At 63.6% G+C, this 57,671-nt stretch carries 51 protein-coding genes and 1 tRNA gene (1 of these 52 running past the window's edge); 17 read left to right on the plus strand and 35 right to left on the minus strand.

Features of this window, described 5'->3' with window-relative positions; all coding sequences use genetic code 11:
* Positions 1-216: 216 nt before the first annotated feature.
* The gene (locus J2W40_RS05845) at positions 217-1,032 is read right to left on the minus strand and encodes an ATP-binding protein (protein ID WP_310222621.1); all 816 of its coding nucleotides are present in this window, start codon (positions 1,030-1,032) and stop codon (positions 217-219) included.
* A gap of 112 nt (positions 1,033-1,144) precedes the next feature.
* On the opposite strand from J2W40_RS05845, the gene J2W40_RS05850 reads away from it, so the two are divergent.
* A complete protein-coding gene (locus J2W40_RS05850) occupies positions 1,145-2,101 on the plus strand; it encodes an L-threonylcarbamoyladenylate synthase (protein ID WP_310222623.1) in 957 nt (318 codons plus the stop codon).
* Between the two features lie 142 nt (positions 2,102-2,243).
* Here the strand turns inward: J2W40_RS05850 and J2W40_RS05855 are convergent, their stop codons facing one another.
* The 7 genes from J2W40_RS05855 to J2W40_RS05885 form a co-directional block, all read right to left on the minus strand.
* On the minus strand, positions 2,244-2,510 hold the full coding sequence (locus J2W40_RS05855) for a hypothetical protein (protein ID WP_310222626.1): 267 nt from the start codon (positions 2,508-2,510) through the stop codon (positions 2,244-2,246).
* Positions 2,511-2,608: 98 nt separating this feature from the next.
* Complete coding sequence (gene msrA / locus J2W40_RS05860) at positions 2,609-3,142, minus strand: peptide-methionine (S)-S-oxide reductase MsrA (RefSeq protein WP_310222628.1); 534 nt, start codon at positions 3,140-3,142, stop codon at positions 2,609-2,611.
* Positions 3,143-3,184: 42 nt separating this feature from the next.
* On the minus strand, positions 3,185-4,885 hold the full coding sequence (locus J2W40_RS05865) for a long-chain-fatty-acid--CoA ligase (protein WP_310222630.1): 1,701 nt from the start codon (positions 4,883-4,885) through the stop codon (positions 3,185-3,187).
* 138 nt (positions 4,886-5,023) lie between these two features.
* Positions 5,024-5,707 (minus strand): DUF1013 domain-containing protein, encoded by a 684-nt coding sequence (locus J2W40_RS05870; RefSeq protein WP_037476890.1) that lies wholly within the window; start codon positions 5,705-5,707, stop codon positions 5,024-5,026.
* A gap of 115 nt (positions 5,708-5,822) precedes the next feature.
* On the minus strand, positions 5,823-6,851 hold the full coding sequence (locus tag J2W40_RS05875; RefSeq protein ID WP_310222632.1) for a glycosyltransferase family 4 protein: 1,029 nt from the start codon (positions 6,849-6,851) through the stop codon (positions 5,823-5,825).
* A 13-nt stretch (positions 6,852-6,864) separates the two neighbouring features.
* Positions 6,865-7,740, minus strand: coding sequence for a UDP-2,3-diacylglucosamine diphosphatase (locus J2W40_RS05880; protein ID WP_310222634.1), 876 nt, complete (start codon positions 7,738-7,740; stop codon positions 6,865-6,867).
* A 285-nt stretch (positions 7,741-8,025) separates the two neighbouring features.
* Positions 8,026-9,030, minus strand: a complete 1,005-nt coding sequence (locus tag J2W40_RS05885) for an NAD(P)H-quinone oxidoreductase (protein ID WP_310222636.1) — start codon at positions 9,028-9,030, stop codon at positions 8,026-8,028.
* 101 nt (positions 9,031-9,131) lie between these two features.
* On the opposite strand from J2W40_RS05885, the gene J2W40_RS05890 reads away from it, so the two are divergent.
* Positions 9,132-9,329 carry a DUF1192 domain-containing protein gene (locus J2W40_RS05890; protein ID WP_310222638.1) on the plus strand — a complete coding sequence of 66 codons (198 nt, stop codon included), beginning with the start codon at positions 9,132-9,134 and terminating at the stop codon, positions 9,327-9,329.
* A 156-nt stretch (positions 9,330-9,485) separates the two neighbouring features.
* Positions 9,486-11,804, plus strand: coding sequence for an ATP-dependent Clp protease ATP-binding subunit ClpA (gene clpA, locus J2W40_RS05895; protein ID WP_310222640.1), 2,319 nt, complete (start codon positions 9,486-9,488; stop codon positions 11,802-11,804).
* A 97-nt stretch (positions 11,805-11,901) separates the two neighbouring features.
* On the opposite strand, the gene recN is transcribed toward clpA, so the two are convergent.
* The 14 genes from recN to rimP form a co-directional block, all read right to left on the minus strand.
* Positions 11,902-13,566 carry a DNA repair protein RecN gene (gene recN / locus J2W40_RS05900; protein WP_310223034.1) on the minus strand — a complete coding sequence of 555 codons (1,665 nt, stop codon included), beginning with the start codon at positions 13,564-13,566 and terminating at the stop codon, positions 11,902-11,904.
* 144 nt (positions 13,567-13,710) lie between these two features.
* Positions 13,711-14,499 carry an outer membrane protein assembly factor BamD gene (locus J2W40_RS05905; protein WP_310222642.1) on the minus strand — a complete coding sequence of 263 codons (789 nt, stop codon included), beginning with the start codon at positions 14,497-14,499 and terminating at the stop codon, positions 13,711-13,713.
* A 56-nt stretch (positions 14,500-14,555) separates the two neighbouring features.
* Positions 14,556-15,575 carry a sensor histidine kinase gene (locus J2W40_RS05910; RefSeq protein ID WP_310222644.1) on the minus strand — a complete coding sequence of 340 codons (1,020 nt, stop codon included), beginning with the start codon at positions 15,573-15,575 and terminating at the stop codon, positions 14,556-14,558.
* A 146-nt stretch (positions 15,576-15,721) separates the two neighbouring features.
* Positions 15,722-18,076, minus strand: coding sequence for a polyribonucleotide nucleotidyltransferase (gene pnp, locus J2W40_RS05915; RefSeq protein ID WP_310222645.1), 2,355 nt, complete (start codon positions 18,074-18,076; stop codon positions 15,722-15,724).
* A 251-nt stretch (positions 18,077-18,327) separates the two neighbouring features.
* On the minus strand, positions 18,328-18,597 hold the full coding sequence (rpsO, locus tag J2W40_RS05920) for a 30S ribosomal protein S15 (RefSeq protein ID WP_037473756.1): 270 nt from the start codon (positions 18,595-18,597) through the stop codon (positions 18,328-18,330).
* A complete protein-coding gene (gene truB / locus J2W40_RS05925; RefSeq protein ID WP_310222648.1) occupies positions 18,598-19,635 on the minus strand; it encodes a tRNA pseudouridine(55) synthase TruB in 1,038 nt (345 codons plus the stop codon). It abuts the gene before it with no gap.
* 31 nt (positions 19,636-19,666) lie between these two features.
* Complete coding sequence (locus tag J2W40_RS05930; protein ID WP_069064854.1) at positions 19,667-20,245, minus strand: thymidine kinase; 579 nt, start codon at positions 20,243-20,245, stop codon at positions 19,667-19,669.
* Positions 20,246-20,251: 6 nt separating this feature from the next.
* Positions 20,252-21,148, minus strand: a complete 897-nt coding sequence (locus J2W40_RS05935; protein WP_409050346.1) for an alpha/beta hydrolase family protein — start codon at positions 21,146-21,148, stop codon at positions 20,252-20,254.
* 82 nt (positions 21,149-21,230) lie between these two features.
* Positions 21,231-21,632 carry a 30S ribosome-binding factor RbfA gene (gene rbfA, locus J2W40_RS05940; protein ID WP_310222650.1) on the minus strand — a complete coding sequence of 134 codons (402 nt, stop codon included), beginning with the start codon at positions 21,630-21,632 and terminating at the stop codon, positions 21,231-21,233.
* 47 nt (positions 21,633-21,679) lie between these two features.
* Positions 21,680-24,283, minus strand: a complete 2,604-nt coding sequence (gene infB, locus J2W40_RS05945; protein ID WP_310222652.1) for a translation initiation factor IF-2 — start codon at positions 24,281-24,283, stop codon at positions 21,680-21,682.
* A gap of 58 nt (positions 24,284-24,341) precedes the next feature.
* Entirely contained in the window at positions 24,342-25,010 is a 669-nt protein-coding gene (locus J2W40_RS05950) for a DUF448 domain-containing protein (protein WP_037473768.1), read from the minus strand.
* Positions 25,011-25,073: 63 nt separating this feature from the next.
* Positions 25,074-25,313 (minus strand): tautomerase family protein, encoded by a 240-nt coding sequence (locus J2W40_RS05955; RefSeq protein WP_037473771.1) that lies wholly within the window; start codon positions 25,311-25,313, stop codon positions 25,074-25,076.
* A 6-nt stretch (positions 25,314-25,319) separates the two neighbouring features.
* Entirely contained in the window at positions 25,320-26,891 is a 1,572-nt protein-coding gene (gene nusA / locus J2W40_RS05960) for a transcription termination factor NusA (protein ID WP_310222655.1), read from the minus strand.
* Positions 26,892-26,904: 13 nt separating this feature from the next.
* A complete protein-coding gene (gene rimP / locus J2W40_RS05965; RefSeq protein WP_310222657.1) occupies positions 26,905-27,429 on the minus strand; it encodes a ribosome maturation protein RimP in 525 nt (174 codons plus the stop codon).
* Positions 27,430-27,618: 189 nt separating this feature from the next.
* On the opposite strand from rimP, the gene J2W40_RS05970 reads away from it, so the two are divergent.
* Together J2W40_RS05970 and J2W40_RS05975 are read left to right on the plus strand one after the other, a co-directional pair.
* The gene (locus J2W40_RS05970; RefSeq protein WP_310222659.1) at positions 27,619-28,755 is read left to right on the plus strand and encodes a PQQ-dependent sugar dehydrogenase; all 1,137 of its coding nucleotides are present in this window, start codon (positions 27,619-27,621) and stop codon (positions 28,753-28,755) included.
* 82 nt (positions 28,756-28,837) lie between these two features.
* Positions 28,838-29,950 carry an NADH:flavin oxidoreductase/NADH oxidase gene (locus J2W40_RS05975; RefSeq protein ID WP_310222660.1) on the plus strand — a complete coding sequence of 371 codons (1,113 nt, stop codon included), beginning with the start codon at positions 28,838-28,840 and terminating at the stop codon, positions 29,948-29,950.
* 43 nt (positions 29,951-29,993) lie between these two features.
* Here J2W40_RS05975 and J2W40_RS05980 read toward each other — a convergent pair whose 3' ends face one another.
* The 3 genes from J2W40_RS05980 to tpiA form a co-directional block, all read right to left on the minus strand.
* Positions 29,994-31,628 carry a CTP synthase gene (locus tag J2W40_RS05980; RefSeq protein ID WP_310222662.1) on the minus strand — a complete coding sequence of 545 codons (1,635 nt, stop codon included), beginning with the start codon at positions 31,626-31,628 and terminating at the stop codon, positions 29,994-29,996.
* A gap of 90 nt (positions 31,629-31,718) precedes the next feature.
* Positions 31,719-32,093, minus strand: a complete 375-nt coding sequence (gene secG / locus J2W40_RS05985) for a preprotein translocase subunit SecG (RefSeq protein WP_310222664.1) — start codon at positions 32,091-32,093, stop codon at positions 31,719-31,721.
* Between the two features lie 344 nt (positions 32,094-32,437).
* Positions 32,438-33,190, minus strand: coding sequence for a triose-phosphate isomerase (gene tpiA, locus J2W40_RS05990; protein ID WP_310222666.1), 753 nt, complete (start codon positions 33,188-33,190; stop codon positions 32,438-32,440).
* A gap of 209 nt (positions 33,191-33,399) precedes the next feature.
* Here tpiA and J2W40_RS05995 point away from each other — a divergent pair, with 209 nt between their 5' ends.
* Positions 33,400-35,349, plus strand: coding sequence for a SurA N-terminal domain-containing protein (locus J2W40_RS05995; RefSeq protein WP_310222668.1), 1,950 nt, complete (start codon positions 33,400-33,402; stop codon positions 35,347-35,349).
* Between the two features lies 1 nt (position 35,350).
* On the plus strand, positions 35,351-36,862 hold the full coding sequence (gene trpE / locus J2W40_RS06000; RefSeq protein WP_310222670.1) for an anthranilate synthase component I: 1,512 nt from the start codon (positions 35,351-35,353) through the stop codon (positions 36,860-36,862).
* A gap of 13 nt (positions 36,863-36,875) precedes the next feature.
* On the opposite strand, the gene J2W40_RS06005 is transcribed toward trpE, so the two are convergent.
* The 3 genes from J2W40_RS06005 to J2W40_RS06015 form a co-directional block, all read right to left on the minus strand.
* A complete protein-coding gene (locus tag J2W40_RS06005) occupies positions 36,876-37,601 on the minus strand; it encodes an extensin-like domain-containing protein (RefSeq protein ID WP_310222672.1) in 726 nt (241 codons plus the stop codon).
* Between the two features lie 3 nt (positions 37,602-37,604).
* A complete protein-coding gene (locus J2W40_RS06010) occupies positions 37,605-38,375 on the minus strand; it encodes an NUDIX hydrolase (protein WP_310222674.1) in 771 nt (256 codons plus the stop codon).
* Between the two features lie 65 nt (positions 38,376-38,440).
* A tRNA-Ala gene (locus tag J2W40_RS06015) sits at positions 38,441-38,516 on the minus strand.
* 117 nt (positions 38,517-38,633) lie between these two features.
* On the opposite strand from J2W40_RS06015, the gene J2W40_RS06020 reads away from it, so the two are divergent.
* Positions 38,634-38,969 carry a DMT family protein gene (locus J2W40_RS06020; RefSeq protein WP_310222676.1) on the plus strand — a complete coding sequence of 112 codons (336 nt, stop codon included), beginning with the start codon at positions 38,634-38,636 and terminating at the stop codon, positions 38,967-38,969.
* A gap of 32 nt (positions 38,970-39,001) precedes the next feature.
* Here the strand turns inward: J2W40_RS06020 and J2W40_RS06025 are convergent, their stop codons facing one another.
* The 7 genes from J2W40_RS06025 to J2W40_RS06055 all read right to left on the minus strand — a co-directional run bounded on the left by J2W40_RS06025 (position 39,002) and on the right by J2W40_RS06055 (position 44,801).
* Positions 39,002-40,057 (minus strand): GSCFA domain-containing protein, encoded by a 1,056-nt coding sequence (locus J2W40_RS06025; RefSeq protein ID WP_310222678.1) that lies wholly within the window; start codon positions 40,055-40,057, stop codon positions 39,002-39,004.
* An 11-nt stretch (positions 40,058-40,068) separates the two neighbouring features.
* Positions 40,069-40,836: a hypothetical protein gene (locus tag J2W40_RS06030; protein ID WP_310222680.1), complete on the minus strand. Its 768-nt coding sequence runs from the start codon at positions 40,834-40,836 to the stop codon at positions 40,069-40,071.
* A 151-nt stretch (positions 40,837-40,987) separates the two neighbouring features.
* Positions 40,988-42,022, minus strand: a complete 1,035-nt coding sequence (gene queA / locus J2W40_RS06035; protein ID WP_310222682.1) for a tRNA preQ1(34) S-adenosylmethionine ribosyltransferase-isomerase QueA — start codon at positions 42,020-42,022, stop codon at positions 40,988-40,990.
* 119 nt (positions 42,023-42,141) lie between these two features.
* On the minus strand, positions 42,142-42,885 hold the full coding sequence (locus J2W40_RS06040; protein WP_310222684.1) for a peptidylprolyl isomerase: 744 nt from the start codon (positions 42,883-42,885) through the stop codon (positions 42,142-42,144).
* A gap of 223 nt (positions 42,886-43,108) precedes the next feature.
* Complete coding sequence (gene coaD / locus J2W40_RS06045) at positions 43,109-43,621, minus strand: pantetheine-phosphate adenylyltransferase (RefSeq protein ID WP_310222686.1); 513 nt, start codon at positions 43,619-43,621, stop codon at positions 43,109-43,111.
* Between the two features lie 5 nt (positions 43,622-43,626).
* Positions 43,627-44,535, minus strand: a complete 909-nt coding sequence (locus tag J2W40_RS06050; RefSeq protein WP_310222688.1) for a polyprenyl synthetase family protein — start codon at positions 44,533-44,535, stop codon at positions 43,627-43,629.
* 5 nt (positions 44,536-44,540) lie between these two features.
* Positions 44,541-44,801: an exodeoxyribonuclease VII small subunit gene (locus J2W40_RS06055; protein WP_037476479.1), complete on the minus strand. Its 261-nt coding sequence runs from the start codon at positions 44,799-44,801 to the stop codon at positions 44,541-44,543.
* Between the two features lie 181 nt (positions 44,802-44,982).
* On the opposite strand from J2W40_RS06055, the gene J2W40_RS06060 reads away from it, so the two are divergent.
* The 9 genes from J2W40_RS06060 to J2W40_RS06100 all read left to right on the plus strand — a co-directional run.
* Positions 44,983-45,366 (plus strand): hypothetical protein, encoded by a 384-nt coding sequence (locus J2W40_RS06060; RefSeq protein WP_310222690.1) that lies wholly within the window; start codon positions 44,983-44,985, stop codon positions 45,364-45,366.
* Between the two features lie 884 nt (positions 45,367-46,250).
* Positions 46,251-48,428 carry a phosphoribosylformylglycinamidine synthase subunit PurL gene (purL, locus tag J2W40_RS06065; protein WP_310222692.1) on the plus strand — a complete coding sequence of 726 codons (2,178 nt, stop codon included), beginning with the start codon at positions 46,251-46,253 and terminating at the stop codon, positions 48,426-48,428.
* Between the two features lie 115 nt (positions 48,429-48,543).
* On the plus strand, positions 48,544-49,152 hold the full coding sequence (locus tag J2W40_RS06070; RefSeq protein WP_409050347.1) for a TetR/AcrR family transcriptional regulator: 609 nt from the start codon (positions 48,544-48,546) through the stop codon (positions 49,150-49,152).
* Between the two features lie 364 nt (positions 49,153-49,516).
* Positions 49,517-49,912: a hypothetical protein gene (locus J2W40_RS06075; RefSeq protein ID WP_310222696.1), complete on the plus strand. Its 396-nt coding sequence runs from the start codon at positions 49,517-49,519 to the stop codon at positions 49,910-49,912.
* Positions 49,909-51,180 carry an efflux RND transporter periplasmic adaptor subunit gene (locus J2W40_RS06080; protein ID WP_310222698.1) on the plus strand — a complete coding sequence of 424 codons (1,272 nt, stop codon included), beginning with the start codon at positions 49,909-49,911 and terminating at the stop codon, positions 51,178-51,180. The genes J2W40_RS06075 and J2W40_RS06080 overlap by 4 nt, the downstream gene beginning before the upstream one ends.
* A 24-nt stretch (positions 51,181-51,204) precedes the next feature.
* Positions 51,205-54,393 (plus strand): efflux RND transporter permease subunit, encoded by a 3,189-nt coding sequence (locus J2W40_RS06085; RefSeq protein ID WP_310222699.1) that lies wholly within the window; start codon positions 51,205-51,207, stop codon positions 54,391-54,393.
* Positions 54,394-54,404: 11 nt separating this feature from the next.
* On the plus strand, positions 54,405-55,820 hold the full coding sequence (locus tag J2W40_RS06090; protein WP_310222702.1) for an efflux transporter outer membrane subunit: 1,416 nt from the start codon (positions 54,405-54,407) through the stop codon (positions 55,818-55,820).
* Positions 55,821-55,966: 146 nt separating this feature from the next.
* Entirely contained in the window at positions 55,967-56,842 is an 876-nt protein-coding gene (locus J2W40_RS06095) for a hydrogen peroxide-inducible genes activator (protein ID WP_310222704.1), read from the plus strand.
* A gap of 285 nt (positions 56,843-57,127) precedes the next feature.
* Positions 57,128-57,671: the beginning of an ABC transporter transmembrane domain-containing protein gene (locus J2W40_RS06100; protein WP_310222706.1), read on the plus strand. It continues 1,178 nt past the right edge of the window; the window shows 544 of its 1,722 coding nt (coding positions 1-544); the start codon lies at positions 57,128-57,130; its stop codon lies beyond the right edge, outside the window.

The raw sequence follows: 57,671 nt of genomic DNA on the forward strand, positions 1-57,671 counted from the left end.
TGCCGAAAACTCATCCATCGGGCGCCTCCAACCATGGAGACTGCCCAAGAATCCCATTCGATCAATCGTTCAAGCCCATATGCGATTCCCCTGCCTTAAAGGGGAGGTGTCAGCGCGTAGCGATGACGGAGGGGTATCATGCTATCGTGAGGGCGACACCCCTCCGTCTGGCCTGCGGCCAGCCACCTCCCCCGCAAGGGGAGGATGGTTTCGCCGTTAGACGGTCAGTCCGTGCCGTCCCGCCAGTTCGACCACATATTGCCAGGCGACGCGGCCTGACCGGCTGCCGCGCTGGGTCGACCATTGGATTGCTTCCAGCGGATCGAACGCAACGCCCAGCTTGGCCGCATAGCCGCGCACGATCGCCACATAGGCGTCCTGGTCGAGCGCGTGGAAGCCAAGGCTGAGGCCGAAGCGGTCGGACAGGGCCATCCGGTCGTCCACCACATCGCGCGGGTTGATCGGGTCATCCTGCTCCGACAGGTGCCGGGGGACGATGTGGCGGCGGTTGGAGGTGACATAGAGGCGGACATGCGGCGGGCGCGCTGCCGTGCCGCCCTGTAGCAGCGAGCGCAGGGTCCGGGCGTCGCCCACGCCTTCGTCGAAGCCGAGGTCATCGAGAAACAGGATGAACGGCCGGTCGGTGCCGCGCAGCAGCGCGAACAGCGCAGGCAGGCTGGCCAGCGCATCGGTCGCGCATTGCAGCAGGGCGATATCCTGCCCTTCGCGCTGCAACCGGCCGACCACCGACGCCACCGCCGCCGACTTGCCCGTGCCGCGCGCGCCCCACAGCAGCACGTCATGCGCGGCATGGCCAGCGGCCAGGCGGCGGCTGTTTTCCAGCAGCGCGCTCTTTTGCGCGTCGATCCCGGTGAGCAGGTCATAATCGACCGGTGTGAAGGCATCCACCGCCTGGATGGCATGGCCGTCCCACATATAGGCGGGCGATGCGGCGAGATCGGCGCAAGCGGCTGGCGGTGGGGCGAGCCGGTCGAGGGCGTCGGCGATGCGGGTCAGGAGGGCGTCATTCATGCGCCGGGCTTAGCCAGCGATGATCGTTCCGGCAAGCGTGGGCCCGCATATGTCATTCTCCTGTCGCAATGGACTTTTACTTGGGTTTACTGAGGTCTATATCGCGGGGACCGTGACCATCGCCAATCCAGCCTATTCCACGAGATCCTGCCGCTATGGTGCCGAGGCGCTGCGGGAGGCGGCGCTGTTGATCCGTGCGGGGGAACCCGTGGCGGTCCCCACCGAGACTGTCTATGGCCTGGCCGCCGACGCCACCGACAGCCATGCCGTTGCGGCAATCTACAGCGCCAAGGGCCGCCCTAGCTTCAATCCGCTGATCGTTCATGTGTCCGACCGCGCGATGGCCGAGCGGCTCGCGGATTTTTCGCCGGTCGCCATGCGCCTTGCCGACCGCTTCTGGCCGGGGCCACTGACATTGGTGCTGCCGGTGCGGGCGGATAGCGGGCTGTCGCCGCTGGTGATGGCAGGATTGCCCACCGTCGCGCTGCGCCTGCCCGCGCATCCGGCGATGCGCGCGCTGATCCGCGAGAGCGGGCGGCCTCTCGCAGCCCCGTCGGCCAATCGCAGCGGGTCGATCAGCCCGACGCGCGCCGAACATGTGCTGGCCAGCCTGAACGGCAAGGTGCGGATGATATTGGACGAAGGGCCGACCAGCGAAGGCGTGGAATCGACCATCGCCGCGCCGGACGCCGACGAAGTGCGGCTGCTGCGCCCTGGTCCTGTCACCGCTGCGATGCTGGAAGAGGCGAGCGGCCTACCGGTCGTCGTCGGCAATGGTGCGCACAAGATCGAGGCGCCCGGCCAGTTGGAGAGCCATTATGCGCCTTCCAAGCCGGTGCGATTGAATGCGCTGCGGGCGGAGAAGGATGAATATCTGATCGGCTTCGGCCTGATGCCGTGCCACATCAACCTCAGCCCCGACGCTAATGTACGCGAGGCCGCCGCCAGCCTGTTCGCGGCGCTGCACATCGCCGATGCCAGCGCTGCGGTGAAGATCGCGGTTGCGCCCATCCCGATAGAGGGGATCGGCGCGGCGATCAACGACAGGTTGAAACGCGCGGCGGCGTGAACCACCGCAAGTTCGGTGTCTTATACGAAAGTGCAATGAGAGCGGCTCATGGGCGTTCCCCGACGCAGGTCGGGGCCCAGTTCAGCGCGTGGGCCTGGACCCCGACCTTCGTCGGGGAACGGGGCCTAAAGGCCCGCTGGCACTACCCGCAATTATCGTAGCCGGCCTCGCGGCATTGTTTGCGCCGTTCCTTTTCCGCCTTCTTGCGCGCCTTTCCTTCGCGGGCTTCCTGTTCGCGCATCTTGCGGCCGTAATTGCGGTCGGATTCGTCCTGGCTGGTCGTGGCCCAGTCCGCCGCTTGCGCGCCCGCGCGCACCGGCAGGGTCACGACGTCCAGCGCGGTTTTGGCCACGCAGCCGGGTAACACAATCAGCATGAGCGGCGCGGCGATCCATAATAGCTTCGTCATCTGCATTTCCCCAGCCTTGGTCCACCATCGCCATGCCATGGTGCCTATTAACCGCAGCCTAAGGACGGCGCAAAGGGTGATGCGCCGTCATGGGGCGATCAGGCTTCAATGCGCGCGGCAAAGCCCTTGCGCAGCTTGGCGAGCTTGGGCGGGATCACGGCCACGCAATAGGGATTGCTCTCGCCGACCCGCTCCCAATATTTCTGGTGATAATCCTCGGCCGGATACCAGGGCGCGTCATCCTCGATGGTGGTGACGATCGGGTCGGTCTGGTCCGCCTGGGCGCGGCCGATGGCGGCGCGCGCCTCTTCCGCCTGCTGCGGCGAATGGGGGAAGATGGCGGAGCGATATTGGGTGCCGACATCATTGCCCTGCCGGTTCAGCGTCGTCGGGTTGTGCGTGGCAAAGAAAATATCCAGCAAGTCGGCGTAGCTGATGACCGACGGGTCGAAAGTGATGCGGATCGCTTCGGCATGGCCGGTCGTGCCAGAACAAACCTGTTCATAGGTCGGGTTCGGGCGCGCGCCGCCGATATAGCCGCTTTCGACGCCGCTGACGCCCTTCAAATTCTGGTACACCGCCTCGGTACACCAGAAGCATCCACCGGCCAGCGTTGCGACTTCCTGTGTCATATCGTCATTCCTATCCATGTTCGATGCCATAGATAGGAAGGGTCAGGCGCCGCTTCCAGTCGCCAATTCGGCGGCCTTCGCCCGTTCTTCGGCGACCAGTTCCTTGCGCGACAATTTGCCCACCAGCGTCTTGGGCAGGGTCAGCCGCACTTCGACGGCCTTCACCCGTTCATGCTTGCCCAGTTGCGGGTTGAGCCAGGCCTTGAGCGCTTCGTCATCGATCTCGAACCCGTCATTGAGGGTGACGAAGGCCTTGGGCTGTTCGCCGCGATAATGGTCGGGCACGCCGATCACCAGCGCCTCCTTGACCGCGGGGTGGTGATAGAGGACCGATTCCACCTGGCTGGGGAAAACCTTGAACCCGCCGACCGAGATCATGTCCTTCAACCGGTCAACGATGCGGACATAGCCGTCTTCGTCGATCTCACCGACATCGCCGGTGCGGATGAAGTCGCCCATGAATACTTCGGCGTCGGCATCGGGGCGGTTCCAATAGCCCTTCATCACCTGCGGCCCGGCGAACAGCAATTCGCCCGGCTCGCCCGGCGGCGGCGGCTTGGTCGGGTCTTCGCGATCGACGATCTTGACCCGCGTGCCCGGCACTGGCTGGCCGACCGTACCGGTCTTGTTCAGCCCTTCATAGGGGTTGGTGCAGACGATAGGGCTGGTTTCCGTGAGGCCATAGCCTTCGATCAGCTTCGCCCCGGTCGCTTCCTCAAACCGTTGCCGCACTTCCAGCGGCAGCGGCGCACCGCCTGAAATACAGGCGCGCAGTGACGAGAAGTCGATGTTGCGGATCGCGGGATGATCGAGCAGCGCCTGGAACATGGTGGGCACGCCGGGGAGCGAGGTCGCCTTGACCCTTTGTACGGCGGCCAGCACCTGCGCCGCATCGAAGCGCGGCAGCATCACCATCTCGCCGCCGTTCAGAACTGTACGGTTCAATGTGCAGGTGTTGGCGAAGACGTGGAAAAAGGGCAGCACCGCGATGATACGATCCGGCTCGTTGGCGTGCGGGTCGATCACCTGCGCCTGGCGCGCATTGGCGGTCAGATTCTGGTGCGTCAGCATCGCGCCCTTGGGCGTGCCGGTGGTGCCGCCGGTATATTGCAGCAGGGCGATGTCTTCCACCGGGTTGATGTCCGCGACGACGCAGGCACCCGGATTGGCGATCAGCTTGTCATAGCGCAGCACGCGCGGATCATGCGGCAGGGCGGCCGTTTCCGCCGCCTTGAACCAGCGGAACAGCAGCGATTTGACCGGCGAGAGCATCTCGGCGACCGAACCGACCACCAGCTGTTCGAGGCTGCTATGGTCCAGCACCTTGAGCGCTGTGGGCAACAACGCCTTGGCCGACAAGGTGAAGAGGATCTTGGTCCCGCTATCTTCGACCTGATGTTCGAGTTCGGCGGCGGTGTAGAGCGGGGAGAAGTTGACGACGATGGCACCGGCCATCAGCGCACCATAATAGGCCGCGACATAATGGGGGGTATTGGGCAGATAGAGGCCGACCCGGTCGCCCTTCTTCACCCCCATCGCCTGCAAGCCGCAGGCGATACGCTTGATCTGGCCGAACACCTCCGCATAGGTGAATTTTCGACCCATGAAATCAATCATGATGGCGTCGGGATGGGCCAGCGCGCTGTCGGTGACCATGTCCCCCATCGATAATGGCGGGAAGGTCTGGTCCCACAAAGCGGGGTGGCGGTAATTCTCTCTCCAGAGCTTTTCTATGTTCTCCATGGCCCAAAGTGTATGGCCATCGCCCGCTTTACGCAAGCGTCAAGCACAGCAAAAAGGGCCGCGCCGAAAGCCCGGCACGACCCTGAAAAAATGCTGCATTGCAACGACCTGTCCTGATCGCTGCGTGACGCTACGGCATCACACCTCGCCCTTGTTGTTGCTGAACGGATCGATGATCGTGGCGACGCTCGAAATCAGGTCCGTCTCGCTCTTGAGCGCGTCTTCGGCGCGCTGCAACGCATCCTTCCGTTCGCGGCGCAGCTCTTCAATCAGCGCTTCGCGGTCGCCATCCAGGCGCGAATCGGTCGGCGCTTCGATGCCGAGCTTCTTCGCCGCCTTGGCCACCAGTGCGTCCAGTTCACGCTGCGAACAGAGGCCCAGCGTCACCGGATCCTTGGGCGTGATGTTGGAGATGTTCCAGTGGGTGCGGTCGCGGATCGCGGCGATGGTGGTGCGGGTGGTGCCGATCAGCTTGCCGATCGCGCCGTCCGAGATTTCGGGGTGGTTGCGCAAGATCCAGGCGATGCCATCGGGCTTGTCCTGCCGCTTGCTGACCGGGGTGTAGCGTGGCCCCTTGGTCCGGCGCACCGGCTCTGGCCCCTTGAGCATCTTCAAGCGATAATCAGGGTTCTGTTCGCCCTTGTGGATTTCTTCCATCGTGATTTCATGGGCGCGGACGGGATCGCGGCCGGTATATTTGATGCTGGCGGTGTCATCGGCGATCGCTTGCACTTCCAGGATGTGCAGCCCGCAAAATTCGGCGATCTGGTCAAAGCTCAGAGCGCTATTGTCGATCAGCCAACTGGCGGTCGCGTGGGGCATAAGAGGCTGGGACACGGGGCTTCTCCGGCACGTAAAAACGATAAGGGCCGCCCAAGCAGGGCGGCCGCGACCGTTGGCAGATAGTCCATCCCGCCCCGTTCGGCAAGGAAAAGCGTCAGGCGGCGCTGTCGATCAGCAAGGGGTCGATGGCGTGCAGGCCAGAGAGAAATTCCTGCGCGCTGCGTTCCCAGCTGAAACTGCGACCATAAGCGGCGCAGGCCGCGCGGTCGCAGGACAAAGCCTGCGCAATGGCGGTGCCCAGATCGTCGGACAGTGCGCCGGTTTCGGGCGTGACGATATCGATCGGCCCGGTGACGGGGTAGCCCGCGACCGGCGTGCCGCAGGCCAGCGCCTCGATCATCACCAGGCCGAACGTGTCGGTGCGGCTGGGAAAGACGAAAACGTCAGCGCCGGCATAGGCGCCGGCGAGGTCCGCGCCGAACAGCGCGCCCAGGAAGCGCGCCTGCGGATAGGCGCGTTCGAGCGCGGCGCGGGTGGGACCATCGCCGACGATGACCTTGGTGCCGGGATGATCGGTCGCGAGGAACGCCTCTATATTCTTTTCCACCGCGACCCGGCCGACATAGAGCTGGATCGGGCGGGGCAGGTCCGCGAACAGGGCAGGCGGCACTGCGTCGGGGGTGAAGGCGGTCAGGTCCACCCCCCGGCCCCAGGGCCGCACATTGGCGACGCCATGGGCGCGCAACTGATCGCGCACCGATTTGGTCGACACCAGCACCGCCTGCGCCGGGCCGTGGAACCAGCGAATATAGCGCCAGAACCAGGCCGCTGGCAGGCCGGTGCGCTGGGCGACATAATCGGGAAAATGGGTGTGATAGGCGGTGGTGAACGGCACAGCGCTGCGCAGGCACCAGCGCCGCGCCGCGACGCATAGCGGCCCTTCGGTCGCGAGATGGACCGCATCGGGGCGAAAAGCCGCAATCGCTTGCCCCACGACGGCGGGACGCACGAGGGCCAGCCGGATTTCGGGATAGGTCGGACAGGGGATCGAGCCGTATAGATCAGGCGAAATCACCATGATCTCATGCCCCATCTGTTCCAGTTCGACCTGGATCGTTTGCAGCGTGCGAACGACGCCATTGACCTGCGGCGCCCAGGCGTCGGTGACGATCGCTATCCGCATCAGCCCTGCCCCCTTATGCCGCCATCCGCGCCGATGGTTTGGCGGGTTCGTCGGCGGTGCGGGCGGCGATCTCGTCGGCCCAGTGCAGCACCTGCATCTGTCCGTCATCATGTTCGACCAGCGCGGTGCAGCCTTCCACCCAGTCGCCATCATTATAATAGTCGATGCCGTCGATTTCGCGCATTTCGGCATTGTGGATATGGCCGCACACCACCCCGTCGACACCGCGCGACCCGGCTTCATGCGCCACCACTTCCTCGAAACGGGAGATGAAGGACACGGCATTCTTGACCTTATGCTTGGCCATCTTGCTGAGCGACCAATAGGGCAGCCCCATGCTCTGCCGCACCGCGTTGACCACGACATTCAGACGCATCAGCGTCGTGTAGGCCGCGTCGCCGACGAAGGCGAGCCAGCGATGCGCGAGCATGATCGTGTCGAACTCGTCGCCATGCAGCACCAGCAGCTTGCGACCGTCCGCGGTCGTATGGATTGCTTTGCGCCGGATCTCGACACCGCCAAAGCTCATGCCGGTGAACTGACGGAACATTTCGTCATGATTGCCGGGAATATAGACGACCCGCGTGCCGCGCTTGGCCCGCTTCATCAGCCGCCACACCACGTCATTATGCGTCTGGGGCCAGTAGAAGCGGCGCTTCAGCCGCCAGCCATCGATGATGTCGCCCACCAGATAGATGGTGTCGCTGTCGACGCTGTCGAGGAAATCGATCAGCATCTTGGCGTTGCAACCGCGCGTGCCGAGGTGAATGTCCGAAATCCAGATGGTGCGATAGCGGCGACGCTGCCCCGCCCGCTCCGGGATGTGGAATGGGACATCGCTGCCCTGTTCCATCTCACCCAGGAAGGGCAAGCGCGTGATGGCGTTCATGATACGATCCCCAAAGACGTCTATCCTTGGGACCGAGTCCTTAGCGCGCCATTGTTACAAGTCCGCACCGAATATGACGGAAATGCTACGGTTTTCGGGAGTTTTTGGTCCGTGAGACGAGCCATTTCGCTACGCCCGTCCCATTCGTCATCCTGAACTTGTTTCAGGATCTATTCGCTCTACTGTCGTGCCGAAGCACAAGCGGAGAGCCAATGGATCCTGACTTTCGTCAGGATGACGGCGGGTGGGGATGGACCGCTTTCGGCCTCATTCAATGCATCCCCCTCAAACCACCAGCACGATCTTCCCGAAATGCTCGCCCGCGTCCATTCGCGCATGCGCCTTCGCCGCGTCCGCCAGGGCGAAGCGCTGATCCATCGCCGGGCGGAGCTTGCCTTCGTCGACGAAGGGCCAGACGTTGCGGACCAGTTCGTCGGCGACCAGGCTTTTGAAGCCGACCGATCGCGCGCGCAGGGTCGAGCCGGTGAGGGTCAGGCGTTTTTGCATGATCGTCGGGATGAAGATGCTGGCCTTCGCGCCGCCCAGCACGGCGATCGATACATGCCGTCCGTCTTCGGCCAGGCATTCCAGGTTGCGTGGCACATAGTCGCCGCCGACCATGTCGAGCACGGCCTGAATCCCCTGCCCGCCGGTGAGGCGCTGGACCTCCGCGACATAATCCTGGGTGCGATAGTTGATCGCTTCGTCCGCACCCCAGCCCTTGGCCTGGGCGCATTTTTCGTCCGACCCGCAGGTCACGATGACCTTGACGTCGAACAGGTTGCACAGGCGGATCGCCATGGTGCCGATCCCGCTGGTGCCGCCATGGACCAGCACGGTGTCGCCGCCGACGGCATAGGCGCGCTCGAACAGGTTGGTCCACACGGTGAAGAGGGTTTCGGGCAGCGCCGCCGCCTCGACCATGTCATAGTCGGCCGGGACCGGCAGGCATTGGCCCGCAGGCGCCACCGCATATTCGGCATAGCCCCCGCCCGCCAGCAGCGCGCAAACCCGTTGCCCAACCAGCATGTCCGAGCTGCGTCCGGCCGCGACGATCGTGCCGGAGACTTCCAGCCCCGGAATGTCCGAAGCGCCGGGCGGTGGCGGATATTTGCCCTGTCGTTGCAGGACGTCGGGCCGGTTGACGCCGGCGGCGGCGACCCGGATCAGCACCTCGTCATCGCCGGGGACGGGCAAGGGGCGGCGCATCGGCACCAGCGCTTCGGGACCGCCGGGCGCGGCGATGCCTATCGCCATCATCTCCTTGGGCAAGGCCTCAACGTCCGCCATAGATTCCCCCTAATACCGCCGATGCTGCGATGCATCAAAATTGCCCCATCCAGCATCCGTCCATATTGACACCGTGAGCAACAGGGTCAACATTGGCAACCATGGACATGGATGACGACCTCCCCCGCAAGGGCGACGATCTTCTGACCCGGCTTATCCAACAGGATCTAGCCCCCCTGTCCGTGATTGAGCTGGAAGCCCGCATATCCGCTCTGGAAGCGGAAATTGCCCGCACCAGAGCAAAAATGCAAAGCGCCGTTAACCATAAGGCAAGTGCCGAGGCGCTATTTAATCGATGACCCCACGTCAAGCCCCAAGCGCCCCGTTCAAGGGCATATTAGGGCATGGACAGTCTGGCAATTCCGGCGATCGGGCACAGCGCCTTGATCCGCCGTCGAGCAATGCCGACATAGGGTTCACCATCACCCTTCATTGGGGTCAGGAGTAGAGTAGATATGCCTTCATTCGCGCCCGCTCTGGAAACCACGCTGCACAATGCGTTGACCCACGCATCGGAGCGCAAACATGAATATGCCACGCTGGAGCATCTCCTCCTGGCACTGATTGATGACGAACATGCGTCAAAGGTTATGCAGGCGTGCGGCGTGGAAGTCGGCGAACTGGGCGACGCGGTCACCCAATATCTCGACACCGAACTCGACAGCCTGAAGGTCGAAGGGGCAAGCGACCCCTCCCCCACCAGCGGATTCCAGCGCGTAGTCCAGCGCGCCATCCTCCATGTGCAATCCTCCGGCAAGGATGAAGTGACGGGCGCCAATGTCCTCGTCGCGCTCTTTTCCGAACGCGAAAGCTATGCCGTCTATTTCCTGCAGCAGCAGGATATGAGCCGCCTCGATGCCGTGAGCTTCATCAGCCATGGTGTCGGCAAGGGCACGCCCGCGCCCGAGCGTCAGGAGACCAAGGGGGCAGCCGAGGAGGAAAAGAAGGTGCAGGACGGCAAGGGAAAGAAGGACAGCGCCCTCGATCAGTTCACCGTCAACCTCAATGAGAAAGCGGAACGCGGCAAGGTCGATCCGCTGATCGGCCGCGCGTCGGAGGTGGACCGGACGATCCAGATCCTGTGCCGCCGCTCGAAGAACAACCCGCTTTATGTCGGCGATCCCGGCGTCGGCAAGACCGCCATCGCCGAAGGGCTGGCGCGCAAGATCGTCGAGGGCGACGTGCCCGACGTGTTGAAGGAAGCGGTCATCTATTCGCTCGACATGGGCGCGCTGCTGGCCGGTACGCGCTATCGCGGCGATTTCGAAGAGCGGTTGAAGGCGGTCGTCACCGAGCTGGAAAAGCTGCCCCATGCGGTGCTGTTCATCGATGAGATCCACACCGTCATCGGCGCTGGTGCGACCAGCGGCGGGGCGATGGATGCGAGCAACCTGTTGAAGCCCGCTTTGTCGGGCGGGACGATCCGCTGCATCGGATCGACCACCTACAAGGAGTTCCGCAACCATTTCGAGAAGGACCGGGCGCTGCTCCGGCGCTTCCAGAAGATCGACGTCAACGAACCGACGATCGAGGATACGATCAAGATCCTTGCCGGGCTGCGCTCCGCGTTCGAGGATCATCATCACGTCAAATATACGCCTGACGCGATCAAGGCTGCGGTGGAATTGTCAGCGCGTTACATCAACGACCGCAAACTACCGGACAAGGCGATCGACGTGATCGATGAGGTCGGCGCGATGCAGATGCTGGTGGTGCCGTCAAAGCGCAAGAAGGTGATCACGCCCAAGGAGATCGAGCAGGTCATCGCGACCATGGCGCGCATCCCCCCCAAGACCGTGTCGTCCGACGACAAGAGCGTGCTGGAAAGCCTGACCACGGACCTCAAGCGCGTCGTGTTCGGCCAGGACAAGGCGATCGAGACGCTGTCGTCGGCGATCAAGCTGTCGCGGGCGGGCCTGCGTGATCCCGACAAGCCGATCGGCAACTATCTCTTCTCTGGCCCCACCGGCGTCGGCAAGACGGAGGTGGCGCGTCAACTCGCAACGCTGCTCGGCATCCCGCTCCAGCGGTTCGACATGTCGGAATATATGGAGCGCCATTCGGTCAGCCGCCTGATCGGTGCGCCTCCGGGCTATGTCGGCTATGACCAGGGTGGCTTGCTGACCGATGCCGTGGATCAGCAGCCGCATAGCGTCCTGCTGCTCGATGAAATCGAAAAGGCGCATCCCGACCTGTTCAACATATTGTTGCAGGTGATGGATAATGGTCGCCTGACCGACCATCACGGCAAGACCGTCGATTTCCGCAACACCATCCTCATCATGACCACCAATGCCGGTGCGTCGGACATGGCGAAGGAAAGCATCGGCTTTGGCGAACTGACGCGCGAGGATGTGCAGGAGGATGCGGTGAAGAAGCTCTTCACGCCTGAATTCCGCAACCGCCTCGATGCGATAGTGCCCTTCGGCTATCTGCCGCCCGAAGTGGTCGCCCGCGTCATCGACAAGTTCGTGCTGCAACTCGAACTGCAACTGGCCGACCGCGACGTCCACATCACGCTGGACGAAGAGGCCAAGGCCTGGCTCACCAAGAAGGGCTATGACAAGCTCTATGGTGCGCGCCCGATGGGCCGCCTGATGCAGGAAAAGGTCAAGCAGCCGCTGGCCGAAGAACTGTTGTTCGGCAAGCTGGTCCATGGCGGCGAAGTGCATGTCCATATGAAGGATGAGGCGCTCGCCTTCGAGATCACTCCGGCGGCCCCGAAGAAGGGCAAGAAGGGTGGCAGGGCCAAGGCGGCCGAAGGCACGAAGTAACGGCGTTTAGACGTGTGATGGAAAGGGCGGCCTGCGAGGGTCGCCTTTTTCTTATGGGCTTAACGTGAGACGATCGACCGCGACCTGGCACCCGTCGCTACAGCGTTTCGAGCAGCCTATCCGCCTGGGCGCGGGCTTCGGCGGTGATTTCCGCGCCGGAGAGCATGCGGGCGATTTCTTCGCGGCGTTCCTGATCGTCCAGCGCGTGAACGCCGGTGCGGGTAACGGTGCCGTCGCTGGATTTGGCGATCAGCAGATGGCCCGCGCCGCGCGCCGCGACCTGCGGGCTGTGGGTGACGACCAGGATTTGGTTGCTTTGGGCGAGGCGGGCGAGCCGCTCGCCGATGGCCGATGCCACGGCGCCGCCGACGCCCCGGTCGATCTCGTCGAAGATCAGCGTGTCCGCTCCGCCCTGCTCCGCCAGCGCGACCTTGAGCGCGAGGATGAAGCGGGACAGTTCGCCGCCCGACGCGATCTTGATCAGCGGGGCGAAAGGCGCGCCGGGGTTGGTCGAAATCTCGAACTCCACCCGGTCCATGCCCTGCCCGGTCCATTGCCCCTCGTCCAACGGTGCGACCACGGTGCGGAAGCGGGCGGCGTCCAGCTTCAAGGGCGCAAGCTCGCCCGCCACCGCCGCGTCCAGGCGACCGGCGGCCAGTTGGCGTTCGCCCGACAGCGCCTGCGCCGCGGCGCGATAGGCGGCCGCCTTGGTCGCGACTTCCGTTTCCAGCGCCGCGATATGCTCTTCGCCGCCTTCGATCGCGGCCAGCTTTGCCGCCATCTCTTCGCACAGGGCGGCCAAGTCATCGGGCTGCACCTGATGCTTGCGGGCAAGGCCGCGCAGGTCGAACAGGCGGGTTTCGATGCTGTCCAGCCGGGCGGGATCGAAGCTGAGCGCTTCGGCGGCTTCGGCCAACCGATCCTCCGCCTCGCCCGCTTCCACCACCGCGCGGTCGAGCGCTTCGAGAACGGCGGTCAGCAGCGGTTCCTCGCCCGCGATCCGGTCCAGCCGCCGGGCGGCCTGGCGCAATTGCGCGAGGCCGCCGTCGGAGCCGGTCAGGCACTCGCTGATGGTGGTGAGATCGTCGGTCAGGCGCGCGCCCTTCTGCATCGTCGCGCGTTCCTCGGCGAGCGCTGCTTCCTCACCGGGTTCGGGCGCGAAGCTGCGCAGTTCCTCGACGGCGTGGGCGAGATAGTCGCGGTCGCGCGCGGCAGTTTCGACCGTGGCACGCGCTTCCGCGAGCGCGGCAGCGGCCTTGCGCCACGCGCTATGCGCAGTGCCGACCGCGCCGGTATCGCAGCGGCCATAGGCGTCGAGCAAGGCGCGATGGCCGCGCGCGTTGAGCAGGCCGCGATCGTCATGTTGGCCATGAATTTCGACCAGCGATCCGCCCAGTTCGCGCAGCAACGCGGCCGAGCAGGGCTGGTCGTTGACGAAGGCGCGGCTGCCGCCATCGGCCTTGACCATGCGGCGGATGATGAGCGGTTCGCCCGGCTCCATCTCCACACCATTGTCGATCAGCAGCGCCGCGGCGCGATGGTCGCCGGTGGGCGGATCGAAGGTCGCGATGACGCTGGCCTGCGCCTCGCCATTGCGGACAAGGCCGCTATCGGCACGCGCGCCCAGCGCCAGCCCCAGCGAATCGAGCAGGATCGACTTGCCCGCGCCGGTTTCGCCCGTCAGCACGGAGAGACCCGCGCCGAACTCCAGGTCCAGCGCTTCGATCAGCACGACATTGCGGATGGACAGGGCGGTTAGCAGCGCGATTACTCCCCCCTCCCTTTCAAGGGAGGGGTCAGGGGGTGGGTGCGCCGCGCCAGCGGCGCCTGCAACGGCGAGGTTCGACGCGCCCCTGCGGGTCGCGACCCACCCCAACCCCTCCCTTGGAAGGGAGGGGCTTAATTCTTACGCCTTGCCGCCATGTTGCCGCATCAGCTTGTAGGAGCGTTCATACCATTTGGAGCCGGGATAGTTGGCGCCCAGCACGGCGGCGGCCTTCTGCGCTTCGGCGGGAACGCCCAGCGAGAGATAAGATTCGACCAGACGCTCCAACGCTTCGGGCGTGTGCGTCGTGGTCTGATATTTGTCGACGACGGTGCGGAAACGCAGCGTGGCGGCGATCCACTGACCGCGACGCTGATAGAAGCGCCCAACTTCCATTTCCTTGCCCGCCAGATGGTCGTTGACCAGATCGACCTTCAATCGCGCATCGGCGGCATAGCGGGTGTCGGGATAACGGCGGATCAGTTCACCCAGAGAATCCAATGCCTGCTGCGTGATCTTCTGGTCGCGGGTAACGTCGGCGATCTGCTCATAATAGCACAGCGCAATCAGATAATAAGCGTAGGGCGCATCCTTATTGCCGGTATGGATCGCCAGGAAACGCTGCGCTGCGGAAACGGATTCAGCATAATCGGTGTTCATATAATAGCTGAACGCCGACATGAGCTGCGCCCGGCGCGCCCAGGGCGAATAGGGATGCTGGCGCTCGACCTCGTCGAACAGCGCGGCGGCGAGCTTATACTGGCCGCGATCGAGCCGGTCCTTGCCGCTATTATACAGCGTCGACACGTCGCGGGCGACATATTGGGTGTCAGCCTTGTTTTTCGATGTCGAGCAGCCCGTAAGCAGAACGGCAGCGAGCAGGACCGGGGTGGTGGCCGCGCCGATGCGCGTCAGTGTTTTCGTCAGCATGATGCGGGTCATAGCCGAGCGGATCGCTGCCGCCAAGCGGCAGAATTGTCGCACGATCAACAGGCGGCCCGTGGCGGCAGGATAAGTTGTGCGACGGCACCGCCATGCGCGCCCGGCGCCAGGGTAAAGCGCCCGCCTATCTGCGCCGCCAGCGTGTTGGCGATGCGCAGCCCCAAGGATTTGCTATGCTCCACCGCGAAATCGGGCGAGACGCCGTCGCCATCATCGGACACGCGCAGGCATAGTTCGCCAGCATTCCGGTCCAGCACCACCGCAATAGTCCCGCCCCGATGCGGCAGGCCATGTTCGATGGCGTTGCTGACCGCTTCGGCGACGACCAGCGCCAGCGGCACGGTGATGCCAGGTTCGAGTTGCACCTCTTCGGGCGCGTCGACGCTGATCACAATGTCGGTGCGGCCGCTGGCTTCGATGACGTCGGCCGTCAGCGTCGTCAAAAAGGCCCGTACCCCCTGCCCTGCGCCGGACGGATCGTAGAGCGCCCGGCTGATCCGGCCGATCAGCGCCAACCGTTCGGAGGCCTCATCCAATGCGCGGCGGGCGACATCATGATCGACATGGCGACGTTGCAGCGCGAGCATCGCGGCCACGACCTGTAGATTGTTGGACACACGATGCTGCAATTCGTGGAAGAGCAATTCGCGATTGTCGGCAAGCGCCGCGCTGCGTTCCCGCTCGATCGCCAGGTTGAAATTGGCGTGCTGCATGAAGTGGATCAGCACGATATCGACCACCACGACTCCGGTGTAAAAGATCATCGCGGCCGCCACGCCCGGATTGAGGACGAAACTGTTGCGCGGGGCGATGAAGAAATACCAGGATGCAGCCGCGCACAGGATTGCGGCGAACAGACCCGGCCGGACCCCGAACAGGAAAGACGCCAGAATGACTGCGGGAAAGAATGTCACGAACGGATAGCCATCGGGCAACAGCGGTTCGGCCGCGAAGCGCAACAACAGCGCCAGCCCACAGAAAGACAGCGTCAATATATAGGCATAGACCGGTCGATTGAGCACGAGCGGCAGCCGTTCGACGAACCGCGCGTTGCTACGCTGCATGCCATTTTCCGATATCCATGTCGTTACACTAGCAGAACTTCATGCCAGTGCATTGATCGAAATCAGTCAGTGGGTGCGCACATGAAAAAAGGCGCCCGGTCGAACCGGACGCCCTCTTTCTCTTGGTTGCTCTGACGAGCGGCCGATCAGTCCTGGGTCAGGAAGTCGGGCAGGCCGGCGTTCGAGCCATCATCCTTGCCGTCGTCCTTGGCAGCGTCGTCGCGCGGGCCACGGTCGCGGCGCGGGCCACGGTCGCCCCGACCTTCCCCACCACGGCCTTCGCTACGCTCGCCACCACGGCCACCGCCGCCGTCACGCCGCGGGCCACGACCACGATCGCCACGGCCTTCGCCACCGGCGCGGGGTTCGCGTGCTTCACGGGCAGGACGGGTGTCCTCCAGCTCTTCGCCGGTTTCCTGATCGACAACGCGCATCGACAGGCGAACCTTGCCGCGCGGATCGATTTCGAGAACCTTGACCTTCACTTCCTGGCCTTCCGACACGACGTCGGTCGGCTTTTCGACGCGCTCATTCTTCATTTCGGAGACGTGGACGAGACCGTCCTTGCCACCCATGAAGTTCACGAACGCACCGAAATCGACGATGTTGACGACCTTGCCGTCATAGATTTTGCCGACTTCCGCTTCCTGCGTGATGCCGAGGATCCACTTGCGGGCCGCTTCGATCTGCGCCGGGTCGGACGAGCTGATCTTGATCAGGCCTTCGTCGTCGATATCGACCTTAGCACCGGTTTCGGCGACGATTTCACGGATGACCTTGCCGCCGGTGCCGATGACTTCACGGATCTTCGACTTGTCGATCTGCAAGGTTTCAATGCGCGGGGCATGAGCCGACAATTCGCTGCGCGTGCTGTCGAGCGCCTTGGCCATTTCGCCCAGGATGTGCGCGCGGCCTTCCTTGGCCTGATGCAGAGCAGCTTCGAAGATTTCGCGGGTGATGCCCGCAATCTTGATGTCCATCTGCATCGTGGTGATGCCTTCGGACGTACCGGCGACCTTGAAGTCCATGTCGCCCAGATGATCTTCATCACCCAGAATGTCGGACAGGACGGCAAAATTCTTGCCTTCCAGGATCAGGCCCATGGCGATGCCGGACACGGGGCGCTTCAAGGGCACACCGGCGTCCATCATCGAGAGCGAACCGCCGCAGACGGTCGCCATCGAGGAGGAACCGTTCGATTCGGTAATGTCCGACAGAACGCGGATGGTGTAGGGGAACTCGTCCTTGCTCGGCAGCACGGGGTGCAGCGCACGCCATGCGAGCTTGCCATGACCCACTTCGCGACGACCCGGCGCGCCGAAGCGACCGACTTCACCGACCGAATAGGGCGGGAAGTTATAGTGCAGCATGAAGTTTTCATAATGCAGGCCAGTCAGGCCGTCGATCATCTGCTCGGCGTCCTTGGTGCCCAGCGTCGTGGTGCAGATCGACTGGGTTTCGCCGCGCGTGAACAGCGCCGAACCATGAGTGCGGGGCAGGAAGCCGACCATCGCTTCGATCGGACGGATCTGCGTGGTGGTGCGACCGTCGATGCGCTTGCCGTCCTTGAGGATGGCGCCGCGCACGATTTCCGCTTCCAGCTTCTTGGTCAGCTTGATGCCAGCCATCACGGTCTGGGCATCTAGGCCATCGGCGGCCAACTGCGCCTTCGCCTTGGCGCGGGCTTCGTTCAGCGCGTTCGAGCGCGCCGACTTGTCGGTCAGCTTATAGGCGGCGGTAATGTCCTTGCCGATCAGCTTCTTGAGCTTGGCCTTCAGGTCGCCCAGGTCATCGCTCTTGGCCATGTCCCAGGGATCTTTGGCAGCCTTTTCGGCCAGGCTGATGATGGCATCGACGATCTTCTTGCTGGCGTCATGCGCGAACAGGACGGCACCCAGCATGACTTCTTCCGACAGCTCCTTGGCTTCGGATTCGACCATCATGACGGCGTCGTAAGTGGCGGCAACGACCAGGTCGAGTTCGCCGGTCTTCACTTCGTCCAGCGACGGGTTGAGCTGATATTCGCCATCCTTGTAACCGACGCGCGCGGCGCCGATCGGACCCATGAAGGGCACGCCCGACAGGGTCAGGGCGGCCGATGCGGCGATCATCGCCACCATGTCCGGCTCGCTTTCGCCATCGAACGACAGCACCTGGGCGATGACGTTGATTTCGTTGTAGAAGCCTTCGGGGAACAGCGGGCGGAGCGGACGGTCGATCAGGCGGGAAACCAGCGTTTCCTTTTCGGTCGCACCGCGCTCACGCTTGAAGAAGCCACCGGGGATGCGGCCGGCGGCGGAATATTTTTCCTGATAGTGAACGGTCAGCGGGAAAAAGTCCTGGCCTTCCTTCACGCTCTTGGCGGCGGTCACGGCGCACAGCACCACGGTTTCGCCATAGGTCGCCAGCACGGCGGCGTCAGCCTGGCGCGCGATGCGGCCGGTTTCGAGGGTCAGCGTCTTGCCGGCCAGCTCGATCGATACTTTCTTGACGTCAAACATAGATTTTTTCCTTCGCCCGCATCGGCCCTATTGCCGGGCGGGGCCTTTGGTGGAGCCATATTGCTCCATAGTTGCCCCCTCAACCCGTTAGGGCTGAGCCTGTCGAAGCCCCGTCCTTTCCTCTTGAGAAAGTACAGCCCTTCGACAAGCTCAGGGCGGACGGAGGTGGCATTAGCGGGACAAAGCGCCGAATTGCGACTTGCCCCGGAATCAGAAACGGCCCCGCATGGGGGCCGTCCCTTTTAACAGGGTTACTTGCGCAGGCCCAGCTTGCCGATCAGGTCGGTGTAACGCGCCTGATCCTTCTTCTTGAGATAGTCCAGCAGCGAACGACGCTTGTTGACCATCATCAGCAGACCACGACGGCTGTGATTATCCTTGTGGTGACCCTTGAAATGCTCGGTAAGGTTGGTGATCCGCTCGGTCAGGATCGAAACCTGGACCTCTGGCGAACCCGTGTCACCCTCAGCGCGGGCATATTCCTTGATCAGCGCTTCCTTGCGCTCGGCAGTAATCGTCATCTAATCGTCTTCCCTCGACATCAGGTTGAAACCGCGCACCACGATGATCTCTTGATCATCCGACCGGACCAGCGCGACGGGGATATCCCCTTGCGTCGCCAGATACAGGCCGGTGGTGGCAGTGATCCCGGTCAATACCTTCCCCTGGCGGAGCATAAGGGCTTGATCGGGAGAGACGGGGAGAGCCGGGATGTCGTCCAGCCCCGCCGTCAGCGGCAGCATAAGCCCACCGATGCCGCGCTCGTTAGCAGCATGACGCAATTTGTCCAGCGAAATCGCGGATTCCAGGGTGAAGGGACCGGCCTTGATGCGGCGGAGCATGGTGACATGGCCCACCGTGCCGAGCGCCAGCGCGATGTCGCGCGCGAGGCTACGGATGTAGGTGCCTTTGGAGACATGGGCGCGGAGGGTGATTTCGGAAACCCTCTCCCCATCGGGGAGAGGATATGAAGGCTTGGTAGCTTGCTGCCTAGCCGGAGTTGGAGAGGGGGTTGGCGCGCCTTCCCCCTCTCCAAGCTGCGCTAGCCCGCTATGCGGGCAAGCTGCGCTATCCTCTCCCCGCCGGGGCGAGGATAAATGCAGCCCATGCACCACAACCGACCGCAGCTTCATCTCAACCTCTTCCCCCTTGCGGGCGAGATCATAAGCGCGCTGGCCGTCGATCAGGATGGCGCTATAGGCGGGCGGGGCCTGGTCGATCGGGCCGGTGAAGCGCGGCAGCACCGCTTCCACCTGCGCCAGCGTCGGCCGCATAGCGCTGGTTGCGATCACCGCGCCTTCCAGGTCCAGCGTGTCGGTCTGCGCACCGAACGCGATCGTGAAGTCGTAGATCTTGTCGCTGTCGAGCATCCGTCCGGCGAGCTTTGTCGCTTCGCCGATCGCGATCGGCAGCACGCCGGTCGCCAGCGGATCGAGCGTGCCGCCATGGCCGACCTTGCATTTGCCAGCGCCGCTGTCGCGCAGCGCGCGCTTGACCGCGGCGACCGCCTGCGTCGAGCCTAGCCCCAAAGGTTTGTCGAGAATGATCCAGCCGTGCATTGTGCGCCCCTATAGGGCAGCGCGCGTGCTGTCAGCCCCGCATCTGCGCCATGAAGTGACGGCGGCACAAAGCGACATAACGGTCATTGCCGCCAATCTGTGTCTGTTCGCCGCGCCGGATCGGCCGCCCCTCCCCATCCACGCGCAGGTTCATGGTCGCCTTGCGCCCGCAATCGCACACTGTCTTGATCTCGCTGAGGCTATCGGCCAGCCCCAGCAATTGCGCGCTGCCTTCGAACAATTCGCCCTGAAAATCTGTGCGTAGGCCATAGCACAGCACCGGCACGCCGAGTTCATCGCACACCCGCCCCAATGCCCAGACCTGCGCGCGGCTTAGAAATTGCGCTTCGTCCACCAGCACGCAGGAGAGGTGCGTGTCATGATGGCGCGCGGCGATGGCGGCGAACATGTCGGTATCGGCTTCGAACAGATGCGCCTGCGCCTCCAGCCCGATCCGCGACACGATCCGCCCCCGGCCATAGCGATCATCCACCGCGGCGGTCCACAGCATCGTTTCCATGCCGCGTTCGCGATAGTTGAAGTCCGATTGCAGCAGCGTCGTCGATTTGCCCGCATTCATCGAGCTATAGTAGAAATAGAGCTTCGCCATGGTCGCTTACCGGATCGTCGGGACGACGCGCGACAGGAAGCGCACCAGCGCATCGGCGAGCGCGATCCGGCTGTCGGAAAAACTATGGTCGGTCGGCCAGACGGTCAGCCGCGCCTGCGGATTGGCGCCTTGCGCGTCGGCCGCGGCCTTGCGCGCCTGGTCGCCAATGCCCTTTTCCGCGCCGATGATGCTGAGCGGGCGGCGGCCATAGGCGGCCATGCGGCGGCCCAAGTCGAACTTATCGCCGCGATCGCGGATTTCACCGGTCAGCCCCTCATAGGTCGCACCCTGGAGCGGTGGCAGGTCGCTCTCGACCTCCGCCTTCCAAGCCGACGCCCCTTCGGCCGTGGAGAGCGAGGCGACCGTCTGCGCGGGATCCCATGGGTCGATCAGGAACAGGCCAGCGACGCGGGGTTCGGCGGCGGCGACATCGGCGGCCATGAAGCCGCCCATACTGTGCCCGGCCACCACGATCGCGCTGGTGTCGATGCGATATTTCGCCACCGTGGCGGGCTGTTGCAGAAATTGAAGCGCGGCGAAGGCATCGTCCGAAGCGCCGCCGAAGGAGAATGCGCCGGGGCTACCCCATGATCCGCGATAATGGAGAGTCAGCACATGCCACCCGGCCCGGCGCGCGGCTTGGGCGAGATCCAGATTTTGTTCGTTGCCGGGGAAGCCGTGGAGGAGCAGCAAAGTAGGATGCAAACCGCCCCCCGCAGCGGTGTAGAGGACAGCGTTCATCGCGCCGTCGCCCGAAGGGATGACGAAGGCGCTCATCCCGGCAGGATAAGCCGCGTCTGGGGCGGGATCGCTGGTGACGGCGGGGTGGATGGCCGGTTCTTTGGCGCTCACTGGCGATGCAACCAGCATCAATCCCCACGCCAAATATCGCCACTTGCCCATATTTTGCCCCTTGTCCGATCAGCTTTGATGCAAGAACGCTTCTAATGGCGACTGACCGTCACTGTCGATGGCAGGTGAGCAATCAATCCTCGTCCGCGTCATCCTTGACCAGATCCTGTGCCACCTTGGGCGCGCGCAGCAACTTGTCGATGTGACTACCTTCGTCGAAACTGTCGTCAGCCAGGAACTTGATCTTGGCAGCATATTTAAGCCGCGTGCGCGAGGCGACTTCCCGCTGAAAATAAGCGGTGTTGGTACGCAAAGCCTTAAGCACCGCCTCCTCTTCCTTGCCGAGCAGTGGCTTGATGAAGACAGTCGCATGGCGAAGGTCGGGAGACATGCGAACCTCCGTGACGCTGACGACATGCTTGGCAAGCACATCGTCATGCACGTCGCCACGTTGCAATATCTCTGACAGGATGTGGCGCACTTGTTCACCCACGCGAAGCAGGCGGACGGAGGGACCTTCAGTTTGACTGGACATATATCATCCTCATGGCCCCGGTCGAAACCAGAGCCACGTCTTTCCTATCACAGCGTGCGGACACGTTCCTCGACCTCGAACAGTTCGAGCGTGTCGCCAGCCTTGATGTCGTTGGTATCCTGCAACACCGCACCACATTCCATGCCCGCGCGGACTTCGGACACATCGTCCTTGAAGCGCCGCAGCGAGTGGATGACCGTTTTCGACACGATGACATCGTCGCGGGTGAGGCGCGCATTGAGCCCCTTGCGGATGATGCCTTCCATGACGAGCAGGCCTGCCGCCTTGTCCTTCTTGCCGGCCGGGAAGACCTGCAGGACTTCGGCGCGACCGACGATCGTTTCGATGCGTTCGGGGGCAAGCTGCCCCGCCATTTCGTTGCGCACTTCTTCGAGCAGGTCGTAGATCACGTCATAATAGCGCAGCGAGATTTTCTCGCGGATCGCCAGCGGACGCGCCTTGGCATTGGGACGGACGTTGAAGCCGATCAGCGGCGCACGGCTGGCGGACGCCAGGGTGACGTCGCTTTCGGTGATCGCGCCGACGCCCGAACTCAAGATACGCACCTTTATCTCGTCCGTCGAAATGCGGTTCAGCGCACTGACGATCGCTTCGACCGACCCCTGCACATCGCCGCGGATGACCACCGGATATTCGATGACCTTGGTGCTGAGCGCCGAGAACATATTTTCGAAATTGGTCGGCACGGAGGCCGTCCGCTTGCGGGTGATCTGTTCCTGACGATAGGCGGCGACCTCACGGGCACGCGCCTCATTCTCCACGACCGTCATCTGATCGCCTGCCATCGGCACGCCCGACAGGCCCAATATCTCGACCGGGGTCGATGGTCCGGCCGATTTGACCTGCTGACCCTTGTCGTTGATCAGCGCGCGCACCTTGCCGCTTTCAGCACCGATGACGAAGGTGTCACCGACCTTGAGCGTACCCTTGCGCACCAGTACGGTCGCGACCGCACCACGGCCCCGGTCGAGCTGCGCCTCGATCACATTGCCTTCGGCCGCGCGATCGGGGTTGGCGGTCAACTCCATCAGTTCGGCCTGGAGCAGGATCTTTTCGATCAGTTCGTCAAGGCCGGTCTTCTTGAGCGCGGAAACCTCCACGTCCTGAACGTCGCCGCCCATATCCTCGACCACGATTTCCTCGCTCAGCAGGCGCTCACGCACCTTTTGCGGGTTCGCGTCCGGCTTATCGACCTTGTTGATCGCCACGATCATCGGCACGCCTGCCGCCTTGGTGTGATTGATCGCCTCGATCGTCTGCGGCATCAGCCCGTCGTCGGCCGCCACCACAAGGATGACGATATCGGTGACGTTCGCGCCGCGGGCACGCATTTCGGAGAAAGCCTCATGGCCCGGCGTGTCGAGGAAGGTGATGACATCCCCCTTCTTCGTCGTCACCTGATAGGCGCCGATATGCTGGGTAATGCCACCGCTTTCGCCCGACACGACACTGGTGCCGCGCAGAGCGTCGAGCAGCGACGTCTTGCCATGATCGACATGGCCCATGATCGTGACCACGGGCGCACGGGTCTTGAGCGTTTCGACCGCATCGGCCTCACCCTCGATCCCGATTTCGATGTCGGCGTCCGACACGCGCTGGATACGGTGGCCGAATTCCTCGACCAGCAATTCGGCGGTATCCTGATCGATCGACTGGTTGAGCGTGACCGCCTGCCCCATCTTGAACAGCGACTTGACCAGGTCCGCGCCCTTTTCGGCCATACGGTTGGCCAGTTCCTGGACGGTGATGACTTCTGGCACGATCACGTCGCGCGACTGTTTCTCGCGCGTCTTGGAGCCACCGGCATAATGAGCGCGGCGTTCCTTTTCACGGGCACGCTTGAGCGCCGCAAGGCTGCGGGCGCGCGCGCTGTCGTCATCGGCCAGCGCCTTGGTGACGGTCAGCTTGCCAGCCTGGCGACGATTATCCTCGCCCTTCTTGGCGCGCTCCGGCTTGGTCGGCTCGGGACGCTTGACCGGGGTAACCGGGGTGAAGCGGCGCGGCGGCGGCGGTGCGGCGGTGGTGGACGCAGCAGCGGCACCAGCGTCGGCCTCGACCGGCGTTTCGACGGGCTGAGCGGCCACTTCCTGCGGCGCAGCGGCAGGCGCTTCGGCGACGGGCGTGAGTTCGGGCGCAGGCGCTTCCTCGACCGCTGGTGCGGACGCAGCGGTTTCGGCAGCCTGGCGATTTTCTTCGGCGCGGCGCTTTTCCGCTTCAATCGCGGCGAGACGCGCGGCGTCTTCACGGCGACGCGCCTCTTCCTGCGCGTTCATGCGGGCTTCTTCGGCCTCACGCAGCAACTTGGCCTGCAATTCCTGACGCGACATCAGGCTCTGCGGCGGCGCGGTGCGCACCGGCTGTTGCTGGCGCGGTGGGGGCGGCGCAGCCGGACGCGGCGCGGCGGGCGCAGCGGCGGCCGTCGGCGCAGGATCAGCCTGCGGCGTGGCAGCGGGCGCACCACCGGTGCTTTCGCCCGGCTTGCCCAGGACGCGGCGCCGCTTCACTTCGACCACGACCGTATTCTTGCGGCCATGGCTGAACTGCTGCTGCACCTGGCCGGATTCCACGGTCCGCTTGATGCCCAGTGGCTTGCGGCCCAGAACCGGCTTGTCTTCCTTGCTGTCACTCATACGATCGAACTTAACCCTTCACTTCCGCTTCGGCCGGATAGGCCCGCCGACGCCTTATTTATACGTTTGCCTGGACGCCCGGCGCATCGGTGGAGCGTGGCTCCCCATGCACAGGCGCCTCAGCAGCGCAACCCAGATAGCTTTCCAATCGGCCGATGGCCGCACGCAGACGCGACGCCGCACGCGAGTCGGTCACTGCGATATGGACGACATTGTCGCGCCCCATTGCCATAGATAGGGCGTTGCGGTCCACAGGCAAGACGATGCCCGCAAGATCCGTGCCTTCCGCTTCCTGTCCGACGCGCAGCGCCTGGTCCAGTTTGCGGTTGCCGTCAGGCGCCGCATCCATTGCGTGGAGCAGCAACCGCACCTGGCCCTTCCGGCAGGCGACGTCAATCTTTTCCGATCCGGTGAGCAGCATCGAGGCGCGCGATTCCAGCCCCAAACGATCAAGCAGCGCGCGGCGCAGCCCGGTTTCGATCTGCTCCGCCAGATCGTCGGGGATCGCCAGTTCGCCGGTCTTGAAAGCGCGGGCGATGGCGCCGCGCAACTTGCCCTTGGCCAGCGCAACTTCCAGTTCGGCGCGCGATACCCCGATCCAGGCACCGCGGCCCGGCGCCTTGGCGCGCAGGTCGGGGAGCAACTGATCCTCCGGGCCGATGGCCAGGCGGATGAGATGGTCGGGGTCGGCGCGGTCGCCGGTCAATATGCATTTGCGTTCGGTCATGCCTGCCCCTCCGCCAAAACGGATGAACTGGCAACCCCAACGCTATTGGATAGGCCTAAACGCTCATCGGGGAGTGTCCGCAACATTGGCGTCCTCCCTTGATAAAGCGACAACCGGCGCGCGGTCAGCCAGAAGCTGTCCCGCTGCGCCGTAATTCTCGGTCGAAATTTCCGAAATCACCACCTGCACGGCAGCCGCAGGCTTTCCCAACCGCTCAACGAGCGACTGGGTGACGTCGGCAACGATCGCGGCTTTCTGCGCGCGCGTTGCCGTGCCGGCCAGACGGATATCGACAAATGGCATCTTGGCTCAGGCTTCCTCGTCTTCGAACCAATGCGCACGGGCGGCCATGATGATCTCATTGCCCTGCTCGTCCGACAGGCCGTAGGCAGCCAGAATGCCGCCCTTGTCCTCGGACGTTTCGCTCTTGCGGCGGCGTTGGTCAACGCGCTTCTTCTGCACCAGCTCGTCGGTGGCGAGATCGGCCAGATCATCGAGCGTCTTGATGCCCGCCTTGCCCAGCGTCACCAGCATCGCTTCGGTGAGGTGCGGCATGTCGGCCAGCGCATCTTCGACGCCCAGTGCCTGACGCTCTTCGCGCGCGGCGGCTTCGCGACGATCGAGCGCTTCCTGCGCGCGGTTCTGCAACTCGGCGGCGAGGTCTTCGTCGAAACCTTCGATCCCGGCCAATTCCTCGATGCTGACGTAAGCGACTTCTTCCAGCTCGCCGAAGCCTTCGGCGACCAGCAGCTGCGACAGCGTTTCGTCCACGTCCAGTTCGTTCTGGAACAGTTCGGAGCGCGACACGAATTCCTTCTGGCGCTTCTCGCTGGCATCAGCCTCGGTCATGATGTCGATCGCCTTGCCGGTCAATTGGCTGGCGAGGCGGACATTCTGGCCGCGACGGCCGATGGCGAGGCTGAGCTGATCGTCGGGGACGACCACTTCGATCCGCTCTTCTTCCTCATCGATGACGACACGGCTGACCTGCGCGGGCTGCAGCGCGTTGACGACGAATGTCGCGGCATCTTCCGACCAGGGGATGATGTCGATCTTTTCGCCCTGCATTTCCTGCACGACGGCCTGCACGCGGCTGCCCTTCATGCCGACGCAGGCACCGACCGGATCGATGCTGCTGTCGCGGCTGATGACGCCGATCTTGGCGCGGCTGCCCGGATCGCGGGCGGCGGCCATGATGGTGATGACGCCATCATAGATTTCGGGCACTTCCTGCGCGAACAGCTTCTTCATGAATTCGGGATGGGCGCGGGACAGGAAAATCTGCGGTCCGCGATTTTCGCGGCGGACGTTCAGCACGACCGAGCGAATCCGGTCACCGACGCGGACAACCTCACGCGGGATCTGCTGGTCGCGGCGGATGACGCCCTCGGCCCGGCCGAGGTTCACGACGACATGGCCGAATTCGACCGACTTGACGACGCCGGTGATGATCTCACCCACGCGGTCCTTGAATTCTTCATGCTGACGCTCGCGCTCGGCGTCGCGGACCTTCTGGAAGATCACCTGCTTGGCCGACTGGGCATCGATGCGACCCAAGTCGATGGCGGGCAGCGGATCGACGATGAAGTCGCCGACGACCGAGTCCGCCTTGAGCTTCTGCGCGGCCTTCAGATCGACCTGCTTGAAATAATCCTCGACCGTGTCGACCACCTCGACCACGCGCCACAAGCGCAGATCGCCGGTTTCCGGGTCCAGCTTGGCACGGATGTCGTTTTCAGCGCCATAGCGCGCACGCGCGGCGCGCTGGATCGCATCCTCCATCGCCTCGATGACGATGGCCTTGTCGATCATCTTTTCCGACGCCACCGAATTGGCGATGGCGATCAGTTCTGCCCGGTTGGCGGAAATGGCGTTGGCCATGACTTATGAACCCTTATTCTTCGGTTTCAAATTCATCCGCCCCATCGGAGGAAAGCGGCATGGTAGCAGAAATCAGCGCGTCGGTCAGCACCAGCTTGGCACCATCGATCAGGCCGAAGGGGATGACGACGTCGCCAGCCTTGGTATCGCGAAACTGGATATCCTCGCCCTCGACCCCGCCAAGGATGCCCTTGAAGGTCTTGCGGCCCTCGATCGCCTCGGTCACGGTGATGCGCGCTTCGAACCCGCCCCATTCGACAAAGTCGTGCAGGCGGGTGAGCGGGCGGTCGATGCCGGGCGAACTGACTTCGAGACGATAGGCTTCCTCGATCGGATCGACCTCGTCCAGCAAATCGGACAGGCGGCGCGACAAAGTGGCGCAATCCTCGATCACCAACTGCTTGGTTTCGGGCCGTTCGGCCATGATCTGGAGCGTGCGATCATCGCCCGATCCGAACAGCTTGATCCGCACAAGGTCAAAGCCCAAAGCCTTCGCCTCAGGTTCGATCAACGCTGTCAGTGCGGCGATGTCCGCCATGCGATCTCCAAATCCAGATATATGCGCGCTTTCGCTGCCGCAGGCTGGTAGCCTGCGACCCTGACATGTTTGACGATGTAAGGAAGCAATGCCGATATAGGCGGACACCATTAAATCTGCAACATTAATCGTCGCCACTCATTCTACCGCTCAAGACCCACCTGTAAACGCTCATAACCGGAGATCGCGATGCGCCGTATAGCCATGACCGCCCTGCCCCTCATCCTCATGGCCTGTTCGGCCGAAAACGCCACGGGCCAGAATGCGGCCGCGCCTGTCGACAAGCCCTTTGCCACCGCCACCATCGCGGATTTCGATTCGCCATGGGCGATGACCTTCCTGCCCGACGGTCGCGCGCTGGTGACGGAGAAGGCGGGCGAGATGCTGTTGTTCGATCCCAAGAATGGCACGAAGATCCCGATCGCGGGCATCCCGACCGTCGATAGCGCCGGGCAAGGCGGATTAATGGATGTCGTCCTGTCGCCCGGCTTCGCGCAGGACAAGATGGTCTATTTCAGCTTTTCCGAAAGCCGTGACGGCGGCAAGGGCGTCGCACTGGCCAAAGGCGGCTTTGCGCAGGCGAGCGACGGGACGACCAGCCTGACCGATGTGCAGGTGATTTTCCGCGCCAGCCCCTATGTCGAGGGCAATGGCCATTATTCCGGGCGCATCGCTTTTTCGCCGGACGGGAAATATCTGTTCTTCACCAATGGCGAGCGGCAGAAATTCGATCCAGCCCAAGACCCCAAATCGACCCTGGGCAAAGTGTTGCGCCTCAATCCCGACGGCACCCCGGCGGCGGGCAATCCGCTGGCGGCCAAGGGCTTTCATCCCGCCATCTGGTCCTATGGCCATCGCAACCTGCTCGGCATCGCCTTTGACGCCGATGGCCGCCTGTGGGAGCAGGAAATGGGGCCGAAGGGCGGCGACGAGGTGAACCTCATCAAGCCGGGCCTCAACTATGGCTATCCCACAGTGTCGAACGGCAGCCATTATGACGGCCGCGACATTCCCGACCATAAGCCGGGCGATGGCTTCGAGGCACCCAAGGTGAGCTGGAATCCGGTGATCTCGCCGGGCGGCCTGCTCTATTATTCGGGCGATATGTTCCCGGCGTGGAAGGGATCGCTGTTCATCGGCGGCCTGTCGAGCAAGGCGCTGGTCCGGGTCAAGCTGGACGGCGAGAATGCGGCCAAGGGCGACCAATGGGACATGGGCGCGCGCATCCGCGATGTCGACCAGGGGCCGGACGGCGCGCTCTGGGTGCTGGAGGATGGCGGCGATGGCTCGCAGGGCCGGTTGTTGAAACTGACGCCCAAGCGCTGACGATAAGCGCAATGCCCTCGATCGACGGTCCGTGCGGTCGAGGGCATAGTGCCGGAAGGCTTCACCATTCGAAGGATAGTGTATGAGTGGCCCCAAATTGTTCGAGCCGATAACGGTCGGCGGCCTGACACTGGACAACCGCATCGTCATCGCGCCGATGTGCCAATATTCGGCCGTCGATGGCCAGATGAACGATTGGCATCAGATCCATCTGGGGCAGTTGGCCTTGTCCGGCGCGGGATTGCTGACGATCGAGGCCAGTGCCGTCATGCCCGAAGGCCGGATCAGCCATGCCGATGTCGGCTTGTGGGATGATGCGACCCAAGATGCGATGAAACAGGTGCTGGACAGTGTTCGGCGTCATTCCGATATGCCGATCGCCATTCAACTGGGGCATGCCGGTCGCAAGGCATCAACGCATGTCCCCTGGCAAGGCGGGAGCCAAATCGCACCCGACGCGGTCAACGGCTGGCAGACCGTTGCACCATCGGCCCTGCCCTTCACGCCCGGTAGCGTTGCGCCGCAGACCTTAGACCGCGACGGGATCACAAAACTGATCGAGGCTTTTGTAAGCGCGACGAAACGCGCGCATCATCTGGGCATCGACGCTACCCAGTTGCACGGCGCGCATGGCTATCTGCTGCATCAATTCCTCTCGCCCCTCTCAAACCAGCGGGACGATGATTATGGCGGCACGCTGGCCAATCGGATGCGCCTGCCGCTAGAAATCTTCGATGCCGTCCGCGCGGCCTTCCCTGCCGACAAGCCGGTGACGATGCGCGTGTCCGGCACGGACTGGGTAGAGGGCGGATGGGATATCGACCAGACCATCGCCTTCGCCAAAGCGCTGGAGGCGCGGGGTTGCGCGGCCATCCATGTGTCGAGCGGCGGGCTACATCCCGATCAGGCGATACCGGTTGGGCCAAGCTATCAGGTGCCCTTGGCCCGCGCGGTCAAACAGGCCGTGTCGATCCCCGTCGTCGCCGTCGGCCTGATCACCGATTTTGAGCAGGCCGAAGCGATTGTCGGGACGGGGGACGCGGATATGATCGCGATCGCGCGGACCATTCTCTACGATCCACGCTGGCCATGGCATGCGGCGGCGCATCTGGGTGCGACCGTCAAGGCGCCCAACCAATATCTGCGGTGCCAGCCGCGCCAATATCGCCATCTGTTCGACGCCGCGCGTCGCTGACCGCCGACAAAAAAAGGGAGCGTCGAAGCGCTCCCTTTTTCTATCAGACCAACCGGCTCTGCTTGACCGCCGCTTCGATGAAGCTGGCGAACAGGGGATGCGGATCGAAGGGTTTGGATTTCAGCTCCGGGTGGAACTGAACGCCGACGAACCAGGGATGGTCGGGCCGCTCGACGATTTCGGGCAGCGTGCCGTCAGGCGACATGCCGGAGAAGAACAGCCCGCCCTTTTCCAGCGGCTCGCGATAGCCGGCGTTGACTTCATAGCGATGGCGGTGCCGCTCGCTGATTTCGGTGGTGCCATAGACGCCCGCGACCACGCTGTTGCCGGTCAGTTTGGCAGGATATGCGCCGAGCCGCATCGTACCGCCCAGGTCGGTTTCAGCGGTGCGCTTCTGCAAGCCCTCGGTGCTCATCCATTCGGTAATGAGGCCGACGACCGGTTCGCTGGTTTCGCCAAATTCGGTGGTCGATGCCTGTTCGATACCCGCCGTGTTCCGCGCGCCTTCGATACAGGCCATCTGCATGCCCAGGCATATGCCGAAGAAGGGCACGCCACGTTCGCGGGCGAACTGGACCGAGGCGATCTTGCCTTCGGACCCGCGCACGCCGAAGCCGCCGGGGACCAAGATGCCATGCATCGGTTCCAGCCGTGCGGTGATGTCCGAATCCGCTTCCTCGAACAGCTCCGCGTCGATCCACTTGATGTTGACCTTCACCCGATTGGCGAGGCCGCCATGGTGCAGCGCTTCGTGCAGCGATTTATAGGCGTCGAGCAGCCCGACATATTTGCCGACCACGCCGATCGTCACTTCGCCTTCCGGGTTCTGCTGCCGGTCCATAATGTCGTCCCACCGCTCCATCGAGGGCTCGGGCGCATCGTCGATGCCAAAGGCGCGCAGGACTTCGGCGTCCAGCCCTTCGGCATGATATTGCTGGGGCACGGCATAGATGCTGGAGGCGTCGAGCGCGGGGATGACCGCTTCGGGACGGACATTGCAAAAGAGCGCGATCTTCTTGCGCTCGCTTTCGGGCAAAGGATGTTCGCAGCGGCACAGCAAAATGTCCGGCTGGATGCCGAGCGAGGTCAGTTCGCGGACGCTATGCTGGGTCGGCTTGGTCTTCAATTCGCCGGCCGCCGCGATGTAGGGCACCAGCGTCACATGGACGAAGATCGACTGGCCGCGATCCAGATCATTATGCAGCTGGCGAATCGCTTCCATGAAGGGCAGCGATTCGATGTCGCCCACGGTGCCGCCGATTTCGCACAGCACGAAGTCGAGGCCGTCGGTGTCAGCCAAAGCGAACGCCTTGATCTCGTCCGTGACGTGCGGAATGACCTGCACGGTAGCGCCCAGATAATCGCCGCGCCGTTCGCGCTGGATGATCGTCTGATAGACGCGGCCTTGCGTGACATTGTCCGACTGGCGCGCGGAAACGCCGGTAAAGCGTTCATAATGGCCAAGGTCGAGGTCGGTTTCCGCACCATCGTCGGTCACATAGACTTCGCCATGCTGATAGGGGGACATGGTCCCCGGATCGACGTTGAGATAGGGGTCGAATTTCCGAATGCGGACGCGATAGCCCCTCGCTTGCAGCAGCGCTGCAAGGGATGCGGCCATGAGGCCCTTTCCGAGCGAGGAGACCACGCCGCCGGTGATGAATATATACCGCGCCATGGGAGAGAAGGGTTAGCCTTTCGGAACAACAAAGGGCAAGCGCGCGAATCCACGCGCGCTTAAAAAAGATCAGCGATGTCGATGAACGGTTTAGTTGGCGAGGGGAACCGCGCCGTTGGCCGCCGCACCATTGCCGACCGAATCGGCAGCACTGGTCAACGGATCGACGGTGCCGGTCGCGGGCGCGCCCTGGCTCGTCGGTGCCTGCCGCACCAGCGAGGTGTCGATGTCGGTCGGGGCATGGCGCACCGCCGCGATCACCGCCATGGCGATCGACAACAGAACGAAGACCGTCGCCAGGATGGAGGTGGACCGGGTGAGGAAATCCGCCGCGCCGCGCGCCGACATGAAGCCAGCCGGGCTACCGCCCACGCCCAGCCCGCCGCCTTCCGACTTCTGCATCAGGATGACGGTGACCAGCAGGGCGGCCACGATGGCCTGCACGACGAGAAGAAAAGTGAACATGCGACGGGTTTCTGTCCGGGTAAGGAGGGCGTTGCCGGGCACATAGCGACGAAGCGACGCGGGGGCAACCATTGCGCGCGTTCGCGTTGCAAGGGATCCTTCTAAATCCGTTCGCCCTGAGCCTGTCGAAGAGAAACAGAGGGCTTCGACAGGCTCAGCCCGAACGGTGAAAAGTTTTGGAATGAACCGCCAACCCGTCACCGGTCGCGACGATCACAGATACTCCCCTGGCAGGGGAGGTGGCTGGCCGCAGGCCAGACGGAGGGGTGTCACCCTATCGTGAGGGTGACACCCCTCCACCGCCTTCGGCGGTCCCCCTCCCCTTACAGGGGAGGATTTTTTCGTTAGTCCACCACCCCATTCGCCGCCGCGATGATCGGCGCGAATTTTTCGGCGGTCAGGCTGGCACCGCCGACCAGGCCGCCATCGACATCGGTGATGGCCATCAGCTCGGCGGCATTGTCGCCATTCATCGACCCGCCGTACAATATACGCATACCCTTTGCGTCCTCGCCGATCCGGCTCGCCAGCGCAGCGCGCAGGGCGGCGTGCATGGTCGCCACGGCCTCCATCGTCGGGATGCGGCCGGTGCCGATCGCCCAGATGGGTTCATAGGCGATGGCGAGCCAGTCCGCCGCCGCGCCATCGGGCAAGGAGGCGAGCAATTGCGCCGACACCACCGCTTCGGCGTTGCCCGCGTCGCGCACGTCCAGGCTTTCGCCCACGCACAGGATGACACCCAGGCCTGCGGCCTTGGCAGCTAAAGCCTTGGCCGCGACATCGGCGTCGGTTTCGCCCTGGTCCTGCCGCCGCTCACTATGGCCGACGATGGTCCAGCTCGCCCCCGCTTCGGCCAGCATCGCCACCGACAGGCAGCCAGTATGCGCGCCGCTTGCCTGCATGTGGCAATCCTGCGCGCCGATGAAGGCGCCGCCCTTGCGCGCGTTCGCCGCCGCGATCAGCGTTGCAGGCAGGCAGAGGCCGACCTCCACCGCGGGATGCTGCGCCGCGCGCGCGCCGATGGCGGCGACCTCGTCCAACGCGGCCTGCATCCCGTTCATTTTCCAGTTGCCGACAACCAGCTTGCGCCTGCTCATCGTCTGTTCCCCTTATTCCTTATTGCTGCACGTCGTCCCGCCCCCTCCGCCGCGCGCCAGTCTGCTGTGGCGTCGCGCCTCCATCGGAAGAGCCATGAACTGGTCAGAGGCGATGAACGGCGCTCGCGCATTTGTCCAGTGCAAGCCTTGCCGCCGCGCGCATCCGCCCTTAAAGCGGGCTGCCATCCCGCCGCAGTTCGGATATTTTCATGCTTTCTGTCTTTCGCCGCCTCATCAAATCCCGGTTCGGGGCAGTGTTCGCGCTGCTATTCTTAGGGACGATCGCCGCTGCCTTCATCTTGGGCGATCTGTCGAGCGGCCAGTTCGGGACCAGCTTTGGCGGGGGCGGCACGGCAGCAAAGGCCAAAGGCTACAAGCTGACCGAAACCGAGTTGCAGGAGCGGGTGCAGCGCGTGTTCGACAATGCGCGCCGGTCCGACCCCGGTCTTCAGATCAATGACTTCTTCACGCAGGGCGGGGCGGCACAGGTCTATGACCAGCTGGTCGCCTCGCTGGCGCTGCGCGCCTTTGCCGACGAGCAGGGCATGCATATCTCCAAGCGGCTGGTCGATGCGCAGATCGCGCAAATTCCTGCGTTTCAGGATGCGGCGGGCAATTTCAGCCAGGAGAATTTCCGCAATCTGCTCGCGCGCGAGCGGCTGACGGAAAAGGATCTGCGCGACGATATCAGCCGCGAAATCCTGCAGCGCCAATTGCTGACCCCGATCGGCATGGGTGTGAAGCCGACCGACAGTCTGGTCCTGCCCTACGCTTCGCTGCTGCTGGAAGCGCGGCAGGGCACGGTCGCGGCGATCCCGGCGGTGGCTTTCTTGGACGATAAAGACCCGACCGACGCGCAACTGGCCGATTTCTACAAGCGCAATGCCGATCGCTTCACCATCCCCGAACAGCGGCGCATCCGCTATGCCGTGGTCGATGCCGAGCGTTTCGCGCAGGCGTCGCAGCCAAGCGATGCGGAAATCACCGCCGCTTATAATCAGAACAAGGCTGCCTATGCCGCCAAGCAGAGCCGGACGATCGAGCAACTGGTGCTGCCGACCGAGGCGGCTGCCAAGGCGATTGCCGCCAAGGTGAAGGGCGGCGCGTCGCTGTCCGCCGCTGCGCAGGGCGCTGGCCTGGCGGTGGCGACGCTGGCCGACCAGACCCCGGCGGCACTGACCACAACGGCGGGCAAGGCTGCGGCCGATGCTGCCTTTGCCGCCAAGCAGGGCGATCTGGTTGGCCCGGTACGCGGGCCACTCGGCTGGCTGTTGCTGCGCGTCACGGCGGTCAAGGACATTCCCGCCCGCGCGCTGGCGTCGGTGCGCGATGAAATCGTCGCGACGCTGCGCACGCAGAAGGAAAAGCAACTGCTGGCCGACTTTACCGGCAAGCTGGAAGATCAGATCGCTGATGGCGGGACGTTCGAGGAAGTGGTCAAGGATAATGGCCTCAAGCTCGAAACCAGCCCGCTGCTGCTCGCCACCGGCAAGCAGGTCGAGGATCAGGCCTATGTGGTCGCGCCCGATGTGCAGCCGCTGTTGGCACCCGCTTTCGCGATGAGCGCGGATGATGATGCGCAGATGGTGCCGATCACCCCCGACAAGCGCTATGCGCTGATCGCGCCAGGCGAGATCGTGGCCGCTGCGCCACCGCCGCTGGCCAAGGTCAAGCCGATCGTGCAGGCGCAATATAAGCTGAACGCAGGCAACTATAAGGCCAAGGCATTGGCCGAACAGATCCGCGCCAAGGTGGCCAAAAGCATGAAGCTGGCCGACGCGATCGCGCAGGCCGGCGTCAAGCTGCCCGCCCCGCAGACGCTGGGTGGCAAGCGCGCCGACATCATGCGCGGCGAGCAGCGCCCACCCGCCGAAATCGCCATCCTCTTTTCGATGGCGGCGAACACGGTCAAGACGCTGCCGATCGGCCAGGATCGCGGCTATTTCGTGGTGCAGCTCAATGCCATCGAACGGGGCGATGCCAAGGACCAACCCGAATTGATGGCGCAGATGCGCGACCAGCTGGGCGAAGTGATTGGTCAGGAATATGGTCAGCAGTTCGAGCGCGCGGTCGAAAAGCATCTGAAGGTCACGCGCAATGCCAATGCGGTCGAAGGCGTGCGCAAGGCGCTGGCCGCCACCACCAGCGGCGACCAGTAAGATGGTCGCAGGCGGGGGCGACGCAGCCGCGCGGGCGGCGTTGGAACGCGGCGAGTCCGCGCTGGTATGGCGGCGGCAGATTGCCGACACCGACACGCCGATCTCCGCCGCGCTCAAATTATTCGAGCCGGATCGCGGCGACTATCTGCTCGAATCGGTCGAGGGCGGCGCGGTGCGTGGCCGCTACAGCCTGATCGGCCTCGCCCCCGACCTGGTGTTTCGCGCCCATGGGCAGAGCGCCGCGATCAACCGCCATTGGGCGACCGACCGCGACGCCTTTGCGCCGCTGGAGGCGGGCGCGCTGGATGCGCTGCGCGATCTGGTCGCCGAATGCCGGGCGGAGATGGACACGGCATTGCCCGCCGCGCTCGCCTGCTTGGTTGGCTATTTCGGCTATGAGACGGTGGGCCTGGTCGAGAAACTGCCCCGCCCTGCCCCCAATCCCATCGACCTGCCCGACATGCTGTTCGTGCGGCCGACCGTCATCCTGATCTTCGATCGCCTGGCCGATCAACTTTATCTGGTCGCGCCAGTGTGGAAGGGCGGTTTTGCCGATCCGGATCGTGCCATTGCGCAGGCGCTGGAGCGGATCGAAGCGACCGCCGCGCGGCTGGCCGCGCCGATCCCGGCTGCCCCCGCCCCGGCCGATATTGCCGACATCGCCGTGACCCCGGTGCTGGCGCCAGGCCGCTATGCCACCATGGTCGATCGCGCCAAAGAGTATATCGTGGCGGGCGACATTTTTCAGGTGGTGCTGGCGCAGCGCTTCACCAGCCCGTTCACCCTGCCGCCGATCGCGCTTTACCGCGCGCTGCGGCGGATCAATCCCTCGCCCTTCCTTTATTATCTCGACCTGCCCGGCTTCGCGCTGATCGGGTCCAGCCCGGAAATCCTGGTCCGCGCGCGCGATGGCGAAGTCACGATCCGGCCGATCGCAGGCACCCGCCCGCGCGGCAAGAATGCCGTGGAGGATGCCGCCAACCGCGAAAGCTTGCTCGCCGATCCCAAGGAGCGGGCCGAACATCTGATGCTGCTCGACCTTGGCCGCAACGATGTCGGCCGGGTGGCGACCGCGGGCAGCGTGACCGTAACCGACAGCTATACCGTCGAATTTTACAGCCATGTCATGCATATCGTGTCGAACGTGGTCGGCCGCCTGGCGCCGGAGAATGATGCGCTCGACGCTTTGTTCGCTGGCTTCCCGGCGGGCACCGTGTCCGGCGCGCCCAAGGTGCGCGCGTGCGAGATCATCGCCGAACTGGAACCTGAAACGCGCGGGGCCTATGCGGGCGGTGTCGGTTACTTCGGGCCGGACGGGAATATGGACAGCTGCATCGTCCTGCGCACCGCCGTCCTGAAGGATGGCGTCATGCATGTGCAGGCCGGCGCGGGCATCGTCGCGGATTCGAACCCTGAATACGAACAACGCGAATGCGAGGCGAAGAGCGGGGCCTTGCTGGCCGCGGCGCGCGAAGCCGTGGCGTTGGCGCGGGATGCGGGGTTCGGGCAGTAGACGGGGCTAAGGCCTACCGACAGGCCCGCCAGCCGGTCGCGCCGCGTTCGGCCTGATCGAGATGGAAATGATCGCGGTGCGCGGCATTATAATCGGGTGACAGGACGGTCGAAAACAAGTCGCACGCTCCGTCGCGCACGGCGCGCAGGAATTGCGCATCCTCGCCCTCACCTTTCCAGTCGCGCAGCACGCTGATGCTACGGCCATCGGCCAGGGTGAAGCCGGCCACGTCGAGCGCGTCGGCGGTCGCATGTTCGCTATAATCACCTGCGCTGCGGCCATACATGCGGCGACAGCTATAGCTGCCCAGATGGCGCATGGACCGCACCGGCTGGCCATAGATGCGCTGGGCGGCGGGCTGGACGACCTGCCACTCCCATAGTTTGAGCGCGGCGACGACCGGGCAGGACGGCGCGACCGACGCCGGGGCCAGCGCGATCGCGTCTTTCTCCGCGCGCAGCCGCACCGCATCGGAATAGGCGCACTGGTCCGCCCCACCCGGCTGCACCGCGACATAATCGACGCCTGCCCGGTCGAGCAGCGCACGGCATTGCGCGGCATCGCCGGTCAGCGCGGTCAGCTTGCGCCCGGTGAACATGCCGATCGGCTGGCTGAGGTCGAGGTCGGTCCAGGGCATGTCCTGCGGCCGCTGCCGCACGACGGCATAGCCGAGCAACAGAAGAGACAGCAGGACGGCAAGCAGGACGAGGCGGCGGAGGGTCACATGAAGTTTGCGCATGCCTCAAGCACGCCTGACCTGCCCCATAGGTTCCGACGTGACCGGATATCCCAGATGGTCCGGGATGCATAAATGCCGCTCGCCATCCCGCTCTTCCTGCCACGGCCGCACCGTTTCGACCGGATAGGCGCGCGCATGGGCGACCAGTTCGGCATGGTTGGCGCACATGGCCAGCCGCTCCAGATTGCGCCGGGTCGGATAGATCACCTTCCCCTCCCCCGCATCGCATTGCGCCAGCGTGGCCGCCGCGCCGCTCCAGAACAGCTTTACATTTTCGGTCGTATCGACGGTGGCCATCTGTCCGTCCGGCGCGCGGGCGATGTAGAAGCGCGTGTCGAATATCCGTGTCGCTTGATCGAAGGGCGCGGGGTGCCAGCGGGCGAAGGGTGTCAGCGCATCGAACGCGACTTCCAGCCGATGCCGGTCCAGCAACGCCCCCAGGCCCACGCCTTCGCGCAAGCCGTCGCGCAGCCGCAGCACGGTCGCCGCGTCCACAGCGCCATGCAAGCCGACCCCCAGCCCCGCTTCCTCGATCGTTTCGCGAATCGCGGCGATGCGCGCCGCGGCCTCATCCTGGTCCAGTCCGTGGTCGATGCGGGCCGCAAGGTCATGATCGTCCGCATCGACTGCGCCGCCGGGAAAGACGAGCGCGCCTGCGGCAAAGGCCATGGTGCTGGCCCGTTCCATCATCAATATATCGGGCGACCCATCGGCCCGGTCGCGCACGATCACGACCGTTGCCGCCGGGCGGCTGCGCTGTTCCAATTCTGTCATGAGACCGCCTTAGGCGCGCGGGGCGCTGGCGGTAAAGTCCTTCGAGCAACCCCAAAGGGAGGGGTTGGTGGAGCCTAGCGGGATCGAACCGCTGACCTCGTCATTGCGAACGACGCGCTCTCCCAGCTGAGCTAAGGCCCCAAAGGAGTGCTGCCTATAGGCGAGGGATTTGGCGCTTGCAACGGTCTTTTTGCACGATCGCTTGCGCCGCCGCCGCGAGCGGTGCCAAAGCATTCGCCCGTTCCAGAAGAGGCCCCTATGCCGACCATCGCCCTGCTGATCATCTCCAATGTCTTCATGACCATCGCCTGGTATTGGCATCTCAAGGGCGGGATGGAGAAGCCGATCCTGCTGGTCATCCTGATCAGTTGGGGCATCGCGCTGGTCGAATATTGTTTTGCCGTTCCCGCCAACCGCATCGGCTATGCCCATGGCTGGAGCGCGGGGCAGCTCAAGGTCGCGCAGGAAGCCATTGCGCTGGTCATCTTCGGCGGCTTCATGGTCACCGTACTGGGCGAACCCCTCCACTGGCGCCACCTGGCCGCCTTCGCCTGCATCATGGGCGCGGTGGGTTTTTTGTTCGTGGGGAGGTAAGGAACTGCGGGGCGAACGTTATTATCAGCCTGTCAGCTATCGAGCATCTCTTCATCACACAGAACTTGCGTCAGTCTTTCGACATCGTCACGAATTGCCGACGGCTTGGCACCTTCCGCCACCGGAACATCCGCGTCGATCCCGCAATAATGTTTGAAGAACAGACGCATGACATGATCAACCCCAACGGGCCGCACTTCGCGCCGATCCTCCTGATAATAGCGACCTTCGTTGAAATTGCCGGTGATAATCTCGTAAGATGGGAAATAAAATACATCGTCATGTGACCGAGTCAGCTTGTCTGCCACGGCCCTCAATACGGATTTCGAATAGGTCGTTGCCACCAGCACATGATTATCCGTCGCGGTGGCGACCAGAGGAACGGGTGACACTGTCAATAGCAGCTTGACCGAGGGGTTGACCGCCTTCAACCGCTCAATGAAGGCCGACATATCGGCCAAGACATCTTCGTAATCAAGATTGACGAAGGCGTGCTTGTCCACGTCGAATGTGCCCGCTGCCGTGCCCGGGCATACTGGATAAGCCGCTCCATCGCGACGGTCCGTCCAGGTTTCGGTCAGACCCAGGGTGAAAATGAAAATATCGGCCTGCTCGAACATCGCCCGAACGGCTTTGAAATGCCCCTCCCGCTCGACCTCCAGTTCCTCGGTGCTTTTATATCCACCCGGCGTCAGTTGTGGTCGAAACGGGTCGATTACCGTGCCATCCTCTTCGATCCACGCATTCTCCATGGGTGTGAATGTCCCATAGGCGCGGTCGAACAGTTGGAGGAGTTGGCGCGACGTATAGAGATTACCGAACCGTGCAGTGAAATTGCCATAGTTGAATCTCGCCGCAATAGCGTCCGGCAGCAAAGGATGCGCCGGTTCAGTAATCAGATAGTTGAATCCGCTGGCGATCAGCCTGTGGGCGATATGCTGGGCAAAGCAGCTTCCAGCAGTCGAAATGCGGGTCTCACGGTCTATCGTAAATTTGGGTGCGACCACCGGATCGACCTCTTGCGGTGGCGTCTTCGCGATAGATTTTGACCAGAAACTATGCGTGGGTTGTGACCGATAGGGATGCACGGGCTTTCTCCTCAATGGCCTGTCAACGAAGCAAGCGCTGTCTCGACTTCTTTCATCATCTCGGCACCGAAGGATGGATTCGCATGCGTCGCGTTGCCCAGATATTCCGGTTTCAGAAAGCCATTTTCCATCAACCGATCCGGCACCTTGACAAAAGGCATGCCTACGTCGTTGCAGTAATTTTCCCACAACATCGACCGCACCTGCCACATCTTGCGCCGAACCGACGGCCTGGCCACCATCAGGTCGGCTTTGGTCATTTTAGCAACGAAATATTTGTCGAGATTTTCAGTCAGCCATTTATTGGATTGCGGGGGGGGGGGGGATTCGATGCACAATGTAGGGTGGGGGCTGAGGCCTTTGACCAGTGTCGTCAATGCCATGGACACTTCGCTGCGCTGGAGAATGGCCTGTCGAACGGCCTCGAACGGCACAATGGTTTCATCGGCTTCGACGTCCACACTCTCGCCGGGCATAACGAAGTTGAGATGCGTCCCTTGGGTCAACAGTGCCAATATCGTATGTTCATTCCCGCCCAACGCAAACACGATCGATCGTTTGCCTGGAGTGAAGGCTCCATGGTTTTGCATCAGGTTCATTACGGCCGCGTTGGGTATGCACTCGCCATCCACGATCGTTGCGGGCGGCGTCAGCCATTTAACTCCCTCATTCACGAAAGCGAAGCTGGCGCTGTAATTCAGCTTCGGTCGTAATGCGGCATCTTCCCAAGCGTGAAGGATAGGCCCCAAATGACTATGGCCGAAAAATATCGCCTTCATGCAAGAAATTCCTCGAACGATGTAACCGGCTCAAAACGTATGGGCAATTGCTACCTATGGTTCTTCATGGAAGCAAATAAGTTTCCGACGTAGCGAGCGGGCGGCCTAGAGACTATCAATATCCCTCAAAGCCATCGGTGACAGTGGCACCTTACCCTTCCGGCAGCAGTAAACTTGAATCGCCATAGCTGTAGAAGCGGTAGCCGTGGCCGATCGCGTGAGCATAGGCGGCCTGCATCCGGTCGCGGCCCATCAATGCGCTGACCAGCATGAACAGGGTCGATTTGGGCAGGTGGAAATTGGTCATCAGCCCGTCGATCGCGCGGAAGCGGTAGCCGGGCGTGATGAAGATGCGGGTTTCGTCGGCGAAGGGGTGGATGATGCCATCTTCGCTCGCCGCGCTTTCCAGCAGGCGCAGGGACGTCGTGCCGACCGCGATCAGGCGACCGCCCGCCGCGCGCGCGGCGTTCAGCCGGTCGGCGGTGGCCGGTTCGATCCGGCCCCATTCAGCGTGCATGCGATGGTCTTCGGTATCGTCAGCCTTGACCGGCAGGAAGGTGCCTGCGCCGACGTGCAGTGTCAGCGTTTCCGTCAGTACCCCGGCCTTGGCCAGCGCCGCCATCAGATCCGGCGTGAAATGCAGCGCGGCGGTGGGCGCGGCGACGGCACCATCCTCGCGTGCGAACATGGTCTGATAATCGCTGACGTCGCGTTCGTCGGTCGGGCGCTTGCTGGCAATATAGGGGGGCAAGGGCATGCGCCCGGCCCGCTCCAGCAGCACTTCCACTGGCTCGGTGCCTTCAAAGTCCAGCGTCACGCCGCCATCTTCGTCGCGCGGCCCGGCGATGGCGGTGACACCTGCGCCGAAGTCGATCCGGTCGCCATCGCGCACCCGCTTGGCATTGCGCAGAAAGGCCTGCCATTGGCGCAGGCCGAGGCGCTTGTGCAGCGTCGCGCCGATCCGCGCTTCGCCGCGCGTGCCTTCCAACTGGGCGGGAATGACGCGCGTGTTGTTGAAAACCAGAACATCGCCCGCCCGCAACAGGCCGGGCAGGTCGCGCACCGTCAGGTCGGCAAAGTCCCCTGCCCCCAGCACCAGCAACAGCCGCGCCGAATCGCGCGGACTGGCGGGACGCAACGCGATGTTTTCCGGTGGGAGGTCGAAGTCGAACAGGTCTACGCGCATCGGTCTATCTGTTTCGTTTTATCAAGCCAGCAACCGTTCGTGTCGGGCGCGGTCGAAACAGGCTCGCCCCTGCGCCTGCCGCTTCTCGACTTCGCTCGAAGCGAACGGAGAGTGGTCGATTATTGTCCGGGCGCTGGCGAAGGCAGGATCGACGGCGCGGCGGGTGCGGCCATGCCGGGCATCGGCATCCTTACCGGCGGCTTGCCATCGCTTTCGATCGAGGCCTGCCAGATCACGCTGGGATTGGCAGGCGGCTCGCCCTGGGCAATGGCATCGACATATTGCATGCCCTCGATCACACGGCCGAACACGGTATATTTCTTGTCGAGCTGCATCCGGGGCAGCAGGACGATGAAGAACTGGCTGTTGGCGCTATCCTCGCTCTGCGCGCGCGCCATCGACAGGGTGCCGCGCAAATGCGGCATCGGATTGAATTCGGCCTTGAGGTCGGGGAGCTGCGATCCGCCGGTGCCGTCGCCCTTGGGGTCGCCACCCTGCGCCATGAAGCCGGGGATAACGCGGTGGAATTTCAGGCCATTGTAGAAGCCCTGGCGCGTCAGTTCCTTGATCCGCTCGACATGCGCGGGCGCGATGTCAGGACGCAACTGGATGCGGACACGGCCGCCGGTCGACAGGTCCAGATCCCAGATATTCTGCGGATCGGCCGGAACGGTCGCGGGCGGCAGCTTGGGGGTCAGGTCGGTTTCCAGCGACTTGGCATTGTTCTGCGCGCGCACGGCGGCCTCGGCCCGCTTCGCTTCGTCACCCCCGCCACCACCGGGCGCACCCTGGGCATAGGCAAAGCCGGACGTTGCGAGGGCGACACCGATCGCCATGGTCTTGAGCGCGCAGGTGAAACGCATGAAGCAGACTTCCTTGATCTTATGGGCGTAGGGCCAAGCCGCCCTGATAGCGCGCTGATCGCGATTGGCAACTGAACGCAGGCTGAGCGAGGGAGAGTCGGTTGGAAAATCCGCGAAAGAGCGGATTTTGTCCGCACCGGCCCGCACCCCCACCCGGCCTCCCATTCAGGATATACTGTGGGAGGTCGGGTGGGGGTGCGGGCCGGTGCGGCTCTTCAACACACTACGCCCCGCCCTTGCGGCCCATCTTTTCGACCCGCGCCACGACTTCATCGCGCACGGCGGGACTGACGAATTTGTGGATCGGCCCGCCATAGAGCGCGATCTCCTTGACCAGGCGCGACGCGATCGGTTGCAGGCAGACGTCCGCCATCAGGAAAACGGTCTCGACGCGCGCATTGATCTGCTGGTTCATGCCCGCCATTTGATATTCATATTCGAAGTCGGCGACGGCGCGCAGCCCGCGCACGATGACGCTCGCCCCTTGCGATTCGGCAAAGTCCATCAGCAGCGAATTGAAGCCGATGACGACAATGTCAGCGTCGATGCCCGCACATTCGCGCCGCACCATGTCCAACCGCTCTTCGTCGGAGAACATGGGCGACTTGGCGATATTGGTCGTGACCCCGATCACCAGCTTGTCGACCAGCTTCGCGCCGCGCCGGATGATGTCCATATGCCCCAGGGTAATGGGATCGAAGGTGCCGGGATAGACGCCGATACGCTGCTTGCTCATGGGGCTTAGCGGTCCCTTTCGATGATATAGTCGGCGATGGCGCGCAACAGGTCGGCCTCCGCGCCATAGCCGTGCAGATGCGCCTTGGCCTGATCGACCAGCATATGCGCCTGCGCCCGCGCGCGATCGACGCCGAGCAGCGACACGAAGGTTTCCTTGCCCGCCGCCGCATCCTTGCCCAGCGCTTTACCCGCCAAGTCCGCGTCGCCCTCGACATCCAGCAGATCGTCGGCGATCTGAAAGGCGAGGCCGATGTCGCGGGCATAGCCATGCAGGCTGGTGCGGGCCTCCACCGGGATGCGCGCCATGATCGCGGCCGCCTCGACGCAGAAGGCGATCAAGGCCCCGGTCTTGAGATTTTGCAGGCGCGTGACGGTGGCGAGGTCGAAGCGCGATTTTTCCGCCTCCAGGTCCATCATCTGCCCGCCCGCCATGCCCGCCGGGCCGCTCGCCAGCGCGAGCGCCCTGACCAGGTCGATCCGCACGAACGGATCGGCATGGGTCTGCTCATCGGCCAGTATTTCGAACGCGACATCGTGCAGGCAATCGCCCGCCAATATCGCGCTGGCTTCGTCGAAGGCCTTGTGGACGGTCGGCTTGCCCCGGCGCATATCGTCATCGTCCATCGCGGGCAGATCGTCATGGATCAGCGAATAGACATGGATGCACTCGACCGCCAGGCCGACCCGCAGCGCCGATTCGCGCGCGATGTTGAACAGGTCGCAGGTCGCTTCGACCAGCAGGGGGCGCAGCCGTTTGCCGCCGCCGATCGCCGCATGGCGCATCGCTTCATAGAGGCGCGCGCGCGCATCGTCGGGCACGGGCAAGAGCAGGTCGAACGCATGATCGATCCGCGCGGCGACATCGCGCGATCGGCTGGTCAGCAACGCCGCCGACGAAACATCCCCCCCCATGCCGCTTAGTCCGCGCCGAACGGCTGCGCGCCGGTCACCGCGCCATTGGCGTCGACCGTCAGCTTGGCGATCCGCGCCTCGGCGGCCTGCAGCCGGTCGGCACAGCGTTTGCGCAACGCTTCCCCCTGGGCATAGAGCGAGATCGACTCGTCGAGCGGCACATCGCCGCTTTCGAGCCTGCGCACGATCGATTCGAGGGCGCGTAACGCATCCTCGAACGAAAGCTGGGTGGGGTCCGGGGCTTGCGTGCTGCTGTCGGTGGCCATAGCCATGCATTGACCGCCACCGCCCGCCCGGTCAAGCCCGCAGCGGACAATCGGGCATATGCCTTATGGTTCGGACAGCCCACTGACTGCACTGCGGCATGACGTCATATCAAGCGCATGGGGGGAATAGCGCAGTTTTGCGTTGACGCATCATGCTGCACACGCACATAAAAGGATCGCTATGAAATCTTATATCACCCTGATCGCCGCCGCGAGCCTTGGCTTGCTGTCCGCCTGCAACCAGAATGATGAGCCCGAAGTCGTTGGCGGTCCGCGTGACCCCATGGCCGCGGAACTCGCCAACGCCGCGCCCGTCGAGCTGCCGCCGTCGGTCAAGGCCAACAAGCAGTTTCGCTGCAAGGATAACAGCCTGTTCTTCGTCGACTATATGAGCGACGACAAGACCGCATTGCTGCGCACCGAAAAGGGCGGCGCAGCCACCACCCTGAAGGCAGCCGAAGCCGGTCAGCCCTTCACCGCCGAGGGCGGATACACCATCGACGGTTCGGGCGACAATGTCACCATCACCGTCCCTGGCAAGAGCGCGCAGGCCTGCCACGTTTAAGGCGTCCTGATCCTTCCATCCATTCCCAGGCCGGACCGCCCCTAACGGTCCGGCCTTTTTCTTGTCCGCGCATTGGCGGGATGCGCACGGTAGCGGACGTTGCGATGGCGTATTGCTGTTCTGCGAATGTTGGGGCAGGTTCTGGCAATGCTCAGGGGGATATTGCTTGCCATCGCGGCGGGAACGCTCGCCGGAACCGCTTTCCCGGTAATCATATTGGCAATCGCAATTCTCGGATTGTCCACATCGAGTAGCGACCTTCAATCTGCAATATGGATCGCGATGCTTACGATTGCTTTGCCTTTCGCCCCAATTGCGGACATGATGGTCTCAGATTATGTTGTTGCCGGAGGCAGGTGACGTGACGATTCACGACGGGATTCAGTGGCTGTGCGCGATCGGAACGGTTACGCTTGTCCTTATCGGTCGTGATCGACTTCGCATAAATTCGCCTAAAGTGAGAGTAGCGGTCGGTGTCGCTGGTATACTCCTCGCACTATTGATCTTTTTCAGCGTTATGCAGCTACTGCCGCGTCCATGGGAGAGCGGCTTTTCGGCGTTCACGGACAACATGACGCTGGTTGCCTGTTCTGCGTTCGCCGGGCTACTGGTTCTGTCTCTGATCGAAATCGTAGGGAGCACGTTGCAGGCTATCAAGCGCCGCCGATACTATCGACGGAACGTCGGCTAACCACCCTTTCTCGCCATCCAGAGAAAGCCGACACGCCCCTCATGTCTCAGCGCCTCTGCGCGCAATGGCGGCAGGCAAGCGCGGGAGAGGCGCGACAGCCTCTTATCCCGTTTCCCCCGCCCGATCGACGCATGTCCACCAAAGCATGCACGCCGCCATTGCTCTCCGCCCACGCCCCCGCTAAAGGCGCGGCATGTCCAGCACCGCCACCCAGATCACCCCGGAAATCGTCGCCGAACATGGCCTCAGCCCGGAAGAATATGACCGCGTATTGAAGGCGATCGGCCGCGAGCCGAACCTTACGGAACTCGGCATATTCTCGGTCATGTGGTCGGAGCATTGCTCGTATAAATCCTCCAAGATCCACCTGATGAAGCTGCCGACCACCGGCCCGCAGGTGATTTGCGGCCCCGGCGAAAATGCCGGTGTGGTGGACATTGGCGATGGGCAGGCGGCGATCTTCAAGATGGAGAGCCACAACCACCCGTCTTATATCGAACCCTATCAGGGCGCGGCGACGGGCGTTGGCGGCATATTGCGCGACGTGTTCACCATGGGCGCGCGGCCGATCGCCAACATGAATGCGCTGCGTTTCGGGCGGCCTGATCATCCCAAGATGCGCCACCTCATCAGCGGCGTGGTGCGCGGCATCGGCGGCTATGGCAATTGCGTCGGCGTGCCGACAGTCGGCGGCGAGGTGAATTTCCACCCCGCCTATGACGGCAATATCCTGGTCAACGCCATGACCGTGGGCATCGCCGACACCGACAAGATTTTCTACAGCGCCGCGTCAGGCGTGGGCAACTCCATCGTCTATGTCGGCTCCAAGACCGGCCGCGACGGCATCCATGGCGCGACCATGGCCAGCGCCGATTTCGGCGACGATGCCGACGCCAAGCGCCCGACCGTGCAGGTTGGCGACCCCTTCACCGAAAAGCTGCTGATCGAGGCGTGCCTGGAACTGATGGCGTCGGACGCGATCGTCGCGATTCAGGATATGGGCGCGGCTGGCCTGACCTCCTCCAGCGTCGAAATGGCGTCCAAGGGCGGCGTCGGCCTGCTGCTCAACATGGATGCCGTGCCGCAGCGCGAAACCGGCATGACCGCCTATGAAATGATGCTCTCCGAATCGCAGGAGCGCATGTTGATGGTGTTGAAGCCCGGCCGCGAAGCCTTTGCCGAGGCCATTTTCCACAAATGGGAACTGGATTTCGCGATCATCGGCGAAGTCACCGACAGCGGCCGCATGGTGCTGGTCCATCATGGCGAAACCGTGTGCGACATTCCGCTCGCCCCGCTGGCCGACGACGCGCCGCTCTATGACCGTCCGTCGATGCCGATGGACGAGTATAAGGCCTGGTCGGGCGTCAAGCCGCTGGGCGACATAACCGAAAGCACCGACATCGGCGCAAACCTCATCAAACTGATGGGCAGCCCCGACATCGCCAGCCGCCGCTGGATCTGGGAACAATATGACCATATGGTCGGTGCCGACACCGTCCAGCGCCCCGGCGGCGACGCGGCCGTCGTGCGCGTCCATGGCAGCAACAAGGGCATCGCGATCAGCACCGATTGCACCCCGCGCTATTGTTATGCCGACCCCTATGAAGGCGGCAAGCAGGCAATCGCCGAATGTTACCGCAACCTGAGCGCGGTCGGCGCGACGCCGCTGGCAGTCACCAACTGCCTCAACTTCGCCAACCCGCAGCGCCCCGAAATCATGGCCCAGCTTACAGGCTGCCTCGACGGCATGGGCGACGCCTGCCGCGCCTTGGATTTCCCGATCGTGAGCGGCAATGTGTCGCTCTACAATGAGAGCAAGGCGACGGGTGGCGGCAGCGCCATTTTGCCGACGCCTGCGATCGGCGGGATCGGGTTGCTGGCGGATGTGGATGTCATGGCAACGGTGGCGTTCAAGAATGAAGGCGACGCCATCTGGCTGATCGGCGGCGAAGGCACCCATCTCGGCCAGTCGATCTGGCTGCGCGAAATCGCCGGTCGGGAAGCAGGCGAAGCGCCGAAAGTCGACCTGGCTGCCGAGCGCGCCCATGCCGACACCATCCGCGGCCTCGTCGCATCGGGCACCGCCAATGCTGTCCATGATGTGTCCGACGGCGGCCTGATCGTCACCATCGCCGAAATGGCCTTGGCGGGTAAGATCGGGGCAACGCTCGACATCGCGCTCACGACTGCATCCGCTTTTGGTGAAGATCAGGGCCGTTACGTCCTGACAACGGCGCATGACGTGGACGTGCCCGACGCTGTCCGCATCGGCACCGTTGGCGGACCCTCGGTAGCGGGCGTAGCCCTCGCCGACCTCCGCACCGCGCATGAAAGCTTCTTCCCCAAGCTGATGGACAGCGAACTCTAACCGAATCGAATATCGAGGCTGGCCTTCCGACATAAGGAGAAAGAGCAAGCCTGCATCTAGCTGCGCCCCACCTGCTATGGACCTTTGCGGGTCGCCCTACTATATACCGATCGGTATGGAACAGGTTGCAACCACGTCTCGCGGTCGCCCGCGTGAATTTGATCCGGCGCAGGCCCTGGCCGCTGCGCTGCAGGTCTTTTGGCGGCGGGGCTATGAAGGGGCGTCGATCTCGGAACTGACCGAGGCGATGGGGATCACCCGTCCCAGCCTCTATGCCTGTTTCGGCAACAAGGAAGCCCTGTTCCGGCAAGCGCTCGACCTCTATGAGACCGAGAAGCTGTGCTATGTGAAAACCGCGCTGGAAGCCCCTACGGCGCGCGGCGTGGCCGAGCGATTGTTGCGCGGGTCGCTTGCCATGCAATGTAGTGATACCGAGCCGCAAGGCTGCCTGGGTGTCATCAGCACCGTGGCTGGCGTGACCGAGGCGGACTGCATCCGCGACGAAGTGTTGAAGCGCCGCGCCTCGTCGAACGCCGCCTTGCTCGCCCGTTTCGTACAAGCCAAGGAAGAGGGCGACCTGCCCGACGGCATCGAGCCGGAAGCCATGTCCTGTTATCTCTCGACCTTGATGCAGGGCATGGCAGTCCAGGCATCGGGTGGCGCATCGCGCGAAACGCTGGAAAGACTGGTGCAGACCACCCTTGCCATGTGGCCGGGGCGGTAGGGGATAGGTCGCCGAACGGGCATCCTATTCACCTGCGATAAATAATTACCGATCGGTATGTTATTCCGATTGACGCGGCGCAGCATCTCATTATATACCGATAAGTATGGAATGAACCACTGAGCCGACAGGCTTCAGGGAGGTAATTATGCGCTGCCCCATCATCAGAGGCGGTCCCTGACCGACTGCTTGCGGTAGCCCAACAGGGCGTCGCACCCTCCACCGATATTCTCGTTCGATAGCGCCGCGCACCTGCGCGTGGGTTACGGCCGTCGCTCATCTGCCGGACGCTCGATTGGCGTCCGGTCGGCGCGTTCGGCTGCGCTCTTTTCATCACTGGTGCCGTCCAGGGAGGACGTAACACATGGCTTTTATAGATTTCGCCCAGCCCATGGCTGGCGCGCCCCTATCCGTATGCCTGCCGATGGCGGACATGGCTGAAGCTGCCACGCTTGATCCGCTGGAATGGCAGGTGGCGGCGCTGGCCCTATCCGATCGGCTGTCCACCCTACGCAGGCCCGGCAGCTGGGACAAATGGAGCGCGCTCATCTTTGGCCCACGCCCAAGCCCCGTGCTGGCCAGCGAACGGCTGGAGGCGCTGCGCCGCCTGTCGGTCGAGGCCTGGCATCGCGGCTATGCCGTTACCCCTTCCGCCCTTGCCGACGCGCAAGAGGCCGGTTTCACCGCCGACCAGCTCGAATTGCTGCTCGCCTCCATCAGCGCGGGCCGTAGCGCCCGTGGACGAAAGGTTCGCCCATGAACATGCTCGCCCCCATCCATGCCGACACCGCCAGCGAAGTGTCGCCCTCCAAGCAGCGGCGTCTGTCTCGGCGCGGCGGTGCGATGGCCGCGATCGCGCTGGTCCTTGTTGCCGGTGCCGCCTGGAAATGGCTGGACCAACCCGATGCCCAGGCCGCGGCCACGCCGATCGCCACCGTCGGCATTTCCGCGCCCCTCGCGCGCGAAGTGACGCAGTGGGATGAATATGTCGGACGCTTCGCCCCCAGCCAGACGGTCGAAATACGGCCGCGCGTGTCGGGTGCCGTCACCGCGCTGCACTTTCGCGACGGGGATATCGTGCGCAAGGGACAGTTGCTCTTCACGATCGACCAACGGCCGTTCCGCGCCGCGCTGGCCGAAGCGCAGGCCGACGTGGCCGCCGCCCGCAGCACCTTGGCGCTCGCCCGTTCCGATTATGCCCGTGTCCAGCGGCTGACCGGCGACGAAGCCATTTCCGCGAGCGAAGTCGATGCCCTGCGCGCCCGGCTGCAATCCGCCAAGGCTGCGCTGGCCGCTGCCGAGGCGCGCGCGCGCCAGCGGTCGCTCGACATGGAGTTCACCCAGGTTCGTGCCCCGATCGCCGGTCGCGTGTCCGATCGGCGGATAGACATCGGCAATCTGGTGGCGGGCGGCGATGGAGCCAGCGCGACCTTGCTGACGACGATCAACAAGCTCGATCCGATTTATTTCAGCTTTGATGCGTCAGAGGCCTTGTTTCTGAAAGCGCAGCGAGACCGGGAAGATGGCGAGGGCGCGACCGCCGTCGAAGTGCGCTTACAGGATGAAACCGACTATAAGTGGAAGGGCCAACTCGACTTTACCGACAATGGTCTTGACCCTCGGTCCGGCACTATCCGGGTGCGCGCGACCTTTGCCAATCCGGGGATGTTCCTCGCACCCGGCTTGTTCGGCAATATGCGGCTTGCGAGCGGCGGCACCATGCGCGCCCTCTTGGTGCCCGACGCCGCGATCCAGTCCGATCAGGCACGCAAGACCGTGATGGTCGTGGGCAAGGACGACAGTGTCTCCGTCAAGCCGGTCGAACTCGGCCCCGTCGTGGACGGCCTGCGGATCATCCGGTCCGGCCTGACGCCGCAGGACCGCGTCATCGTCGGCAATGTCCAGGCGGCGATGCCCGGCACCAAGGTCGCGGTACGCGCCGCACCCATCAAGCCGCAGCCGACGCCGGTGACGCCCGTCGATCCGGCCGCCGCACCCGCCGCCGCCCAGGCGACCTTTGCGCGCTAAACCCATTTCCCAAGGATAACGCCCATGCGTTTCTCCCGCTTCTTCATCGACCGGCCGATCTTTGCGGCCGTGATCGCCGTGATCATCACGGTGGTCGGCGCGCTCGCCTTCATCGGGCTGCCCGTCGCGCAATATCCCGACATCGTGCCGCCGACCGTGACGGTCAGCGCGCAATATCCCGGCGCATCGGCCGAGACGGTGGCCCAGACCATCGCCGCGCCGATCGAACAGGAAATCAACGGCGTCGACGACATGCTTTATGTCAGCAGCCAGTCGACCGGCGATGGCAGAGTGACGATCACCGTCACCTTCAAGATCGGCACCGACTTGGATGCCGCGCAGGTGCTGGTGCAGAACCGCGTCGCGGTCGCCGTCCCGCGCCTGCCCGAAGAGGTACAGCGCTTAGGGGTCGTCACCCGCAAGACATCGCCCGATTTCCTGATGGTCGTTAATCTCCAGTCGCCCGACGGGTCGCTCGACCGCAATTACCTCTCCAACTATGCCCTGACGCAGGTGCGTGATCGCCTCGCGCGGCTCGACGGCGTGGGCGACGTGCAACTGTTCGGCGCGCGCGACTATGCGATGCGTGTGTGGATCGACCCCGGTCGCGCCGCCGCGCTCAACCTGACGGCGGGCGAGATCGTCGCCGCCCTGCGCGCGCAGAACGTGCAGGTGTCGGCAGGCGCTATCGGCCAGCCGCCCTATGACAGTGGCGAAGCCTTCCAACTCGGCGTCGAGATGCAGGGCCGCCTGAACGAACCCCAGCAATTTGCCAATATCGTCATCCGCACGGATGCCGATGGGCATCAGGTCCGCGTCGCCGACGTCGCGCGGGTCGAACTGGGCGCGCAGGATTATGGCATCAACACCTATCTGTCCGGCAAGCCCACGGTCGTCATCGCGGTCATGCAGCGCCCCGGCTCCAACGCGCTCGACGCGGCGGAGAAGGTGAAGGCGGAAATGGACAGCCTGTCCCAGCGCTTTCCCAAGGGGCTGGAATATAGCGTCATCTACAACCCGACCGAATTCATCAGCCAGTCGATCGACGCGGTCTATGACACGCTGTTCGAGGCGGTGATCCTGGTCGTCCTCGTCATCCTCATCTTCCTTCAGAATTGGCGCGCGGCGGTCATACCGATCATCGCTATTCCGGTTTCGCTGATCGGCACGGCGACGATGCTGGCGGCGGTTGGCTATTCGCTCAACAATCTCTCGCTCTTCGGCCTGGTGCTGGCGATCGGCATCGTCGTCGATGACGCCATCGTCGTGGTCGAAAATGTCGAACGCAATATCGAGGAAGGCATGTCCCCGCTGGAGGCTGCGCGCTTCTCGATGGACGAAGTAGCGGGCGCGCTGGTCGCGATCGTGCTGGTGCTGTGCGCGGTGTTCGTGCCGACACTGTTCATCACCGGCATTTCGGGCGCTTTCTACCAGCAATTCGCCGTCACCATCTCGACCGCGACGGTGATCTCGCTGCTGCTCTCGCTCACCCTCTCGCCCGCCGCCGCCGCCTTGCTGTTGAAGCCAAAACATGGGCATGACGCGCCGGCAGCGGACGCCCCGCGCTGGAAGCGCTGGCTGCAAAAGGCTGCCGATGCCTTCAATCGCGGCTTTGAACGGATGAGCGACCGCTATGCCAGCCTCACCCGTTTCCTGGTCGCCCGGCCCAAGAAGATGCTGCTGACCTATGCGGGCCTGATCGCGGCGACCATCGCGCTGTTCTGGGTCACCCCCGGCGGCTTCATCCCCGCGCAGGATCAGGGCTATTTCCTGGCCGTGGTCCAGCTTCCGCCCGGCGCATCGCTCGAACGCACCGACAAGGTGACGCGCGAGGTCGCGGAGAAAATCCTGCCGATCAAAGGCTTGCGCGGCGCGGTGATGTTCGCTGGCTTCCATGGTCCTTCGCAGACCGCCGCGCCCAATTCGGCGGCGATCTACTTCCCCTTCACCAGCTTTGCCGAACGCAAGGAAGTGGGGGCGACCTATGCCGGGATCATGGAGCAGGCCGGCAAGGCGATCGGCGACTATGACAAGGCGCGCATCATTCTCGTGCCGCCTCCCGTGATCCAGGGCATCGGCTCTGCCGGTGGCTATCGCACGATGATCGAGGATCGCGAGGGGCGCGGCTATGACGCGCTGAACAAGGTCGCGACCGACTATATCGGCAAGGCCAATACGACCCCCGGCCTCGCCCAAGTCTATACCCTGTTCGACGTCGCCACCCCGCGCATCTTCGCCGATGTGGACCGGCGCAAGGCCGACCTGCTGGGTGTGCCGCCCGAACGGGTGTTCGAAGCGATGCAGGTCTATCTGGGTTCTGCCTTCGTCAACGACTTCAATCTGCTGGGCCGCACCTATCGCGTCACGGCGCAAGCGGATCAGGCGTTTCGCGGATCGACGGCGGATATCGCCAACCTCAAGACCCGGTCCAATTCGGGCGCCATGGTGCCGCTCGGTTCCCTGTCGACCTTCCAGGACAAGACCGGCCCCTATCGCGTCGTTCGCTATAACCTGCTGCCTGCGGTGGAGGTCGATGGTGATACGGCACCGGGCTATTCGTCCGGCCAGTCGCTCAGCACGATCGAAAAGCTGGGTGAAACGACGCTTCCCGCTGGCTATGCGCAGGAATGGACCGGCATCGCCTATCAGCAGGCGACGGCGGGCAATACGGCGGGCCTGGTGTTCGGAATGGCGGTCTTCTTCGTCTTCCTGGTGCTGGCCGCGCAATATGAAAGCCTGACGCTACCGCTGGCGATCATCCTGATCGTCCCGATGTGCCTGTTGGCCGCGATGCTGGGCGTCAACCTGCGGGGGATGGACAATAATATCCTGACCCAAATCGGCCTGGTCGTGCTGATCGCGCTGGCGGCCAAGAACGCCATTCTGGTCGTCGAGTTCGCCAAGCAGGCCGAGGAACAGCAGGGCCTCTCGCCCGTCGAGGCGGCGGTGCAGGCTGCGCGCACCCGGCTGCGACCGATCCTGATGACCAGCTTCGCCTTCATCCTGGGCGCAGTGCCGCTGGTGATCGCGCAAGGGGCTGGTGCCGAACTGCGGCAGGCATTGGGCACGGCGGTCTTCTTCGGCATGGCCGGGGTCACAGCCTTCGGTCTGCTCTTCACCCCCACTTTCTATGTCGTCTGCCGCGCGCTTGGCGACCGCTTCACCCGTCGCGGGCGGAACGGCCAGGCCCCCGCGCTGCAACCGGCCGAATAGGAACTCACGCCATGACCAAATCCCTGTTCGCTGCCCTGTTGGCAGCCACTGCCCTCACGGCCTGCGCCGCTGGCCCCGACTATCGGCCGCCAGTCACGCCCCCCACCGCCGCCGCGCCCTTCATCGGCACGGCAACCCCCGCCGTGAGCACGGCGGAGGCGCAGGGGGACTGGTGGCGGCTCTATGAAGACCCGCTGCTCGACCGGCTGGTGGGCGATGCGCTAAGCGCCAACACCGACATCCGCGTTGCCGTGGCGCGGCTGGAGCGGGCACGCTCCACCCTGCGCGGCGCGCGATCGGATCGGTTGCCTTCGACCGGCCTGGATGGCACCGTCACCTATGGCCGCACGGCAGCGGCGCAGAGCTTCCCCGGCCTCGACCGGGAGAATCGCACCGTCGATGCGGGGTTCAGCGTCGGCTATGAGGTCGATCTGTTCGGCCGGGTGAAGCACTCGATCGAGGCGGCACGCGGCGATCTCGGCGCGGCCGAGGCGGATGCCGATGCCGTCCGTGTCGCCGTGGTCGCCGATACGGTGCGCGCCTATGTCGATGCCACCTCTTCGGCCGAGCGGCTGGCCGTGGCGCAGCGCACGGTCGACCTGCTCGATCGCTCGATCCGCATCACCGGCGCTCGCTTCGACGCAGGCCGATCGGATCGGCTCGACGTGATCCGCGTGACCGCCTTGCGCGACCAGCAAAAGGCGCTGGTGCCAAGCCTTGCCGCCGACCGGGATGCCGCCCTGTTCCGCCTCGCGACGCTGACGGGGCGCACGCCGCAAGACTTGCCCGCCGATATTCGGGCCAGCGTGGCCACGCCGACCCTGGCCCAGCCCATTCCCGTGGGCGACGGTCGCGCGCTCCTCGCCCGGCGGCCCGATGTCCGCGCCGCCGAACGCCGCCTCGCTGCCGACACGGCGCGGATCGGGGTGGCGACGGCGGACCTCTATCCGCGCATTTCGCTGGGCGGCGCGATCGGTACAACAGCCATCGGCGGCGGCGACATATTGGGCGGCGGCCCGCTGCGCTGGGTATTGGGGCCGCTCATCAACTGGGCCTTCCCCAATCAGGAAGCGATCCGCGCCCGCATCGGCGCGGCGCGCGCCGACAGCGCCGCGACGCTGGCGACCTTCGACGGCACGGTGCTGCGCGCGCTGGAGGAAACCGAAACCGCGCTGTCCATCTATGCCCATGCGATGGAACGCCGCGACACGTTGCAGGCCGCGCGCAACGCCGCCGATCGCGCCGCGCGCATCAGCCTCGCCCGCCAGCGAGAGGGGCAGATTGATTTCCTGACTGTGCTGGATGCGCAACGCACATTGGCAGCGGCAGAGGCCGACAGCGCCTCAGCCAACCGCGCAGTGGCCTTTGCGCAGGTCGATCTGTTCCGCGCATTGGGTGGCGGCTGGCAGCACGATGGCCGCAGCTAGTCATTTGCAGGGCGCAGGGGTAGGAACACGGTCGGCTAATTGAAAAGGAGTGTGGATTATATCCATGACGGCGTTAATTTCAGCGTCTGTATCTCAGCCTCCAGAAAGTCAGCCTGATTCCGGTACCGGCCATCACCCTTCGCCAGTTGCACTATTTCAGTGAGTTGGCAGCCGCCGGCAATTTTCGACGGGCGGCGGAACGGGCGGGCGTATCGCAGCCCTCTCTATCGGCGCAGATTCAGTTGCTCGAAGCGCAATTGGGGCAGTCGCTGGTGGAGCGCGGAGCCGGTGCCACGATGCTGACACCCATGGGGCGGGAGATACTCCGCCACGCCCATGCCATATTGGCCGACGTGAGCGCGCTGAGCGATCTTGCCCGATCCGACGGAGATGCCATGATCGGCACCATCAGGCTCGGCGCCTCTCCCACGCTTGGCCCCTATCTTTTGCCGCAGGTGGTCGCGCGCCTGCATCGCGATCATCCCGAACTGCGCCTGCACATAAGAGAGGGGTTACCGCACGATCTGCTGCGTGATCTTGCTTCGGGCCTGCACGATGTGGTGCTCACCCAATTGCCCGTAATTGGCGATCAATATTTCGTCATGTCGTTGTTTCGCGAGCCCTTGCTGCTGGTCATGGCGCAGGATGATCCGCTTGCCGGACAGCGATGCGTACAGCCTGAGATGCTTGCCGGGCGGGGACTGCTGACATTGTCGCCGCATTATCGGCTAAGCGACCAGATACAGGCGCTGGGCAAGGCGGTCGGTGCGCCGGTGCTGCGCGACTATGAGGGAACCAGTCTGGACGCTGTCCGGCAAATGGCCGGTATGGGCATGGGTATAGCGTTGCTGCCTGCCCTCTATGTACGCTCAGAGATACGCGATCATGATGATGTCACGATCCGCCCAATGGCATCACAGATCATTGAGCGGGAAGTTGGCCTGGTGTGGCGACGCAGTGCCGGGCGGGCCGCTGTTTATCAGAGACTGGCGGATATGGTGATAAGTGTTGCTGGATCATAAACCGATATTTCAATAGGATATTCCTATCGTTATTTTCGTCATTAGCGATTTGATCCAATGAGCGGTGGCCGCTATTGCGCGTTTAAGCATCTGGCATGATGATTTGGTGACGCCAAATAATGGTGCCAGAGCAGGATAACATAAAATCGGATCGTCCCTAGGAGCGGAGCAAAGCCATCCATGGTGGATTACCAGGGATAGCTTGCTGCGCCGTGCTTGCGAGACGCGCCATTAGATGTCATCCGGCTTTTTGGGTAATAATGTTACGCGGTGGGACATTCGAATATGGCGGCTCCGGTCGATGTGCGATTGCGCGACTTCTTTGCCTGGGCGGGGCCGATCATAGGGCCTGACAAGGCGTTCATCCGGCTTACGCTTGTTTATGGCATCGGGATCGGCCTTCTGTCGCTGGCTACCCCGATCTCCGTGCAGATGCTGATCAACTCGGTTGCGAACACGGCGCTGCCCGCCCCGCTTTTTACGCTGGCGGCAATCCTGATGGGGTTGTTGCTGATATCGGCGCTGCTGGGCGCCTTTCGCATGCATTTGATGGAAATGTTCCGCCGCCGGTTTTTCGCCCGGCTGGTCGCGGACATCACTCTGCGCGCTGTTTATGCGCAAAACCCTTTCTTTCAGGACGAACGACGCGGCGACCTGTTCAACCGTTTTTTCGAGTTGATGACCGTCCAGAAAGCGATCCCTTCCCTGCTGATCGGAGGATTTTCCATCATCCTCCAGGCCAGTGTGGGCTTTGTTGTGACCGCTTTCTATCACCCCTTCTTTCTGGCGTTCAACGTCGGCTTCATCTTCGTCGTCTGGCTGATCTGGC

The sequence above is a fragment of the Sphingobium xenophagum genome, assembly GCF_031457465.1.
Lineage (GTDB): Bacteria > Pseudomonadota > Alphaproteobacteria > Sphingomonadales > Sphingomonadaceae > Sphingobium > Sphingobium xenophagum_A.

Excerpts from the sequence above, each read along its gene's own strand:
- J2W40_RS05845 (WP_310222621.1), bottom strand. The coding sequence starts at position 1,032 with ATGAATGACGCCCTCCTGACCCGCATCGCCGACGCCCTCGACCGGCTC.
- J2W40_RS05855 (WP_310222626.1), bottom strand. The coding sequence starts at position 2,510 with ATGACGAAGCTATTATGGATCGCCGCGCCGCTCATGCTGATTGTGTTA.
- msrA (WP_310222628.1), bottom strand. The coding sequence starts at position 3,142 with ATGACACAGGAAGTCGCAACGCTGGCCGGTGGATGCTTCTGGTGTACC.
- J2W40_RS05865 (WP_310222630.1), bottom strand. The coding sequence starts at position 4,885 with ATGGAGAACATAGAAAAGCTCTGGAGAGAGAATTACCGCCACCCCGCT.
- J2W40_RS05870 (WP_037476890.1), bottom strand. The coding sequence starts at position 5,707 with ATGCCCCACGCGACCGCCAGTTGGCTGATCGACAATAGCGCTCTGAGC.
- J2W40_RS05875 (WP_310222632.1), bottom strand. The coding sequence starts at position 6,851 with ATGCGGATAGCGATCGTCACCGACGCCTGGGCGCCGCAGGTCAATGGC.
- J2W40_RS05880 (WP_310222634.1), bottom strand. The coding sequence starts at position 7,740 with ATGAACGCCATCACGCGCTTGCCCTTCCTGGGTGAGATGGAACAGGGC.
- J2W40_RS05885 (WP_310222636.1), bottom strand. The coding sequence starts at position 9,030 with ATGGCGGACGTTGAGGCCTTGCCCAAGGAGATGATGGCGATAGGCATC.
- J2W40_RS05890 (WP_310222638.1), top strand. The coding sequence starts at position 9,132 with ATGGACATGGATGACGACCTCCCCCGCAAGGGCGACGATCTTCTGACC.
- clpA (WP_310222640.1), top strand. The coding sequence starts at position 9,486 with ATGCCTTCATTCGCGCCCGCTCTGGAAACCACGCTGCACAATGCGTTG.
- J2W40_RS05905 (WP_310222642.1), bottom strand. The coding sequence starts at position 14,499 with ATGCTGACGAAAACACTGACGCGCATCGGCGCGGCCACCACCCCGGTC.
- J2W40_RS05910 (WP_310222644.1), bottom strand. The coding sequence starts at position 15,575 with ATGCAGCGTAGCAACGCGCGGTTCGTCGAACGGCTGCCGCTCGTGCTC.
- pnp (WP_310222645.1), bottom strand. The coding sequence starts at position 18,076 with ATGTTTGACGTCAAGAAAGTATCGATCGAGCTGGCCGGCAAGACGCTG.
- rpsO (WP_037473756.1), bottom strand. The coding sequence starts at position 18,597 with ATGACGATTACTGCCGAGCGCAAGGAAGCGCTGATCAAGGAATATGCC.
- truB (WP_310222648.1), bottom strand. The coding sequence starts at position 19,635 with ATGCACGGCTGGATCATTCTCGACAAACCTTTGGGGCTAGGCTCGACG.
- J2W40_RS05930 (WP_069064854.1), bottom strand. The coding sequence starts at position 20,245 with ATGGCGAAGCTCTATTTCTACTATAGCTCGATGAATGCGGGCAAATCG.
- J2W40_RS05935 (WP_409050346.1), bottom strand. The coding sequence starts at position 21,148 with ATGGGCAAGTGGCGATATTTGGCGTGGGGATTGATGCTGGTTGCATCG.
- rbfA (WP_310222650.1), bottom strand. The coding sequence starts at position 21,632 with ATGTCCAGTCAAACTGAAGGTCCCTCCGTCCGCCTGCTTCGCGTGGGT.
- infB (WP_310222652.1), bottom strand. The coding sequence starts at position 24,283 with ATGAGTGACAGCAAGGAAGACAAGCCGGTTCTGGGCCGCAAGCCACTG.
- J2W40_RS05950 (WP_037473768.1), bottom strand. The coding sequence starts at position 25,010 with ATGACCGAACGCAAATGCATATTGACCGGCGACCGCGCCGACCCCGAC.
- J2W40_RS05955 (WP_037473771.1), bottom strand. The coding sequence starts at position 25,313 with ATGCCATTTGTCGATATCCGTCTGGCCGGCACGGCAACGCGCGCGCAG.
- nusA (WP_310222655.1), bottom strand. The coding sequence starts at position 26,891 with ATGGCCAACGCCATTTCCGCCAACCGGGCAGAACTGATCGCCATCGCC.
- rimP (WP_310222657.1), bottom strand. The coding sequence starts at position 27,429 with ATGGCGGACATCGCCGCACTGACAGCGTTGATCGAACCTGAGGCGAAG.
- J2W40_RS05970 (WP_310222659.1), top strand. The coding sequence starts at position 27,619 with ATGCGCCGTATAGCCATGACCGCCCTGCCCCTCATCCTCATGGCCTGT.
- J2W40_RS05975 (WP_310222660.1), top strand. The coding sequence starts at position 28,838 with ATGAGTGGCCCCAAATTGTTCGAGCCGATAACGGTCGGCGGCCTGACA.
- J2W40_RS05980 (WP_310222662.1), bottom strand. The coding sequence starts at position 31,628 with ATGGCGCGGTATATATTCATCACCGGCGGCGTGGTCTCCTCGCTCGGA.
- secG (WP_310222664.1), bottom strand. The coding sequence starts at position 32,093 with ATGTTCACTTTTCTTCTCGTCGTGCAGGCCATCGTGGCCGCCCTGCTG.
- tpiA (WP_310222666.1), bottom strand. The coding sequence starts at position 33,190 with ATGAGCAGGCGCAAGCTGGTTGTCGGCAACTGGAAAATGAACGGGATG.
- J2W40_RS05995 (WP_310222668.1), top strand. The coding sequence starts at position 33,400 with ATGCTTTCTGTCTTTCGCCGCCTCATCAAATCCCGGTTCGGGGCAGTG.
- trpE (WP_310222670.1), top strand. The coding sequence starts at position 35,351 with ATGGTCGCAGGCGGGGGCGACGCAGCCGCGCGGGCGGCGTTGGAACGC.
- J2W40_RS06005 (WP_310222672.1), bottom strand. The coding sequence starts at position 37,601 with ATGCGCAAACTTCATGTGACCCTCCGCCGCCTCGTCCTGCTTGCCGTC.
- J2W40_RS06010 (WP_310222674.1), bottom strand. The coding sequence starts at position 38,375 with ATGACAGAATTGGAACAGCGCAGCCGCCCGGCGGCAACGGTCGTGATC.
- J2W40_RS06020 (WP_310222676.1), top strand. The coding sequence starts at position 38,634 with ATGCCGACCATCGCCCTGCTGATCATCTCCAATGTCTTCATGACCATC.
- J2W40_RS06030 (WP_310222680.1), bottom strand. The coding sequence starts at position 40,836 with ATGAAGGCGATATTTTTCGGCCATAGTCATTTGGGGCCTATCCTTCAC.
- queA (WP_310222682.1), bottom strand. The coding sequence starts at position 42,022 with ATGCGCGTAGACCTGTTCGACTTCGACCTCCCACCGGAAAACATCGCG.
- J2W40_RS06040 (WP_310222684.1), bottom strand. The coding sequence starts at position 42,885 with ATGCGTTTCACCTGCGCGCTCAAGACCATGGCGATCGGTGTCGCCCTC.
- coaD (WP_310222686.1), bottom strand. The coding sequence starts at position 43,621 with ATGAGCAAGCAGCGTATCGGCGTCTATCCCGGCACCTTCGATCCCATT.
- J2W40_RS06050 (WP_310222688.1), bottom strand. The coding sequence starts at position 44,535 with ATGGGGGGGGATGTTTCGTCGGCGGCGTTGCTGACCAGCCGATCGCGC.
- J2W40_RS06055 (WP_037476479.1), bottom strand. The coding sequence starts at position 44,801 with ATGGCCACCGACAGCAGCACGCAAGCCCCGGACCCCACCCAGCTTTCG.
- J2W40_RS06060 (WP_310222690.1), top strand. The coding sequence starts at position 44,983 with ATGAAATCTTATATCACCCTGATCGCCGCCGCGAGCCTTGGCTTGCTG.
- purL (WP_310222692.1), top strand. The coding sequence starts at position 46,251 with ATGTCCAGCACCGCCACCCAGATCACCCCGGAAATCGTCGCCGAACAT.
- J2W40_RS06070 (WP_409050347.1), top strand. The coding sequence starts at position 48,544 with ATGGAACAGGTTGCAACCACGTCTCGCGGTCGCCCGCGTGAATTTGAT.
- J2W40_RS06075 (WP_310222696.1), top strand. The coding sequence starts at position 49,517 with ATGGCTTTTATAGATTTCGCCCAGCCCATGGCTGGCGCGCCCCTATCC.
- J2W40_RS06080 (WP_310222698.1), top strand. The coding sequence starts at position 49,909 with ATGAACATGCTCGCCCCCATCCATGCCGACACCGCCAGCGAAGTGTCG.
- J2W40_RS06085 (WP_310222699.1), top strand. The coding sequence starts at position 51,205 with ATGCGTTTCTCCCGCTTCTTCATCGACCGGCCGATCTTTGCGGCCGTG.
- J2W40_RS06090 (WP_310222702.1), top strand. The coding sequence starts at position 54,405 with ATGACCAAATCCCTGTTCGCTGCCCTGTTGGCAGCCACTGCCCTCACG.